Consider the following 57,671-nt stretch of genomic DNA (forward strand, 5'->3'; position numbering starts at 1 on the left):
CGCCCAGTCGACGTCGTGCTGATAGAACTGCACCGCCTGCTGGTACTCCATCTCCGGGTCGGCAAAGAGGGTGCGGGGCACGTCCTCGCGGGCGGCGACCCGAAGGATCGCCTGGGTGCTGATGCGCTCGTGCACCTGCAGCGCCACCGGGTCGACCACGCACTCCGGTTGCTCGCGCTTGCCGCTCCACTCCAGCCACGGGTCCGCCTGCGCCAGGGCCTGCAACTCCTTGACCTCGTCCTCACTCAGCGACTTCTCGGCCCCCAGCTTCGCCAGGAGTTCGTTCAGCCGGTCGGCCCGACCCGTGGGGTCGAAGCGGAGGGCAGGCGGCAGGTGTGGGTTGTAGCCGTACTTGACCTTCGACTCGCGAACAAGTTGGCCTTTGCCGGCGATACCGGCGGGGGGGATGTTCTTCCGGGTCGCGCGCTCGTGGCGTAAGTCAGTGACTTCATTGGTAGAGTCAGGTCTCTTCTTCGGCATGTTCTTCTCGCCTGGCCCGGCGGTCTCCTCGACGGCTGTTGCCTATTCTCCCTGATGGGGAAGGCAAATCGCGCCGGCGGGACACCAGGCCCTGCCTCGACGTCCGGTGCTCCGCGGGAGAGCGACCCCGGACGTGAGGACCCGGGGGAGTCGGCCTGGCTGTGTCCGGACGAGCTAGCTTTGGCCGACGGCACTCGCCTCGTCTCTGCCTACAAGGACGCTAACGGCACAAAGTTCTGGATCATCACCGAAGCGGATCGCTCGGCGACGACCATCCTCTTGCCAGAGGACTACTAACCTCAGGCGAGTCGCAATTGCGGCTCGTCACTTTCTTGTTTGCGACATTGATCACCCCACCAATTCAGAAACTACCTTGAGCTTGCTTTCCTCTCCAGATGACGAATTTCGGACAGGTAATGGAAGAATTGCCCTTGGAGGCAAAGGTCTACCGCCCGGTTCAAATACGGTTGAGGCTCGGCAGAGGTCGCAATGGACAAGGCGGCCCTATTGATCAAATTACGAATCCTCTGGTCCGCTCCTAACGACGACTCGCTCTCCTCACACTTCTGTAACGAGCGCTCAGCATCGTCGAACCGAGACCGGTGAATGGACAAGGTCGCTAGGACTTCGTGCATCAAGGCGTGCTCCTTTGCATCTGCTGAGTGCTGTGAGGCTTGACTGACTTCTGCCTGAGCTTGCTGCAGGTCGTCAGGAATCGGAGCATTTCGGTGGGCAAAACACTTCAATATGGCGCGATCTCGCGGGATTGAGCAACGGAAATGGCCCTGATCAGCCTGACTGCCTATACTACGCAAGACATCTTCTGCCACAGAATATAACCTGATGGCAGACGGATTCGGGCCCCCCTGCTTGAACGGGTACTGAATTCTTGCGGCGAGCCAAAGAACCTCGAGAAACTCTGTCCGGCCGCACTGCCTGGCCAACTCAAGCCAGCTTGGCAAGAATCGTTTTGCGCGATCAGGCATTCCCATGTCAGCAAGCAAATCCACATACAACTTGCCCCACCGATGAGCTTGATGAGAGCGACGATCCAAAATGACCGGAAACACTCGTTCACATATCGTCAAAGCCAGAGATCTTTCGCCTAGGCTAACAAGTGACACAGCGCGGGATAAGAGGTGGCCGAGCTTTTCTTCGGTCAAACTCGCCAACTCCTCTGCCTCGGGAATCTCCGCGCCCCAGAGCCGCTCTTGAACCCACCTTTGATAAAATAGAGGCCAATCCGCCTCGGGCACCTCAGCACACTGCAAGAGGCAAATCAGCTCGTCCGCGGTCTTTGGGAGCTTTCGCGTGCGATATTCCTTGACAGTATCTCTCGAAAGCGAGAACCGGGGATACTTACCCATCCGCTCATGAAGCACCTCGACGCTTAGAATCTGGGCGTCGAGATGGCGGGCCAGCAATTGGCAGAACTGCACCGTTACACCTCTCGTGGGAATAAACCCCCCTGGCCATATACTACCACTGCAGATGCGGTATGAACCATGTGTGAGGGTGGACTTTGAAAACAGCGATCATGACACCAGATACTTCTGACTGATCGATCTGATCTTACCGAGGTGACGCCTGTTGGGATATGATGTAATACAATAAGCATCATTGACTAACCAATGGACAACGCTTGAAATCTCGCCTTCGATCGCTTTTCTTCTCGTTTCGGCAGCCAAGGTCCCCGGGATTGCGCCGGCTGCTGGTTGCGTGTGGTGGATCATCAACAGCCACTCTTCTTACCAGCATTATTCCGTCTTCATCGACTGATGTGACTGCTGGTGCAGGGGGAATGTGTCTATCACTGTCCTGGCTGGCCACTATGCAGACACAAAGACTTTGCCAAGGTATTGACCACCAATACACGGGCTCCTGGGAATTTCAAACTGCAAAACATGTGACAAAGAAGACTTGAACCAGAGCAACTCCAGTAATCTCAGGGGATCTCCACTGCCTTCTGAGATCCCATATCCAGCCGATGGAATGATAATTGTGTTAAAAGACAGGTGTTTAAGTTTGTATTTCGCGGGAAAGGCAAACCCTGCAGCTTTATCTCGATGCCAAAACTTTAGCTGCAACAAAAGATGTAAATGACTGTAAAACTCTTGGATGTGGTTCGCACCAGAGTCGTCGAACCTGACGATCATGGTACGTCAGATCCACCTTCAAAAGACCGTAAGACTGCAAAGACGGAACATTGAGAATTCAGCTCCTTAATTACTCATGTGGTAATATTTAATGAATCAGAAAAATTTCGTGCCACTGGCAAATACCTGAAGACGACATACGGGTACTAAACAGTTCATGGTGCACCTGCATTTTGCAGACGACGAAGTCACATTTTAAGCGCTGTGGCGCTAACAGAAACAGTTATCAAAGGTCTCGTCTCCGTAAAATTCTTGACAAAGTGGTGTTACTTATGGTAAGATAGTGAAGAAGTGAGTGGTCTCACTTATGACTTACATTTTGCTACAAGGCAAAACCTTTGATTGCCCCCTTACACTGGGTGGACATCTGTGTGATTAGGTATTCATTCTGGCAATGTAATGGAAAAAGTATAGTTAACGCCTACTAACATTGGTGAAATTGTCTCTTAAAGCATAAAGATACCATTTTTTCTATGATTTCAAAGATACTTATCCTCGGGCCATCGCATCAGCAGTGATCTGGTAATGGGGTGAGTGATGCTGCCCATTGCTTTCGAATGGGCCGCTTGTTCCTCAACGGCCGCAGTGGATTATATCCTGACGGCAATGACAAAGATGGAGCCCAGCAGAAACCGTCAAGCTGCGTCGTGAGTTGAGCGGCGCGTTATGCCTTGTACCTTTTTTTGCAGCCCAACATTGTCTAAGGGCGATGATCCGCATGTCCCGCTTGGGATATCGGACACAATCCACAATTTGATGATAGCGATCACTAATCATGGATATCTACTAAGTGATCCAGATGGTAGGCGCGCAATGGCCACCTGTTGATGCCCCGCGACGCCAACTGACCAGATCAAACATTCGCTAAGGGAAGCCGAGCAACTGGTACAAATCCATGGTTATACGAATTGGATGTCAAAAACTTTCGTTCGTCAACCCTTACCGTTGTCTATGTTTTTCATTCTGGTTGTTTTACGATAGAAGCGGCAGTACTATGCGCAACAGTGGTTTAGTGACGAGTCCTGTATCAATTTCCGACTACGCCATTTAGGATCGATAAGACCATTAGCTCAAAGTCCAATTTCCTCATACTAAAGCTTGATCCTGCTGACCAAGTGGTAGTGATATACTATGGATCATCATGTCAAATGATATGCTGAGTGTGCTGATCTGACATGAGCTCGCACCGCGTATTGAAAGCAATGTTTTGATTCACGAGAAATGGTTCCCAGCAGACGCAGACACTAGAATTGGTGGCAGGAACTGGCTCCTTTGACACTGAATCATCGGAGTCTCCAAAGGATGAACCTGAGGGACGTTCTGTTAACTGGAAAAGAGAGACAGGTTGGGCTCGAAAAGTTTCCTGGACTCCTTGATCATTATTTCAGCGAAGTGGTGGTCGTTGCCCAAGTGGGAGCAGGTCTTGGTGTAAATAAGTTGTGATTGCTACCATGGTGCTAGGTCAAAGGCCTGAGAGGTGGCCCGTCGCAAGAACGGCAAGTGGGGATGGTTACGCTAACCCCACTGCAAAGTTGTGGACCATGCAGATTCCAGGCTGCTCGATGATGGCGGGAGGCTTCATGTTCCTGTAAGAACAGATGGTAAGTAAGGTAACCCTGATGGCAGCCGCGTAACGCGCCACAAATACGTTGATATTAGCCCGTGCGTGTCAGGAAAGGTCGGGTAACCAACCGAAAGCTTGGGACGGATCATTGGTGCAGAGGCCTCTGGATTTGCACGGTAAGCAGGTAGGGAGAGTACGCCTTGTGGAAGGAGTATCCTGGCGAGGTGGAAGTCCTTTCAGCAATCCTTTCATCGGCAATCTCAATGACTTTGACGCGACACGTGGAGCCTCCCGCCCTTGCTCCGAGCTCAAGTGGCAGCCTCTGGTGAAGTCGAATAGTCTGAGACTGCAAGACGGCAACCTAGATGGTGTGGCTCAATGGACGCGCAACGGTACAGGTGTTGGGCCTCGGTTGACTGTAGCAATACAATATGGGGAGTAGCCGAGGTCGGTTTCCTGATGGGCACGTTCTGGCGATGGTTGTTTCTTCTTTCTGCGAAATCTTCATGGAGTTGATGAAATGTATCCTATTTGGGCACATCGAGTGGCGGTGTGCAACTCGGCTATATGGATGAGAGGAAAGGCGTTGTTCACCGTCCGAGTTTGCTTCTTGACTGAGCCATATTATGGGCGCACAGCGCAGTAGTTTCACAAGGGAGATAACCGGAACCAACCGGTCGGTGGGGATACACATTGGATAGAAGGGCAGTGGAGCTGGACCGGGGTTGATAGTCATTTTTTCGCTGTTGATAAACAGCGAATAGAGGAAGATTTGTGGTGGTGAAAGAGAAACGAAGCACTTTAGTTGCGAAACTATAGGAGGACATGAAGTGGTAGTGGTTTGTTGTATCGTGGCGGTGGGGCAAATGTCCGAGTGCCTGTCCATAAGTTTAGTCTTCTGGAACGAGGTCTAGTAGAGTGGCAAGAGGTTCCGGCAACATCGTTAGGAAGGTTGGTAAGCCCACTATGGTCTAAAAGGATAGCCACGGAGAAAGCAAAGGCAAAAGATGTAACAAAGGATGAGCTGATGCATTTTAGTTCAAGGATGTACATGACTTTCACCTCTGCGAAGGTTATTAGTGCCTCCGTAATTCATAGGGAAGGTATGGGTGCGGCTTCGACCACTGCTGCATTTGAAACGTATATTTGGACGGAGCAGCAAGGTAAGGCTCATCAAGTGTCGGTCAGCGAGATATTTTTGACGAGTGAAAGTAAAGTGCAGGGCCTGAAGGGGGTCCTCTTGCCTTTGTTTAAGGTGGAGTTGGGAAAGGGTAGCTGGGCGAAGCAATCTGTGCCTAGGGCAGGAGAGTGTGTATCCGAGGCATTAAAGAGTGGACCCGTGGTCGTAAACAAGGGACTCAGGTTTATTGCTATGGAGCCAGATCGTGGACGATGGACAGTGTCGGTTGATGTGCCATGGTCTCAATTAGGCTCATTTCTTAACCCAAAGGGCCATTTGGCGATCATGCAAAGAGGACCTGGACACTGAGACCCGGTTCATCACCGCTACATAAGTAAACTAGTCCGCAACGTCAATTATTCTTCCCGAGGACTATTGACGAACTTCTAAGCGGCCACCGATAGAGATGGCCCGCCCTTCTTGTGCTGATTAGTTTAGTCAGGGCTCAAGAACCGGCACTCATTCAGATACTTGCCATCGTGTGTACCGGATGATCGTGACATGCAAAGCCACGAGCACCTTAGGTTCCCGATTGGCACGAATGGAGAAGGAGCGAGGCAATACCTTGGGTGCTCTGCGAGCATGTTCGAGGAGCTGCGGGCGCGGAAGTTCGTGCGCTCAATCCGCCGCGATTGGTACAGCTATGAAGACTTGGACGTAGCAATGCGTCTACTACTTACCGAGCGAGATCGTGGTACAGAAGAAAGTCATGGAATCAAAGCCGCAGGCATATCCAGTCAAGAACCGATCCGGCTTGTGGGCCGCAAAGGGAATCGATCCAGTTACCCATCGACGGAAGAACTACTTCGGCAAATCGGCAGCTGAGGCGTCGGAGAAGGCGTTCAGGTCGCTTGGTCCATCCAAGGACTTCAGTTTCTTCCGCTTTTACTCGTCCGGCTACTTGCCGACTGTCAAGCACCGCATCCAGAACTGGCAGAACCAGATCGCCTGGTCGATGGACAAGTACGTCCTCCCAGAGTTTGGCCACCGGGACATCCGCGAGCTCAAGAGAGCCGAGTTCCAGATGTTCTTCAACAAGATCAGCGCGGAGCTCAAGGCGTCAAGCGTTGAGAAGGTGAAGATCGTCACCTCGGGCGTCATGCGCCTCGCTGTCGCCGACGAGGTCATCACCGTCAACCCAGTCACATTTGTCCGCATCGCCAGGAAGGATCCGGTAGAGAAGACTGCCCTGACCTTCCAGGAGCTCCATCAGTTGCTCGATGCGTCTGGAGCGCTCATCAAGCCATTCGTCATCTTGGCTGGCTGCTTAGGGCTCCGCTTGGGCGAGGCAGTGGGTGTGACCCGTGGAGCGATCAGCCGAAGCCGGGTGCTTTCGGTTCGTCAGCAAGTCCAGCAGCTCAAGGGTGGTTGTACGATCAGTAACAAGCTCAAGACCGACCACAGCCGTCGCGAGATTCCTCTTCCTGAGCCTCTCTATAACGCTCTGATGAGTTGCGGTCAGGTCAGCGATGTCTGGGTTTGCTCAGACACCCTTGGAGGCTTTGTGAAGCCCAAGAACATCACGAGAGAGCTCAAGGCGGCATGCGTCACGGCTGGAGTCCCCGTCGTGTCTCCGCACGAGCTTCGCCATACGTTTATCAGCCTCATGGACAACGAAGTCGAAGCCCCTCGCACCGTCGTCATGGCGTTGGCCGGGCATGTCGCCCAATCGACCACGGACGGGTATTCGCACGTGAAAAACGAACAAAAACTCCGGTGGGTGGAAAAGCTCTGGGATCAGGTTTCTACTGCTTGTAGCCCAGAAACGTGGGCTACAAGGGTCGAAATCTCAGGTTCAAATTGAACCTACGGAGATTTGTGGTGCCCAGGAAAGGACTCGAACCTTCACTCCCTTGCGAGAACTAGTACCTGAAACTAGCGCGTCTACCAATTCCGCCACCTGGGCACAGGCGAGGGAAGGACATGATACCGTGAGGGGAAGGGTGCCCGCCACCAGTCCCAGGGTGGCGGGCATCCTGGCTGTTCACTCGGTGCGCAGGGCGTCGATGGGCGACAGGCTGGCCGCCCGGAGGGCGGGATACAGCCCGAAGACGACACCGATCCCGGCCGAGAAGAGGGCGGCCATCACTGCCGCGTCCAGGGGGAAGGGCATGGCCAGGCCACCCTTGGAGGGGACGTTGGCGGCGGCGGTCATGAGGCTGATCCCCTGGCCCGCCAAAAAAGCCATGAACATCCCGATGCAGCCGCCGACCAGCGAGAGCACCGCCGCCTCGACAAGGAACTGGTTGAGGATCGCGTTGCGGCGGGCGCCAAGGGCCTTGCGCAGGCCGACCTCGCGGGTCCGCTCCGTGACCGAGACCAGCATGATGTTCATGATGCCGATGCCCCCGACGAGGAGCGACAAGGCGGCGATGCCGGCGAGGACCAGGCCCACCCCGGTGACGATGCCGCCCAGAACGCCCAGGATCGACTCCCGCGAGTCAAGGCGGTAGATCCGCTTGTTGCCCGAGCGGAGCATCATCTCCTGCCAGACCTCCTCCATCGCGTCCTGTACCTTGACGCCGTCCTTCGGCTTCATCATGAGGATGGTCACGTCGTGGCCGCCGACCCACTTGCGCTGGGCGGTGGTGATGGGGAGCCAGATGTCCTTCCCGTTGTTCTGGCCCAGGATCTCGATCTTGTCCATCACCCCGACCACCTGCAGGGTGATGCCGCCGAAGGTGATGAACTTGCCGATCGGGTCGGTACCGGCGAACAGCCGGTCGCGGATTTCGACGCCGATCAGGCAGACGTTGGCCCGCCGGTCCATGTCGTCTTGGGTCAGGCCCCGGCCCGCGATCATCTCGACCTTGTTCAGGTCAAGGGCGTATTGGTCGTAGCCCTCGACGCTGGGGCCGGTGACTTCCCGGTCCAGGTACGTGACCTTAGTGGCCGGGACGGTGAGTTGGGCGCTGACAATGTCGACGCTCGGGCAACGGTTCATGATGTACCGGGCGTCGTCCAGGGTCAGGCTGCCTTGCCGGACCGCCCCCATCCGTCCCTGGGGGCCCCACCGGTCGTAGGTCATGAAGAAAGTCTCGGCCCCGAGCTTGGTGAACTCGTGGGTCAAGTAGTGCTTGAACCCGTTCGAGATCATGACGACGAGGGTCACGCTGGCCACGCCGATGATGATGCCGAGCATGGTGAGGAACGCCCGCATCTTGTGCAGGCGGAGCATGTCCAGCGCGATCCGGAACGACTCGAAGACGCTCATTTGTCGCTCTTGCCCGACTCTTCTTCGTCGTCGTTGCCCGGGCCCATCATGCCCTGGCGCTTCGGCCCCTTGTATTCGGGCTTGACCACTGTCTCGCCCTCCTTCAGGCCCGACTTGATCTCAAAGTGGGTCGAGGTGCGCAGTCCGACCGTGATGTCGCGGCGGGTCGGCTTGGCCTTCTTGTCCTTGGGGTCGGCCGGCGGGATCATGACAAAAAAGCCCTTCTCGTCTTGCCCCAGGTAGGCGACAGGCAGGCGGAGGACGTCCTTCAGGTCGACCACCTTCATCGTGCACTTGGCCGACATGCCCGCCTTCAGGTGCGGGTCGATGTTGTCGAGCCGGACTTCGACCTGGTACTTGACGACGGGGTCGGCGCTTGTCGCCGCCGCCGTGGAGCTGGAGGCCGCTCCGACCTGGGCCGGGGCGATCTTGCTGACCTTGCCCGTGAACTTGGTGTCGGGCAGGGCGTCGATGACGATCTCGGCCGGTTGCCCGACCTCAAGCCGGGCCGTGTCGATCTCGTTCACCTGGAGCTTGACGATCATGGACGACCGGTCGTCGATGCGCACGACGGCGGTGCCCGAGCTGAAGCTTCCGAGGCTGGTCACCAATTCGCCGGCCTGGACGTAACGTTTGCCGATCACCCCGGCCAGCGGGGCGCGGATCTCGGTGTAGCTCAGTTGGCGGCGGCTGTCGTCGAGGGAACTCTGGAGTTGGCGGACGCTGGCTTCCTGCTGTCGCTTGGCCGCCCCGAGGGAGAGGATGTCGCGGCGGTCGGCCTCTGCCTCGCGGACGGCGACCAACGCCTGGCGGTAGTCCTCCTTTTTGACCCTGTCGGCGATGGCGTTCGTCTTGGCCCGGTCGAGCTCGGCCTGGGCCGCCTTGACCTGCTGGGAAGCTTTCTCCCGGTCGAGCCGGAAGTCATTGTCCAGGCGCATGACACGCTCTTTGGCTTCGCGCAGCCGGGTCTGGTTGAGGTCGACCTGGAGCTGGGCCTGTTCCACGTCCCGCGCCGCGGCGTAGCCCATCTCGACCAGGCTCTTGCGCCGGTTCAGGTCGGCCTGAGCGGTCTTCAGGTTGTTCTCGGCGTCCGTGACCGCGTTGACGGCGGTCGTCCTCGCGTTGGGCTGCGTGACGTTGACGAGTTGTTCGTAGGCCTTGGTCTGCAAGTCCAGCTGGGTCTGGGCCGAGCGGATCGCCGCCGTGGTCAGGGCGGGCTGGGCCTTCATCTCCGCCTCGAGCTGGGCGACCCGCGACTTGGCCTTTTCGAGGGTCGTCTCGATCGTGACCTTGCGCTTGGCGATCTCGATACCCTGGCGGTCGACCGACGCCTGCGCCCCGGACAGCTGGGCCTCGGTCTGTTTGACCAAAAGCTCGGTCTCCTGGGGGTCGACGACACCGATCAGTTGGCCCGCCGAGACGACGTCTCCCTCGTCGACGAGGAGCTTGGTGAGGATGCCTCCGACCCGGCTCTTGACTTCGACGACCTTTTCCGGCTCGAGCGTCCCGGTCTCGACGACCTGCATGACGAGCTCGCCCTTCTCGACCTTTGTGGTCTTGTTGGCGGCGTTCATACCCGGCATCCCGCCCGGGGGCATGCCGCAGCCGGCAAGGCCCAGGGAGGCGCCGGCGAAGACGATGGCGATCGATCGAGATAGGGGTTTCATAGACACAACCACGAGAATCAGCGCTTGGCGTGCTCCCACGGGCCGGGGCCCGACGGCACGTGCCAGTGCTTCGGATAGACAAGATAAACCGTGTTGCGGCTGACCGCCCAGGCGCGTTCAAAGTCGGCGCGCTTGTAGGTCATGCGGACGGCGTTCCTACCCGGGTCGTTGAAGACCGGGTCGCCGTCATGGGTGAACCCGGTGAGCACGACAAGGTGGCCGTCGTTGGGTTTCCGGGGCTCTCCGCGGAGGAGGGGATAGCTGACCGACGTGGCGACCGGGACGCCGGCGGCGACCCATTCCTCCAAGTCGCGGACGTCGCGGAACCGGGAGACATAGGCGGTCAGGCCGGGCTGGCTGGCGGCGTAGGCCATGTTGAACGGCCAGTTGCCCGTGCCGCTCCAGGCCACGTCGTAGACGCCCTTTTGCACTTCGGGCACGTCGTGGTCGAGCTCGGGCTTCTTCAGCTGCTTGCTCCAGTAGCCGAGGATCATGCTCACCGACGTCGGGCTGCACGCCCCGTCACCGTTCGGATACGACATTTGGGCCCGGCGCGGTGGCTCCAGCGTCTTGCCCCAGGCCGACTTCAGAGGCTTCCGCGCCCGGGTCTTGGTCTTGGTGTCGACGAGGACGAGGTGAAAGGCGTCAAGGCGCGGGTGGGCCGATTCCGAGCCGTACAGATCGATTTCGACCGTGACCTTCTTCGTCGTCGAGGTCAAAGTGAGCGTGTCGGTGTCGACGCTGCCCGCGGCGTCCTTCTGGTCCTTGACGCTCGTCCGGGTGGGCTGGCCCGACCAGACGCCGAGGCAATAGCGGCCCGCACCGGGGGCGTCGGGGTGGAGATAGAACTCGATCCGCGACCCGGCCGGGGCCTGGGCCGACCAACTGGGGACCACCTCGTCGAAGGGACGAGGGGACTCGATCTGGGCGACCAGGCGCACGTGGCCGGGAGCGACTTGGGTGGACTGGAAGTCCGCCGTTGTGGCCGAAACGAACCCGTCACGCGCGACGACGGGCTGGGCCGTCACCAGAGCCAAAGCCATGCACCCCCACATGCACGAGGTTTTACTTTGCCTTGGCCCCCTCCGGTTGCGCGGGCCGAGGCAATTTGGGCCCTACGCGGCCTCATGGGAGAGCGTTTTGAGGGGTGGTGGCCCGTCGGGCAGGAACCGGTTGAAGAAGAGAGTCAGCAGGGCGATACCGGCACCGATGGCGAAGGGAAGCTGGTAGTTGCCGCTCGTCGTCCAGAGGACGGCGCCGACGATGGGGACGCTGACCGCGGCGACATGGTTCATCGTCACGCCCATCGCGATGCTGGGCGTCAGGTCTCCCGGCCGGACGATGCGGTGCAGGTAGGTGGTGAAACCTACGCTGAACGAGAAGAGGACGTTGTCGAGCAAGTAGAGCGCGATGAGGACGGCAAGGCTGTGGGTCGTCGCGTAGCCGACGAACACGAGGACCAGACCGACCGCGTACCAGAAGAGCGGCTTCTTTTCTCCGATGCGGTCGACGAGCCGTCCCATCCGAGGCGCGGTGACGGCGATGATCGCGGCGTTGAGAAGCTGGAGGACGACCATCTTCTCGACCGTCATGCCGTACACGAAGATCAGGCTGAACCCGGCGAAGATGGAGAAGATCTGGCGTCGGCACCCCTCCAGGAAGGAGAGGACGTAGTAGAGCCAGTACTCCCGGCGGAAGACGACCGGTTGGCGCTCACCGCCGCCGACCTCGGTGCTCAGGGAACGGCAGAACAGGGAAGCGGCCAAGATCGCCACTCCGCCGACGATGAAGATGACCTTGTAGGCCCCTTCCGACATGGAATTGGTCGCCTTCAGGGTGTTGGTGACGACCACGATCATGACGAGGGCGGCGATCTGGGACGTCGCCCCGACCCCGCTCATCCGCCCGAGGTGCCGACCGCCCTCGGAGCCTTTGGCCAGGTGGAGGGTCATCGCATTCTGGACGCTGGTCATGAGGTGGAAGCCGACGGACCAGAACACCGTGACCGAAACGAGGGGCCAATAGGAGCCGAACCAGCCGGTCGAGCCGATGCCGACCGCGCAGATGACCAAGCCGATCGTGGCGATCCGGCGCTCGGGCAAGGCGACCAAGACGCCGGCCATGAGGGACGCCAGCAAGCCGGGTATCTCCCGCATGGACTCGAGGCGGCCGAGGTCCAGCGGCACGGCGTGCAGATTGTCGCGGAGAAAGTTCTGGAAGACGCTGTTGTAGACGTTAAAGCCGAAATAGAACAGGGCGATGACCCACGTCAGCTTGACCCAGTCCAAGCGGCGGTCGTTGCGGTCTTCCACTCCCAGCATTCTGGACCGCCGGCGGGGACAGGAGGGGGCCGGCCAAATAAGAAGGCCCCGACCACGGCCAAGGGGAGAGCAAGCGCCGCGTCGAAGCCTGTGAGAACATTATGGCAATTTGCGACGAAACTGTATCAAGTTTTTGCAACTCTCATCATGAGTCTCGGCGCAAGGCGAGTTTGGCGGCGTCGGCCACATGGGGCCTGACGGTCTGCATGGCGGTCGACGTGTCGTCGGGATAGACCCGGTTCGTGAGGAGCACGACGAAGGTGCCGTCCGCGGGGTCGATCCAGACCGACGTGCCGGTGTACCCGGTGTGGCCGAAGCTCTGCGGGCCGAACAACGTCCCCGCCGAAGAACCTTCTTCCGACTTGGTGTCCCAGCCGAGGGCCCGGGTTGAGCGGTCGGACTGGCGCACCGTCCAGGCCCGGCCCTCGGCGTCCATGTCCAGCCATGCCTGCGCGGACCGGACGACGTCGGCGACGGTGCCGAAGAGCCCCGCGTTGCCGCTCACTCCGCCCAAGGCCCGGGCGAGCGGGTCGTGGACGACTCCCGGCACGAGGCCCGGGTCGGTCGGGGCTGTCCGGACGGCAGGGAGGTAGGTGAGAGTCCGGTGCCCCGTGGGCCCGGCGACGTGGCGTTTGAAGAGGACGTCGAGCCGGTCGTCCAACACATGCTCCAAGACCGCCCCCAAGATGATGAACCCGAGGCAACTGTAGGCCGTCGTGGCGCCTAAGTCGGACTCTGGCTTGGTGGCGACGACCCGGCGGCGCGTCTCGGCCGTGCCGAGCCCTGACTGGGCCAGGGGGTGGTCGTAGGGAGGGAGGCCGGACGAGTGGGTCAGGAGGTGCCACACGGTGGCGTCACCGACACCGGCCTCGGGAAGGATGTCGCCGATCTTTGTGTCCAGGGCCAGGGCACCGCTCCGCACGGCGAAGAGGGCGAGGGGCGTCGTCGCCAAGACCTTGGTCAGGCTGGCCAAGTCGTACACCGTGTCCAGGGTCACCAGTGGGCTGTCCTCGTCAAACGTCTCCCGGCCGACCGCACCGTAGGTCACCTGGGCTCCCCGGCCGTAGGCGTACGTCGCCCCGGGAAACCCCCGCTCCCGGACACCACGTTCCAGGATCTCGGTGACAAGGCTCATGGCACCACCGCCAAGGCCCGGAGTCGCAGCCCGGCCACCGGGTCTTTGGCCGACAAGGCAATGTCGCTGACCCAGGCGTCGGGGCCAAGGTCGATCCACGCTGCCGAGACGCCTCCGGTGGACGGCAAGAACGTGGGGTCACCGTCACCCACGGCCCGGACGTCTTGGCCGTAAACGAGGTCGCGGACGACCGTCTTGCCCGACCGCGTGTGGACCTCCAGTCGGCCGGCGACCGTGCCGGGCTTCACCCGGGCCGTGCAGTCGATGCCGACCAGGACGGCCCGGGCGGGCTTGCCGACGACCCACGTGCGTGAGCCGGGTTCCTTCGATGTTATGAAGTCCACCGGTGAATGGACTCCTTGGCCGGAGAAGACCGCCAAGTGATAGGGGCCGACGGCCAGGGGTGACGTTGTCGTCACGCCTTCCGGCGTCAGCGCCCGCGCACTCATGGCCCGGAGGGGGCGTGGGGCCTCGTAGGCAAGGCGGCGCAAGACCGCTGCCGGGTCGTACGCCAGCTTGTCAGGCAGTTCCTCGCGTCCAGACCACGCGTAGTCTGCGGCGAGGACGTATGCCGAGAACTGCCTGAATTCGCGGACAGTGGATTCAGGGGAAGACGTGTAGCCGGCCCAGGTGGTTTGGAGCAGCCCGCTCCCCCCCAGAGCCTTCGCCGCGAGCGCCTGGCCACGGATGTTGCCGGGCTCGAACCAGGACGAGGCGATGGGACGCGCCCCGCATTGCTTCCAAAGGGCCAAAGACGTGTATGCCTTTGGGTCGGGGTTGTTCACGTAGTGCCAGTCGGCGACCAGGGTGCCCGGCGAGACCACCGACCGGCGGACAGCGGCAGAAGCTGGGTCAGGCGCGTTCGTCGCGTCAGGCGCCTCGCCTTGGGCCAGGGCCATGTCGCCCCACAGCATCGGGGTGACCCCCAATTGCCTGGCCAAGCCCATGAGGAAGGGCACCTGTTCCTTCCACTGCCGGGTGACCTCCGCCGGCGTGGCCGAGACGCCTTCCATGTCGGTTTCGTCAAGGCCAAAGTGGACGACCCGGGGACGGAGGGCCTGGACGACCTCGGTCCACAGGTCGGTGAACAGGCGGCGGGTCCTCGGGGTGAAAGGGTCGACCGCGTAGGGGTGGTCGCGGTCTTGGGCGATGTCGAGGTTTTGGCCGTTGGCGAAGAGCCATTCGCAGTGACCCAGGCTTTGGATGAGGGGCACGGGTTCGATCCCCGCCCGCCGGTATCGGTCGAAGAGGGCGACCAAGTCGGCCTTCTTCATCGTCTCGTCCGTCGCGACGCCTGGCGTGGCCTTCCAGTCCGTCCGTTCGCACTGAAGGACGACGTGGTTGAACTTGAGCGGGCCGAGGACGTCCCGGACGAGGGTGCTTTGGTACGGCAGGGCCAGCGGGCCGACGAACATGTGGACACCGCGCCAGGGAAGGGCGGGCCAGTCTTTGATGGTGCAGACAGGGAGTCTGAGGCGTCCATTGACCGGCCGGGCGAGCATCCCCAGGGTTTGGAACGCATGGCGTAGCCCCAGTTCGTCGCGGGCCCGGACCCTGACCGCCGGGTCGGCGTCAAGAATGTCGATAATGTAGCCTTCGGGCGGCAGACCTAGCTCGACCGCGCTTGCCGCGACGCGGCGGACAGGCCCCGAACCCTGGCGTTGCCAGTCCCACAGGCGGGCCCACGCCCCGACCGCGTCTTCGAAACTGACCTTGGCGATGTTGCTGCCTTCGACCCGCCAGTCGGCCGAGCAATCGACGAACCCGACGCCGGGGTCAATGGACTGCGGGCGGGGGACCAGCGGGAGCGGTTCGGCGGACGGGTCCAGTTCAACGAGGTTCTCGCCCGTCTTGGTCGCCAGCGTTTTGGCCTCGGCAGGCTGGAACGCGGCGGGGTGACGGGCGACCGCGTAGGTGATCCGGACATGCGCTGGTTTGCCCTTGGCGACGGGGACGGCGGTGGAGCCGAGCCACCAAGCGTCTCCGCCGTCCGCCCATGCGCGGGAGGTTCCTCGCCCGTCGAGCAAGACCATGTCTGCGCTTGAGGCCACGGTGAGGTCGGCGGGAGCGGCGGTGAACCGCCACGTTTTCGCGGAGCCGCCAATGGGGAGCGGTTCACCCGACGGGAGGGGGAACCGGGTGACGGTCATGTCGCCCTCGGCCACTTGGCCCGACGCAAAGACTCGGGACCAGAGACGGCCCGCCTGGACTTCGACCAGGGCGGGGTCGTCTCCCGACCATTCGAACGTGTAGGCCACCGTGCAGCCGTCCGCGGTGGGGGTCATCACGCCCCGGGCGCTGACATTGTCCCGGGGGCTGTCCCAGGTGAGGGTGACGGTACCGTCCGGTCCACGGGAGACCTTGGCGTCACGCCAGGTGGAACTGAAGTAGCCTTTCGACCATCCGGGCGCGTAGTATTGGAACCCTGACGACTGGACCAGGGGGAGTCCTCCCACCGTCAGGGTCGTTCCCGAGCCGGACCTGAAGGCGACGTCGAAGTCCGCGGGCGCCAGGGCGGCTGCAAGGGCGAGCCAGACCATGCCTCTAGTCTAGTCTGTCCGAACTGGGCTCGCGACGCTCCAAGACCCTCTCCATCACCGGGTAGTTGTCGTGGGCGAGGCGCTCGGTCTTGCCATTGAGAGTCCGGTAGGAGACGACGTCGTAGCCGGGCTTGCCTGGGTTCCTGACCCGAGCCCGACGACCCTCCCCGAACGTGAACTCGGACGGTTGGACGGCGCGTCGGACCTGCGTCCAGACGCTGGCCCGCGGCGGGGCGACCGGCCCCTCGATCCAAACGCGGAGCACACTGCCTTGGGCGGTGCCCCGGATGGTCACCGCCCTTTTGTAGGGATTGCGGAACTTGAGGTCGATGTTGGGGTGGGCGACGGCGGCGTCCCTTCCCGCGGGCACATAGTCGGGGGCGTGGTAGTGGCTGTGCCGTTCCACGATGACCATGCCCGCGAGGAGAGCGGCGTTGAAAAGAGTCGTGCTCGTCTGGCAGACCCCACCGCCAAACGCGTCCACGAGCATCCCGCCGAAGCTGACCGGGGCTTTGCGGTAACCCCGGTCTTGCGTCCATGGCCCGATCGTTTCGTTGAACGAGAACACCGCGCCAGGTGGCACGACGGCACCGTCCAGGCGGGCGAGGGCCAGGGTCGCGTTGTGCCGTTGGGCACTGTTCCTCAGCTCGATAGGCGTGGCGTATTCGCCGACCTTGCCGTCGGCGCGGTGGCCCGCACTGAGGCCGAGCGCCCCGACGCCCGCGAGCCCCGCGACAAGGATGACCGCGCCCTTCATTTCGGGGTCACCTTGAGAATCCCCGTGCCCGTCCGCACGACCATGCCGGGGTCATACATGGGATAGGCCGTCGCTGGTGGAGCGTAGCAAGTTCCCGGCGACTCCGCCCGCACGGCGTACTCCAGGACGTGCTCGCCTGGGGCGAGTTCTCGCGAGAAATAGACGGTCCGGTCGTCGCGGAAGTCCGCCCCGCACCACCAGTAACCCCAGTCGTTGTTGCCGTCCAGAGTCCGGTCGAGTTCGACGGTGCGGGCGTTGCTGGGCACGTAGTCCTCGATGGCCACATACCTGAGCGTCCGGGAGTTCCGGACGGTCAGCCGCACCCGGTAGACCTCGCCAGACTGGAATGTCGTCGAAGGCTGTGACGCGGGGACGAGCCTTCGCACGCCGTCGCTCGTGCCTAGTTCCATCTTGTGATACGTGCGCGTGATCGAGAACCCGCTCGACAGGGCCAGGGGTTTGGCGTCCGGCTCGAACACCATGCCCTTGTAGTCAAGGGCGTATGACGCCGTGGCACCACCGGACACCTTCACTTGGACGCTGTTCTTACCTTTGGCCAGGCCGCTGAGGGGAACCCGCACCGCCGACGGTCGGCCCAGAGCCAACCGCGCAAAGGCATTTCCGTTCACGATGACCTCGGCCTCCCCGGAACCTAGCTGTTCGGGGTGGCGGGCCAGGTAGGCCGCGATCGTGCCCACCGACCGGTGGAGCAGCCAGGTGTCGGTCATGCTTGACCGGACGGGCGGCGTGGCGAGCCGGTACACGACGTCGGACGTCAGGGCGGAGTCGGGCTCGATCGCGACCAGAGCGTAGGCGACGGTCTCTTCCGTGCCGTAGTCGGCCCCCTCCGCCACCGAGTGGGGTGCAGCCGCTTCGAGCCGCTGAAGGAACGGAGGAAGCTGTGCCTTCGCCGCCGATGCGACGTTGGCGTCCTCCGACCGACTGAGACGGCTATAGGCCAGGGCCGTCCAAGCCAGCGACTCCGCGCCCAGCTTCTTGTCGCGGTCGATGCCGGTCTTGAAGACGTCGTCGATCGCTTTGAGCAGTCCGGCCCGTTGGGTATGGCCTGCCAAGGCGGCGGCCAATTGCAACCGGCGGCGTGCCTCGTAGGTGTCGCGCGGTGGGGTGGCCAGGTACTTCACCGCCCACTCGATGTCGGCGTTCACCCAGTCTTCCTTGACGGCGACCCCTTCCTGCTTGAGGACGCGGAAGCTCTCGAGGGCCACCGCCGTCACCCACGGGTCAGGCTGGTCGTTGCGGAACCAGCCCCAGCCACCGCCGTACTGCCTCATGTCGCGCAACCGGGCGAAGCCACGGCGCAGCACCTCGTCGACCTTGGTGTCGAGGTCGGCGTCGACATACCCGGCCCGTGCCAGGGTGCGTTGGGTCAGGACGGCGGGCACCATCCGGCTCAGCGTCTGCTCGACGCAGCCGTACGGATAAGCGACCAGTTCGTCAACGTGGGATAGGAGCGTCCCGGCCAGTCCCGGGGCGACCCGGACGTCCAGGGCCCCCGTCGTGGCGTTGGCGGGCACCTCAAGGACATACCCTGCCTCGGCCGGTCTGCCCGGGCCGCCGACGATGCCGCCGGCATGCCAGTAAGAAGGTCGTCCGTTGGTGTGCACCGGCACCTTCATCTCCACCGCGTCGGCAGGTCCCGACGCGGTCGTGGCGGTCAGCTTGACGACAGCGTCGCCGGGGTTTCCTGCTTCCAGGTTCCATGTCAGCACCTCGGTGCTGTCGGCCCCGACCTGTTTGACTTGACGGAGGGCGCCGTCCGACTTGGCCCCCTGAAGTTCCAGGTCCACTTGCACCTGGAGAGGCTTTTCGGTGGTGTTGGTCAGGGTCGCCGAGACTTGCTGGACGTCGGATTGGACCATGAACGGCGGCAGGCTTAGCCTGGCCATGAGGTCTTGGGTCGCGACGACTGCCGACTTGCCCTTGCCGACGGCGGCGTCGGCGGTGACGGCACAGACCGTGGCCCTCCACTCGGTGAGGTTGTCGGGCAGGCGGACGTGGACCCTTGCCGTCCCGTCGGGCCCGGTACGCAGGTCCGCCGACCAGAAGGCGGTGTCCTTGAAGTCCCGCCTGACCTTCACGTCGGCCGGGCTCTTGTCGCCCCCGTCGAAGTAGATCGAGGGGAACGACCATGTCGTCTGGACCGACGAGTACCGCTCGGGGTAGAAGGTTTGGAGCGGGTCGTTGGCGTCCTCACGGATCGCGTACACCGCCTCGTCGACGACGGAGAAGGCCAGGTCGGCTGAGACGGGCCTGCCCGACTCGTCGGTGGTGGAGATCGTGTAGCCGACGTCGTCGCCTGGCTTGGCTTTGGCCTTGTCCGCCGCGACCTGGACTTTGAGCCGTTTGCCACGGGCTCCGATCCGGATCTGGGCCTCCACGCTTTGCATGTCCTTGTTCGAGACCCGGCAGACCGAGACACTCGCGCCGGAAGGGGTCGCGGCCAGCCCAGGCAACTTCACTTCCGCGCTGTCCGATGGCATGGGCACGACCTTCGTCCAGGTCACCTCGTCCGTTTCAACGGTGACGAGCACGGGAACGCCGGGAGCGTCAGAGCGGACGACCGCGGTCGGTCGGTCGGTGACGTGGTAGACGTGCTTGTCGAGGGTGACGTTGAGGTAATCGACGTTGGCGGCGGAATGGTCGCCAGGCACCCAGAACGAGACGACGGACTCGACGGTGCGGCCATGGCTGTCTTTGATCGAGACCACCGCCTCGTAGTCACCTGGCTTGTCGGGGACGACGTCAAGGACGCCCTGTCCCCTTGCGTCCAACTGTCCGGTCACCACGGCGTAGTTGGTCCTCACCTCGCGGGCAGGTTCCCCTTCCTCGGCCTCCTGGTCGGTACGTTCGTAGTTCAGGCGGGTCAAGGCGACCGCGACGGTGCCCGTGGCGGGGGACCCGGACTTACGCCCCGTGGCGGTGACGCGGATGCGGAATGGCTGGCCCGAGTTGGCGGCGTAGTTGTCAGCCTCGGCCTGAAGGTCGAGGTCACCTTGGTAGACGTTAAAGCTGCCGCTTCCCGAGTAGTAGCGGTCGCCCGTACCGGTGACATCGACTTTGACCTCGTACCGCTCGGTGCCGGCGTCGGGAGGGGACCACCCCGTCGTTTTCTGGGCGACCGGCCGAGATGTGGAGACGTTGACCGTCGCCCGGCCTTGGGCGTCGGTAGTCAGGTCTTCGGTCTTGACGAACTCGGCGTAGTCGGTGTCGCCAAAGCCGCCTTCGTCACCCTCCCAATAGACCTCCTTGCGGTAGACCTGCACCTGGACCTTGGCCGACACGGCCGGCTCACCCGTGTAGGTGTTGACCTGGACCGTCACCGGCACGGTGTCGCCGCGGTAGGCGGCTTTGACGGCCGGGCTGACCTTGATGTCGTACTCAGGCTTGCGGTACTGGGCGACCGGGAAGAAGTGGCTGTCCGACCAGTCGCCGCTCGTCAAGGAGATCTCGTAGGAGCCGGTGGGTGACTCCGCCTCGATCTTGAAGGAGCCGTCGATCCGCCCGTCGGCCGCCACTTGGCGGTTCATGGTCGCGACGGTGTCACCGTCCGGGCCGCGTAGCTCGACATTGACACTCTTGAGGCTTGCCGGACCAAACTGTGCCCCAACCGGGTGGCGGATAAACGTCTTGAAGAAGACCGTGTCGCCAGCCCGGTAGACGGGTCGGTCCGTGACGGTCCAAGCGACGTCGCTGTCGTGCTCGTTGTAGCGGTTCCACCAGGTGTAGGCCCGGTTCTCACCGTCGCTGGCCATGAGCATCGCTTGGCGCGTGTTGTCGTCGTGGCCGACAGGGACGTCGACGGTGACGAGGCCGTTTGCGTCGGTGGTGCCGGCAGGTCGGACACCGCCGGCGGTGACCAGGTCGATCTTGACGTTGGGTCGAGGTTTCCCGTCGCGGAGGCCGACGGCCCAGGTGGTCGCCTTCTTGTCGCCGGTCTTGGTGACCAGGCCCAGGTCGGTCACGGTGAACCAGAAGTAGCGGTTTGCCCCTTTGGAAGAGGCGAGGGCACGGTACACGCCGCGGGGCAGTTTGGGGACGGTGAGGTCGGTGGTGAACGCACCCTCCAGGTCGATCATTTGCGGTTGACCTTCGCTCTGGTGCACCACTGGTCCGTCGGCCACCGTCGCGGGGTCCTTCGGGTTACGGTTCCGGGTGACGCCAGTCAGCACCGCGGTCAAGTTGCGCGAGTCGCGGATACGCTCGGGTTCGATCCGCCAGACGGTCAGCTTGATCGACCTCTCGGTGAGGTAGCCGCTGGATTTGATCTTGATCGGTTCGTCGGGCAGGAAGACCGGGGTGGAGAGGGCGATCTGGATCTGCGGGTCGCGAGGAACCGCCTCGAAGTCCAGGCGGTTGGCTTTACCCTCGACGACGGCGACCATCCGCTGCTGGACGTCATGGGCCGTGCCCCTCACCCAGACGTTGTAGTTGCCGGTGGGCAGGCGTCGAAACTTGAACTTACCGTTCTCGTCGGTCCGGACGGTGTAGTCGCGGTGACGGGCTTCGTCGCCGTCTTGCCATTCGGGCGAGAAGGTGACAAAGGCCTTCGGCAACGGCTTCTTGTTCTCGAACATCGTCACCGTGCCCGAAACCGGTGTCACGGGGATCTCTTTGTTGACGCCAAATGCGGTCAGGGCGGAGACCAGAGCCACCGCCAGGACCAGGGCGAACGTCGCGGCACGGCGGTCAGGCTTCGGCACTGGATTCCTCGCTATTGGGACGGGTCAGGAGGCCGGCCGTTGCGGCCAATGCGGCCACGACGAGCACGGCCACGGCGAACACGGCCATCTTGTTGTCCTTCTTGATGTCGACGGCTTCGGTGAGCACGGGCGCGACAGCGGCGACCAGCCAGGCGAGGCCGCCCCCGAAGACCGCACCTGGCAGCGCGTCGCGACCCGACAGGCACGAGAGCGCACCCCCTAACGCGAGGCCCAGGACGACACCGACGGTGCCTCGGTCACCCAGGAAGACGGCGGCGAAGGCGGCCAGCCCACCGGCCGCGACCCAGGCGGCGACAAGGGCGGCTGTCCCCTTGGTGCCGGCCTGTTCTCGGACGGCACCGACAAACTCGTTCAAGGCGACGACCGTCGCCGCACCGACCAGAAGGCCGACGGTGACGTAATGCTGGCCGATGTCGAAGGAGTCGAGGGTGTCGGGGGCGAGGTTTCGGAGGAGTCGGTAAGCGGCGAGGGCCAAGATCGGGCTGAGGGCCGCGGCGGCGGAAGGCCGCCCCACCACGCCGGTGACCGCTAGGCCGACGAGGGCGGCGGCCGCGATGCCCGGGGTCTGGGCTTGGCTGAAGCCGACCGTCGCCACGCCAGTCCAGGCGAGTGCCCCGAGTGCCCCGGCGGTCGGTGTCGGCGCACCGTCGCCCCACAGCCATCCGATCACGAGGGCGGTAGCCCCTGCCGTCCCGACGACGAGGGCGAGCTCGGGCTTATGGAACCCGAATTGGAACACCGCCACACACGCGCCAGTCACCACGGCACCGAGGGCCGGGCCCGCCCAGGGTGAGCGGTCGCCCAGTTGGTCGGCCAAGGCCAGACCGACGGTCGCGACGAGGGCGAGGGCGCCGGTGACCTGGAGTCCAAAGTCGGCCGCCTGGATCTTGAGGAACAGAAGCAGCAGGGCGGAGGCCACCGTGGCGAGGGGGAGCAAAGCCGAGTCAGGCCGATGGGACTTTGTCCAGTTGGCCCAGAAACCAAAGGCGGTGACCCCAGCCAATGCGGCCCCGATCCAAAGCCAGTCGGCGGTCGGGATGTCGGCGGCCATCGCGAGGACGGCAGGGAACGCACCCAACGCCACGAGTGAGGGTCTTGTCTTGGCCGGGCAACCAGTGGTCGTCGCCGAGAGGACTGACGCGGCGGCCGCCACTACCGGCGTGAGGGCGACGGGGACCGATCCGGTCAGCTTGAAGAGGCCGAGCGCCGACGCCAGGCCCGCCAGCCCGACCAGCAGGGAGGCGGTGACGTCCGGACGGGCCGGTTTTGGTGTGCGGGCATACTCCCACGCCCAAGCGGCCAGGGCGGCGGCGGCAAGCAAGACAAGGACAGGTGTGGACATGAGACCCCTACTAGGTTCGGACGAACCTGGACGGCTTGGCGCACGAAGGGATTTCGGTGGTCCGGTAGGTTTTCCACACGGACCGGACCACCCGCCCTCGTCAGACCTTGTCGGTCAACTCGGGCACTGCGTCAAAGAGGTCGGCCACTAGCCCCAAGTCAGCCGCCTCGAAGATCGGTGCCTCGGGATCCTTGTTGATCGCCACGATGACCTTGCTGTCCTTGATCCCCGCCATGTGCTGGGTGCTGCCGCTGATGCCTGCGGCGATGTAGAGGTCGGGGGCGACGACCTTTCCGGTCTGGCCGACTTGGAGTTCGTTCGGGGCGATCCCGTTGTCCACCGCCGCGCGGGTCGCACCGACCGCGCCACCGAGTTTGTCGGCCAAGCCGCCGATCAGCTTCTCAAAGGTCGCGGCGTCGCCGAGTGGGCGTCCCCCGCTGACGACCACTTTGGCCTGGGTCAAGTCGGGGCGTCCACCCGTCCCGCCAGACCGACCGACGCGGGTGGTGGTCCCTTCGAAAGGCAAGGACATGGGTTCGGCCGCGGGCGACGGGCCGTCGGCGGGGCCAAATGAGGCGGGCCGGAAGGTGAGGACGACCGGGTGGCCCAAGGTCTCGACGGTGGCCAGGGCCGCGCCGGCGACGACGGGGCGCACAAAGCGGCCCGGGCCCTCGATGGCGACGATGTCGGTGACCATGGCCGCGTCGAGGAGCCCGGCGAGCCGGGCCATGACGTCTTTGCTCGCCATCGAAGACGCGGAGACGAAGGAGGTGTAGGAGTCGGCCAGGCTGTGGATCCCGGTGGCCGCCGCGTCGGAGGGCGGGACCTCGGCCAAGTTCGTCGTGATGAGACGCCCGGCCCCGGGTGCGGGTGCGTCGCCCGTCAGGAGGAGGACGTCATAGGGGTGGCCCAGGGACGCGGCGACGCCGGTCGCCGGGGCGACGTCGGCGGGCCCGAAGGCGACGACCAAAGTGCGGCTCACGCCAGCACCCCCCGCTCGCGGAGCGCGGCGACGAGCTCGTCCACCGATCCGACCTTTCGGCCGGCCGGACGAGTCGGCGGAGCGGAGTAGCCGACGACCTTCAGTTTAGGGTGGGCGTGGGTGAGCCGGGCCCGCTTTGCCAAAGGCTTGGACCGGGCCTTGATGATGCCGGGCAAGGCGATGTAACGGGGCTCGTTCAGGCGGAGGTCTGCGGTGACCACGGCGGGGAAGGGGAGTTCCAGCGTCTCTTCACCGGTGTCGGTCTCGCGGGTGACGGTGACTTTGCCGCCGTCGAGGGACAACTTGCTCGCGAAGGTCGCCTGAGGCCAACCGAGCTTAGCGGCCAGCATTTGCCCGACCTGGTTGCCGTCGTCGTCGGTGGCCTGTTTGCCCATCAGGACAAGGTCGGGCTTCAACTCGTGGACGAGGGCGGCGAGTTCGGCGGCCACGACGCTCGGGTCGAGTTGGTCATCAGTCTCGACGAGGACGGCGTCGTCGGCGCCGATGGCGAGGGCCTTGCGCAGTTGGTCTTCGCAAGCGGCAGGGCCGATGCTCGCGACGGTGACCTGGACGGTCGGGTCGGCTTCCTTCTTGCGCACCGCCTCTTCGACGGCGATCTCGTCGAACGGGTTGACATCGAACTTGGCCGAGGCGGTGTCGAGGCCGCAACCGTCGGCCAGGGCCTTGACCTTGGCGAAGGGGTCGACGACCCGCTTGACCGGGACGAGGATTTTCATGGGCCCAGGTTACCGAGCCACCCCGACTCTGGTCGTGGGCATGCTCAGTCATGGGCCGCCCGTCAAGCATGCCCGACCCACGACGCGAAGGCGGCGCGGGCCGCCTCGAGCTTCAACCGCCGTCGGTCGCTCTTGTGCCGGGGGTCTTCCGGAGGGTCGGGGAAGAGTCCCCAGTTGATGTTCATCGGGGCAAAATCCCGTTCGGTGGTGTCCTGCAGATGGCTGACCAGCGATCCATAGGCGCAGTGCCGGGGAGGCTGGACGGGCCTCTCACCGGACAAGACCTTGGCTAGTGCCAGGCCGACATAGATGCCGGTGGCGGCGCTCTCGACATACCCCTCGACGCCGGTGATTTGCCCAGCGAGGAAGACGCCGGGCCGGGCGACGAGTTCGAGGGTTGAGGTGAGCGCGGCGGGTGCGTTCACGTAGGTGTTCCGGTGGACGACACCGAGTCGGACGAACTCGGCCTGTTCGAGGCCGGGCACCATCCGGAGGACCTGCTGCTGGGGCCCCCACTTGAGCCGCGTCTGGCATGCGACCATAGAGTAGAGGGTCTTCTCGCGGTTCTCGGGCCGGAGTTGGAGGACGGCCCACGGACGGCGGCCCGTCCTTGGGTCACGTAAGCCAACCGGCTTGAAGTTGCCGAAACGGAGCGAGTCCTTGCCCTTGCGGGCGATCTCTTCGATCGGCTTGCATCCCTCAAAGAACACGGGCTTCTCAAAGTCCTTGAGGGGAACCTGTTCGGCGGCGAGCAAGGCGTCGACAAAGGCTTCGTACTGCTCCTTGTCAAACGGGCAGTTGAGGTAATCGTCCCCTTCGCCTTTGTCGTAGCGGCTTTGGGCGAAGACGACGTCTCGGTCGAGGGTCGAGGCGTCGACGGTCGGGGCGACGGCGTCGTAGAAGTAGAGGTGCTCTTGGCCCGTCTGGGCGGCCAGCCATCCTCCGAGTTCCCCTGTGGTCAGTGGGCCGGTCGCGAGGACGATCTTTTCGCCCCGCCCCAGGGCGTCTTCGGCGTCGCTGGGGGTGAACTCACGCCGGACGACGTCGATGAGGGGCTCGGCGTCGACCGCCGCGGTCACTGCCTGGGCATAGAGGTTGCGGTCGACGGCCAAGGCCGAGCCACCGGGGACGCTGTGGGACTCGCCACTTGGAATGACCAACGAGCCGAGGGCCTTCATCTCGGCCTTGAGTTGTCCGGCCGGTGTGTCGGGGTCCTGAGATTTGAAGCTGTTGGAACAGACAAGTTCGGACAGGAGGTCGGTCTGGTGCGCCTCGGTCATCCTCACCGGGCGCATCTCGACCAAGCGGCAGGGGAAGCCACGGCGGGCCAGGGCCCAGGCGCACTCCACCCCGGCGAACCCCCCGCCGACCACGGTGACCCGCGGGGTCATTCGACCCGTGAGGCGACGGCGTCGCCCAGTTCCTTGGTGCTGACCAGCCTTGTCCCCGACTCGAAGATGTCAGCGGTGCGGAGGCCGGCACTGAGAGTGTCCTCGACGGCGGCTTCGATCCGGTCGGCGGCTTCACCGTCGTTGAACGAGTAGCGCAGCATCATCGCCGCACTGAGGACCGCTGCGATGGGATTGGCCCGGCCCTGTCCGGCGATGTCGGGCGCCGAACCATGGACGGGCTCGTAGAGGCCGAAGACGGCGTCTGACCCCTTTGGCTCGCTCAGCGAGGCGCTGGGGAGCAGACCCAGGGACCCGGTGATCATGGAGGCCTCGTCGCTCAGGATGTCACCGAACATATTCTCAGTGAGGATCACGTCGAATTGGCCGGGGTCGCGGACCAACTGCATGGCGCAGTTGTCGACGAGCATATGGCTGTGGCTGACGTCGGGATAACCGGCCGCCACCTCGTCGACGACTTCCCGCCAGAGGCGGCTCGTTTCCAGCACGTTGGCCTTGTCGACGCTGACGAGCAGGCTCTGCCGCTGACGGGCGACTTCGAAGGCGCGCCGGGTGATCCGTCGGACTTCCGCTTTCGAGTAGGTGCAGGTGTCGACGGCGGTTTCTCCGCCGTCCCTTCGTTCGCGCGGCTTGCCGAAATAGATGCCGCCGGTCAACTCGCGGACCACCATCAGGTCGACAAGGTTGCGGCCCTCTTTGAGCGGGCTGGCGTGCATGAGGGCCCGCATGGTCTTGGCCGGGCGCAGGTTGGCGAACAAGTTAAGCTCACTCCGAAGGGGAAGCAGGGCGCCGACTTCGGGCCGGAGTTCGATGGGCTCAAGCTTGTCCCACTTCGGGCCGCCGACCGCACCCATGAGCACAGCGTCGGACTTCCGGCACAGGTCCAAGGTCTCGGCTGGCAAGGGGCGGCCGGTGGCGTCGTAGGCGGCGCCGCCCAGCAGGGCGTACTCAAAGTTGAACTGGCGACCCGTCGCCTCAAGGACCTTGATGGCCTCGTCGATGACCTCGGGGCCAATGCCGTCACCAGGAAGGACGGCGACATTCAGGGACATGCCGGGATTATGCCACCGCGACCAGGCCACGGACCAGGGCGTACCGGTCTACGAGAGGAGACCCAATTCTTGGAGCAGTCGGGGGCTCGTCCGCCAATCGGGACGGACCTTGACGTGGGTCTCCAGGTAGACCTTTTGGCCAAGGAGCTCCTCGATCTCTTTGCGGGCCTCGCTCCCGATCTCTTTGAGCATCTGGCCGCCCTTGCCGATGATGATGGCTTTTTGCCCTTCGCGTTCGACGATGATGCTGACCATGATCTCGACGCGGGTGCCGTCGTCCTCCCAAAGGTCGACCGTGACCGCCACGGCATGGGGGACCTCTTCGCGCGTCTTCAGCAAGACCTTCTCACGGACGAGTTCTCCGACGAGGTCGCGGAGCGGCTGGTCGGTGTACTCGTCCTCAGGGTACAGCGGGGGGCCCTCGGGCAAGCGATCGAGGAGCAGGCCGAGGAGAAGGTCGATGTTCTGCCGCTTCGTGAGCGAGGTCATCACCACCGACTCTTCGCCGAGTTCCCTGGTGTAGGCCCGGTAGTTCGTCTCGACTCGGTCGGGCGTCATGCGGTCCATTTTGTTCAGGGCGACGACGACGCGCCCGCGCTTTTCGCCCAGCCAGCCCTCTTGGCGGAGCATACGGAAGACGTCTTGGTCGTCCTTGCCCGGCATCCGCGAGACATCCACCATGACGAGCACGGCGTCCGGTTCGCTGACTGATTGGCGGGCCGACTCGTTCAGCGCGTGGCCGAGCTTGTCATGCGCCTTGTGGAGGCCGGGGGTGTCGACGAGGACCATCTGGTAGTCGTCGGTGCTGACGATCCCCAAGACCCGCTTGCGGGTCGTCTGGGGCTTGTCGCTGACGATGGACACCTTGTGGCCGACCAGTTGGTTGGTCAGGGTGCTCTTGCCGACGTTGGGCCGACCCACGACGGCCACGATGCCTGAGCGGTGGGCCATGGCCTACTCCCGCTTCCGGAAGAGGACGCTCATCTTGGCCTCTGCCGCGGCCTGTCGGTCGGCCCCCTCGGCACGTGCCGCAAAGGTCTCCTCCGTTCCGGTGCGTTCTGGGCCACCGCGGCCCCGCTTCCGGCGGCGACGGCGTCGTCCGGTGACTTTGCCCTCGGCGGTCTCCTCGTCAGTTGATTCGGAGGAACTGAGGTCAATGTCGAGGAGCGACGGTTTGATCAGCAGGTCGTCGGCCAAACTGTCGGACCACGACTCCTCGACCCACTCGTCGAGCTTCATGATCGGCACTTCGAACCGGACACGGTCCCAATGCATCGTGTTTTCGTCGCGGACGATGGGCTCCTTGATCTCGACGAGGTCTTCGACCTTCGCGTTGACGACGGCCTGGACGTCTCCGGGCGTCCCGACGACGAAGGTGTGGGTCGTGCCGTCGAGGGCCATGAACTTGAGGCCGTTGGCTTCCGGCTGCAGGTACTCGCCCGCAGCGAGGTCGTAGGCGACCCACTTGTCGGGGAGGGTGACCGTGCGTGCCCCGGTGCCCTTGCAGTGGACAGTCAGGTACGGCGGGTCGACATGGACGACGTCGTCGCTGAAGCTCCACACATGGCATCCCGCCATCTGGCCGAGGGCCCGGAAGAGCCCCGGGGAGACGATCGGCTCGCCCAAGAAGACGCTGGTCCACTCGCCGGTGCCGTCGGCTTCGCCCTTGAACCGGCGGACCACATAGCTGGGCAGGCCGGTTTGGGTGTATTCGCCCAGAACCATGGCGTCTTCGGGGATCGCGAAGTAGCTCGGTTCCAGTTGGCCCCCTTGGGCGATCTGGTCGGCCGGGACCGGTGCGGCGAGCGGGTCACGGAAGTTGAGGATCGTCGTGCCAGGCCGGCTGTAGAAGGGCTGGGGCCGGAGGGCGATCCCCGTCACCTCGCGGACGCGCTCCAGGCTTTCACGGCCACCCTCGAACAGACCGGCGGCATAGAGCCAGAACAGCACTTTGCCGTCGCGCTGAAGCCGGCTCTTGATCGCACTGCGCACCTCGGGGCGGACGTCCCAGGCGTTCACAAAGACGTAGAGCTTCGCGTCGGGGAACGACTCACGGTGGGCAAGGTCGCTGAGGAGGTAGAAGCCGACGGACAAGCCGCACCGAAGGACGGCCTCCCGCACGTTCTGGACGAGGATGCCGAAGGCCCTCTCGTCGACGAGGAGGGCGAGAGACCGCTCGTCGATGAACATGGCGACTTCGGGCGCGTCGGGCTTCTTGCTCAGGCGGCGGACCATGGTGTCGCGCACCGTCTTGGCCCGCTCCCAGATGCCGCGGGAGTTCAGCCACCCGTTGCCCCAACTGTCCATCCAAACGACGCCACCGCCGTGGGCCAACGCCGCGCCGGCCCCGCGCCAATGGACGCTCTCTAGGGCTTGGGGGGTCTTCATCACCGGGTTGAACCCGTCGGGCTCTTCTCGCCCGCTGATGGGGGTCTTAAAGTCTTCTTCGCTCAGGTAGAGCTTGCCGTTGAGGGCGATGCTGTCGACCGGGGCGGGGAAGGGGCAGGTCCCCCCCGGCTCGCGGTTCTTGTAGCTCGGCGGCCCCGCGATGTAGTCGATGACCGGGCTCCGCAGGATCTTGCCCAGGGACAAGTGACCGCTCGCCGGGTGGCTCCACTCAAAGGTGTAACCGTAGCTCACGCCGACGAGGAACATCCCCTTGCTGGACTTCTTGGCGGCATAGCCCAGCTGGACGATGCGTTCCGAAGTGATGTCGCTCAGGAAGAGGTGGAAGTCCACCCACCGTCGTGACCGGCGGTCCGTGCGGACAAAGGCGTCGTGCGACGCGTGGTCGCGGTAGGGAGGGACTTTGACCGAGTCGAACTTGACCCCGCCGTCGAACCATGTGGCCCGCAATGTGGTCTCGTCGTTGCGGTAGCGGTGGCGCAACCAGTCTTGGAACTGCTTCGTCGAGGCGGTCGATGTGTCGTACCCGTGTCCGTCGGGAAAGAACCATTCGCCCCGCTCCAAGTGGACGCCGAGAATGTGGTCCGCTTCGGGGAGGTCCGCGAGCTTTTCGACGAACGCGGCCAAGCACTCTTCGGCGACTCCCCAGAACTCGTCGTCGCACACACTGGGCTCGGCGACAGAGCCGTCTTCGCCCACGTAGCGTGCCTCGGGGAACTTGGACTGCCAGTCCGGGGCGGCGACAAACGTCGTGCGGAACAAAAGCAGGGCCTCGGGGTCCGTCTCAATGAACTTCCTGAGCATGAACCCAGCCATGCGGACGGCCTCGTCGACCTTGGTGGGGTCGACGTCAAGTTCGACGAGGGTGCTGAAGAGGTGGACGCCGTTCTCCGCCGCCATCTTGACCTCTTCCATGACCGTGCCCACCCGCGACTCGTCTTGGGCGAGGGCGAAGAAGAAGAGGGGAGGCAAGACCTTGCGGTCCTTGACCAGGATCGTGTTGCCGTCCCTGACGATGACTTGGGCCGCGGTCTCCGGTATCTGGATCGGCTCTCGGACCGGGGCCGGCGGCGGCAGGGGCGGGGCCGGGGCCTCGACAGTCGCCTCGACCGGTTCTTCGGCCTTGGCCTGCTTCGCCGCGTCTCGGCTTCTTGATTTACGGTCCTTGTGCTTCCGGGCGTCGTAGACCGGTTCTTCTAGGGGCTCGGTAGGTTCGTCTTTCGCGACCGACCCGGTGGCCCGCTTGGCGTCCTTGGCGCGCCAGGCGACGATCGACACCCGCTTTTCGTCGTCGGCAAGGAGGAAGTCGCCTTCCGATTTGGTCCGCGGCTGCTTGGCTTTGGTCTTGGGCGTGGGCTTGGCCGGTTCTGGGGCCGGCACCGGAGCGGCGGCAGAACTGCGCGGCCGCCACCGAGGGACGAGCTGGATTTCGCCGTCGACGACGTCGTCCATGTCGGGTTCCTGGGCGGACGGCGCAGGAGTGGCCTTCTTGGTCGCCCGCTTGGGGGCCGCACTCTCGCCTTCCGCACTCTTGGCACGGGAGGCGCGCTTCGGTTTGGCGGCGTCAGTGGAGGGCTCGGCAGTCTTTTTGTGGGCCGTCGGCTTCACTGGCGCCCCAGCGTCGTCCGGGGTCGGCCCGGTCGCTTTCTTCGGTCTGGTCGCCTTCTTGACCGGCGCCTGCTCTTCGGCAGGGGCCGCGGCTTTCTTGGCGCGGGGCTTGGCGGTCGTTGTGGTTGTCGGGTTTTCGACTGGTTCAGAAACTGTTTTCGGGCTCGCTTTTCGGCTCATGGGGTGCCACGTCGGGTTGTAAAACTGTCTAGAGGCGCCAGCGACGTGCGGAGGGAGGCGTCAAAACATGTCCTGCCCGTCCGACGGCGACGACCTGCGTGGAGTATGGCACCCAGTCAGGCGGTTACCCTGGGGACTGTCCTGAGGAATCTTCCCACTAAATTTGCGGGGGCGGCCCGCCGATCATCCCAGTGAGCGCTCCGCACCGGCGGGGCGGACAACATGGAACCGATCCCCATCACCCTGGCATGGCCAGGCGGAGGGGTACCGGTCCAGGCGACCGGCGCGACGACGCCGGCGATGGGCGAGAAAGTCGCGGCGGGCTTTGCAAGCGAGCTCAACGACTTGGTCGCCCTCCTGGACTCGGCGGGTGAGAAGGAAGCGACGCCGGACGGGCAGAACGCCACGGCGACACAGCTGGACCTGATCGCCGCGCTGGTGCCGCAATGCCTGCCCCTGCAACCAGTCACGTCCAGTCCGACGGCGGCCGTCACGGCACCCGTCCCCACTGTGTCGGCACCATCGGCCGCTCCTTGCCAGCCGAGCCTTGTCGCCAGGGCCCAACTGGCCGTCGTCGGTGACATTGCCCAAGTCGTCGACCCCGGGGCGTTCGCGCGGACGAGCTTCCAGATACCGGGCCCGACAGTTGAAAGTAGCCAGGCGCGCGTCCCAGGGCCAGCATCGATCCAGTCATCGACGGACCTTTCGGTGAAGCATGAAGCGGTGAAGCAGGACATCCCGGTTGCCAACGCCGCTCCCAAGGCCGTGCCTCCGGCGGGGCTTCCTCTCGATGCCATGGCCGGCACGCCCGCGACTGTCGCCTCGGCCGTGACACCGGCCCCCAACGGGCCGTTGCCCGACACTTCGGCCCCATCGGCCTCAGTCACCTTGCCTGACACCGCAGTGCCAGTCGCCGTGTCGAGAGAGGCCAATCCCGTCGCCCAACCGACGCCACGTGCCCAAGGACTCTCGACTGCCGACAAGACATCTGCCCAGGCGGAGCAGACAATATCCATTGGCGATGTGAAGGCCGACCCTCCCGCGACGGCGGCAGTTCCGAAAGTTGTCGACTCTGCCACGCCGGTGGCCCAGACCATGGCGCCGAGACCAGAACAGCCGACGAAGCAGGTGGCAGGGAGTCCGTCTTCGGTGACCGAGGGTTCGAAAACGCCGACACCCGATGTGACCTCCGCCGCCACGCGGCCACTGACTCCTCAAGCCACATTGACCGCAATGTCCAGCGAGGTGGTGGCGGGCACGTTGACGGCCAAGAGCCCGACGACGGTCGTCGCGACGCCGACTAAGGGGCCGGTCGAAGACGGCGGCCCCACCTCGATGGAGAGTGGTGCGGAGAAGGTGAAGGTGACGGCTGGGCCAGAGTCCACGGTCAAGGTGGCTGTGTCCGGCAAAGCCGACTTTGCCAAAGACTTGCTCGAAGACGACAAGCAGAAGCCGACGAAGAGACCGGTGTCCCCGGTCCCGGAACCGGCTCCCGCGCCCTTGGGCGTCCAGGACGTCAAGGACAAAGTCCAGGTGTTCCGGCACGTCCGAGAGGCTGTGGCCGACACCGTCCGGGACCTGGTGGACGCCCGCCGCCCCGGACAGATGGTCCTCAAGCTCCAGCCCGACGACCTAGGAACCGTGACGGTGACGGTCAAGACGCTCGGCCCTCGGGTCGACGCAGACGTGACGGCCAGTGACCCCGGCCTGCGCCACGCCCTGGCCCAGCACCGGCACGACTTGGTCGCCGCGGTCGAACGCCGTGGCCTCCAGATGGGTGAGTTCACCGTCGGCCACGAGCAGGCCGGCTGGGACGCCTCTCAGAACGCAGGCCACCGCCAACAACAGGGCCAGCCCATGCGCAACGACTTTGAACAAGCCGCCCGGCTCGCGAGCCCGGCACACAACCCGACGGTGGCCGTCGCCGCCTATGTGGCTACGACCCCCGACAGCGTCGATTACGTGGTGTGAAACGATGAGTGGAACAGTAACGAGCGTCAATGGGCAGTCTTTCGTCGACGGCACCCCCGTCGCCAAGGCCAAGTCCAAGACATTGAACATGTCGAACTTCATGAGCGTCCTCTCGGCCCAGCTGGCCAACCAAAACCCGCTGGAGCCGATGAGCGACACGAGCTTCTTCGCCCAGCTCGCGCAGATGGGCACCGTGCAAGGGATGGACGAGCTGAAATCGTCCATGAACGTCATGCAGGCTTCGGCACTGCTTGGCAAGACGGTGACCGCCGTCAGGCCGATGACGGACGCCGGCAACAATGACGGCAACTCCATCGTCTCTGGCACTGTCACCAACCTCAAGATCCAAGACGGTGTTTACACCATCTCGCTCAAGCAGGCGAACGGTGGCGCTGTCGACGTGAAGATGGGGAACATCCTGAACGTAGGCCAATAGCCATGAGCAACCCGGTCCAGAACAACCAGATCAACCAGCTGCTGCAGACGCGCACGGCACCGGCGGTGACTCCCGCCAACGTGCAGCCGAAGAGCGGTGTCGAGTTCAACGCGATCCTCGAAGACCGCCTCCGGCTGAGCAACCATGCCAAGACGCGGTTGCAGAGCAGGGAACTGAACCTGGACCAAGAGAAGTGGGAGCGTGTCCTGGGCGGCGTGGACAAGGCCGCGCAGAAAGGCGCCAAGGAGTCACTCGTCATGGTCGACGACGTGGCCTTGGTCGTCAGCGTCCGGAACCGCACCGTCATCACCGCTGTCTCCCAGCAGCAACTCAAAGACAACGTCTTCACGAACATCGACAGCGCCGTCATTGTTTGACCGAAGGCCCCGACAGAAAACGATCCCTGCGAAGCGGCGACAGAGAAAGCAAGTGGACCCCGGCACTACCGGGGAGCTTGAAAGCACGGCCAGAACGGCCGGAACCTCTGAGACCGTCGAGCGACATCCCGAGGAAAGAGAAACAAATGCTTCAAGCCATGCTCGCTGGCGTCGCCAGCATCAAAGCGCAGCAGACGCGCATGAACGTCATCGGCAACAACCTGGCGAACGTGAACACGACGGCGTATAAGGGTGCCCGTGTCACGTTCCAGGACATGCTGGCCCAGACCATCCGCGGCGCCGCGCGGCCGACCACCTCGTTGGGCGGTACAAACGCCATCCAGTTCGGTTTGGGCGTCTTGGTCGCCGGCACCGACGTCAACAACGAGCAAGGTTCGTTGAACGCCACGAACCGGCCCACCGACTTTGCCATCCAGGGCAACGGGTATTTCCCGGTGTCCAACGGCGACGCGATCAGCTACACCCGCGACGGATCGTTTAACCTCGACGCCGCCGGCGACCTTGTCCACACCGCCACCGGCGAGCGCCTGCTCGGTTGGACCGCTGACCCGGCCACCGGTCTCATCGACACCAACCAACCGATCGGCACGACGTCCTCGCTCCGCGTCCCGGTCGGCGCCCGGACGGCCGTGCAACAGACGACCAGCGTCGACTGGACTGGCAACCTGGACAGCCGGGCGTTCCTCACCGCCGGCGGCCAGACGACCCAAAGCCTTGTCCGAGTCTACGACTCCTTGGGCCAGCAGCATGACCTCACTTTGTCGATCAGCTCTGACACAGGGACGACCAACCGCTGGAACTGGACGGTCACCGGCACCAACGGCGACACGATCTCGACGGGGACAGGATCGATGACGTTCGACCCGGCCAACGGTCAGCTTCTTACGGGAAACCCGGGCAGCATCACCGTCAACCCGCCGGCCACGTCGGGCACTCCGTCGTTCCCGATCTCCCTGGACTTCAGCACGATCAGCCAGCTCGCCACCGAGATGCAGGTGCAGGCAAGTAACCAGAACGGTTTCGCCCCCGGATCACTGTCATCGTTCTCGGTCGGCAGCGACGGGGTCATCACCGGCCTCTACACCAACGGCCTGACGCGACCGCTCGGTCAGATCGCTCTCGCGATCTTCCCGAACCCGAACGGCCTGGAGCGTCAGGGCAACAACCTTTGGCGGAACACCGACAACTCGGGTGTCCCCGTGGTCGGCCCGCCGAGGACCGGCGGCCGGGGACAGATCAACTCGGGGTTCCTGGAGCAGTCCAACGTCGACATCTCGAACGAGTTCACTGACCTGATCGTGACCCAGCGCGGGTTCCAGGCGAACACCAAGGTCGTCACGACGGTCGACGAGATGCTCCAAGACCTCATCAATATGAAGCGGTAACAGCGCCCGCTTAACATGAAGAGAGCCCCGTCGACTCCATGAGCCGACGGGGCAATAACACTTGGAGAGGAAGGTCAGATTACTTTCGGCGGAAGCGGCGGACCGCCGCGGCGCCACCGAGGGCCAGCAGGGCCATCGAGGACGGTTCGGGGACCGGGTTGCTCTGCGCGTATCCGTTCACCGTGGTCTGGATGCTCCACGTCGCGGTCTGTCCGGCGAACAGCGAGCCGTTGATGTCGAACTCGACCAAACCGGTGTCGAGGTCTTGGACTCCGGGGCCCGGTTGGCTCCAAACCCAAGAGCCGGTCCACTGGGGAACGGAGTTCTTGTTCAGGACAAAGGCTGAGTCGATGTAGAACAGGTCGAACCCGGTGTCAGCGGTGCCGCCCGCGGTCGCTTGACCGGTGAAGTGCAGCGTGTAGTCGATCTTTGCGGCCGAATTGTTGATGACGGCAAACGACGCGTACGCCATCGACTGACCGGTGGCGTCGGCATATCCCGTCCCGCCTGCGTCAGCAAACCCGTTGGCCGAACTGCTGGCGACCAAGGTCGGGACGCTACCGGCCAAACCGGACGAGTTGACGTAACCAGCGACCGCGAGGTTGGTGCCGGGGACCACCGCGTTGCCGCCGACGTAGAGCGTGTTGCTGACCGCCAAGAAGTTGACAAGCGGGTTTCCACTAATGAGCTCGACCTTCGACGAAGCCGTGCCATAGAACGTGGCGACTGCCAACGACATGGCCGACACAGCGGAGAGGCTCAAAGTAAGGACAGCGGCCAAGGCCGTTTTTCGTAAGTTCATGTTGTCTTCCCTTTCCAGAACGAATCCAGAACATGCGTCCAGGGCCACGGCCCGGGATAAACACTGGCTATCATAACTACCAGCCTCGTGATTCCGCTAGGGAAGGGGATGAAAACAGGTAGTTGTGCGGGTATCGGTTGGGTCTGTCGGCTCGCCGGGCCGAAAACCAGGCGGGCAGGTAAAGTCTGGGAGTGACGCGCGACGTGGTTTCCACTGATGACGCGCCGGCGGCGATCGGCCCCTATTCCCAGGCCGTGCGGGCGGGCGACTTTCTCTTTTGTAGCGGTCAGATTCCTCTCCGGCCCGACGGCACTCTGGAGACCGGTGACATCCGACTCCAGACCGAGCAGGTCATGCGCAACATCCACGGCGTGCTCGCGGCCGCGGGTCTGGACTTCACCAAAGTGGTGAAGACGACGATCTACCTGAGCTCGATGGACCACTTCGCCGCGGTTAACGAAGTCTATGGCTCTCGGTTTCCTTCGGCCCCACCGGCCCGGAGCACCGTCGCGGTGGCCGGTCTTCCCAAAGGGGTCGACGTCGAGATCGAAGTCCTCGCCGCTCTTTCTTGACTTCACGGCGATGCGTAGAGTCGTTTCGGTTTCGCTTGGTTCCAGCAAACGCGACAAAGTCCACGAGGCGACGGTCCTCGGTGAGGAGTTTGTTATCGAGCGGCGCGGCACCGACGGCGACATGGCCAAGTTCAAGTCACTGATGGAGGAGTTGGACGGGCAGGTTGACGCCCTCACCGTCGGCGGGGCGGACATTTGGGTCGTGGTCGGCGAGCGCAAGTATGCGTTCCGCGAGATCCTCGACCTGGTGGCGGGGGTCAAGCAGACGCCGGTCGTCGATGGAAGCGGCCTGAAACACACTTTGGAACGAGAGACGGTGCGGAACCTTCAGCACTCAGGCACGATCGACTTCGCCCAGGAGCGGGCGATGTTGGTGTCGGCGGTAGACCGTTACGGTATGGCCCAGGCCCTCGACGCCGCCTGCCCGCACGTGGTGTACGGCGACCTGATGTTTGGGTTGGGGATCCCGGTGCCGCTTCGCAGTTACAAGGCAGTCGAGACCGTCGGCCGCCTCTTTCTGCCCATCGTCACGATGCTCCCGTTCAAGTGGTTCTATCCAACGGGTGAAAAGCAGGACCGTCGCGAGCCCAAGTTTCCGGCGGTCTTTGAAGACGCCAGCGTGATCTGCGGCGACTTCCTTTACATCCGGCGCTATGCACCAGACCGGATGACGGGCAAGACGATCATCACCAACACAGTCCGCAAGGCAGATTTGGACTGGCTGAGGACGACCGGCCTCCGGCAGGTGGTGACGACCACACCGGTGATGGGGGGAGAGACCTTCGGCACGAACGTCATGGAGGGCGTCGTCGTGACCCTGCTTGGCAAAAGCCCCGACAAAGTGACGACGCAAGATTATCTTGACGTCCTGAAAAAACTAGAGTGGAGTCCCCAAGTGATTTCGCTCGACGCCGCCTGACTCATGACACGGTTCGCCTTCATCGTCCACCCGATCTCGCCGAAAGACATCGCGCGAAAGGTGCCGCCCGCCAAGCTGATGCCTGACGGTGCGATCGAGGCGTTGCTGCGCACAATGAAGCCGAGTGTCGCCAGTCACATCACCGGCGTCAGGTCTCTCACCGGGGCCACGACCGAAGGTGTCTTTATCGGGCTCCCCCTGACCCCCAAGATGTTCCTCTCTGACCCGCTCGAGTCGGTCTACGACAAGATCCACGCCTGTTGTGAGATCGCCGAGCAGGAAGGATGCGACCTGATCGGGCTCGGCGCGTTCACCAGTGTGGTCGGCGACGGCGGTGTCACGGTGGCGGAACGAACGAAGATCGCGGTCACCACCGGGAACAGTTACACCGTCGCGACGGCCTTGGAGGGGACTTTGGACGCTTGCTCGCGGGTCGGTCTGGACACTTCAGGCGCGACGTTGGCGGTCGTGGGGGCGACGGGGGCGATCGGACGGACCTGCGCCCTGTGCTTGGCTCCGTCCTTTGCCAAGACCATTTTGATCGGGCGTGACCAGGCCCGTACCGAGGCGGTGGCCGGGCAGGTGGTGCGGGGAGAGGCCACGACCGACGTCCGCCGGGTCCGGGAGGCCGACGTCATCGTCACGGTCACGTCGTCCGACACCGCCGTCATCCAACCGGAGGACTTGAAGGCGGGATCGGTCGTCTGTGACGTCGCCCGGCCCCGTGACGTCAGCGTGCGGGTCGCCAAAGAACGGCCCGACGTCCTGGTGATCGAAGGCGGCGTGGTCGCCGTGCCCGGGGACGTGGATTTCGGCATGGACTTTGGGTTTCCACCCAAGACCGCCTACGCCTGCATGAGCGAGACGATGATGCTCGCCTTGGACGGTCGGGCGGAATCGTTCACCCTGGGCAAAGACGTCTCGGTCGAGCAGGTCCAGGAGACCCGCCGACTCGCTGACAAACACGGCTTCAAGCTGGCCGGATACCGGTCCTTCGAAAAGGCGGTCGGCCCTGAGGCCATCGACCGTGTCCGTGCCGCCCGCCTGGCATCGGTGTGAGACATGGTCGACGTCGCCGGCCTCAGCGTATCTTTTGACGGCAAGCCTGTTCTGCGTGGGCTTGACCTGAAGGTCGAAGCCGGCGAAATCCTTGTCGTCATGGGGAGCTCCGGGGGAGGGAAGACGACCCTGTTGCGCAGTGTCGCCGGACTTGTCCGCCCCGACAAGGGCGAGATCACGGTGGACGGCGTCAGCGTCCTGCGCGACCCGGACAAAGCACGGGAAAAGATGGGGCTGGTCTTTCAGTACGCGGCCCTGTTCGACTACCTGGACGTGTCCGAAAACATCCTCTTCGGCCTGCGCCGTCGCAAGCGGCTTTCTGCCGCGGCGGCCAAGGAAGCGGTCGCCGAACAACTGACCCAGGTGGGCCTGGAAGGGGCAGAGCGGATGATGCCGAGCGAACTCAGCGGCGGGATGCGCAAGCGGGTGGGACTTGCCCGGGCCCTCTGCATGGAGCCAAAGGTCGTCTTGTACGACGAGCCGACCAGCGGCTTGGACCCGGTGACCGCGTTCTCGATCGACCAATTGATCGTCGACACCCGCGACCGGCTTGGGGTGACCAGTGTCGTCGTCAGCCATGACGTGACCTCGGTCCTGCGCGTGGCGGACCGGATCGCGTTCCTTTCCGCGGGAGAGTGGGCCTTTGTCGGCACGCCGTCGGAGTTCAAGTCGGTGAAGGACGGCGTCGTGGCGGAGCTTGTGGCCAAGTCAAGGGCGGAATCCCTTGGGATCGAGAGTTTTGAGGCGCGGCCCTAACCAAAACCGTGCGGTCCGCGTATATGTTTTTTGGGCGGGCTCCAAACAGCTGGTCCAACAAGGAGTCACTGTGAAGAACTTGATCAAGTCGGTCGTCGTCATCGGGGCCTGTCTGTCCGCCGCGCTCGCCATGGCCCAAAAGAGCGGCTCAGCATCGCCACAAATGCCATCCGCCCAGCAAATGGACAAGATGATGGCGGCGATGAAGGACGCTCACAAGAAGGCGGTCAATTCGATCGGCCTGACCGCCGACCAGAAGAAGAAGGTCGCCGCGGCCGACGCGCGGCACATGGACAAGCTTTACAACATGCAAAAGGCCCTGATGAAGCGGGGGGCCGCATCGCGCAATGCCAACGACCCGGCCATGCGCAAGGCAGTCAACGAGGCCACCGCCGAAGGGAAAGCATGGCAATCGGAACTGAAGTCGGCGATGGGAGAATCCAAGTACAAGGCCTACCAGACGGCGATGCAGAAAGAGATGCAGAAGGTCTTTAAGCAACTGATGGGAAGCGGCTCGGGGAAGCGGGGCGGCTAAGGCCCGCCTGACAGAATCTTGACGCAGGCCCAGACAGGAGTCGCTGGGCCCGCTGAACTTTGGGCATGGTGGATCGTCTTTCCCATCGTCCTTTGGTAGGAACGACCATGAAAAATTTGATCAAGACCCTGATCGTGTCTGGGGCCGTCATGGCTCTGGCCACCGCCTCGATCGCCCAGAGCGCCGGCCCGCGTGGCGGCGCCGGACAAGGGCGGCCGGGCGGAGCGAACGGCCAGCAGATGATGAAGCAGCGCCAGGAGATGATGAACAAGATCTACGACCAGCTGAAGCTGACCGCAGACCAGAAGAAGAAGATCGAGGCGCTCAACAAGGACCGCATGGCCAAGATGCAGAAGATGTTTGGCCAGGGCCGGCCCGCGGGCGGGGCGAACGGCAGGCCGCCGGCGAACGACCAACGCCGGGCCGAGATGCAGAAGATGCAGAAGGACTATGAGGCTTCGCTCAAGAAGATCATGGGCGACAGCAAGTACGCCGAGTATCAGAAGCTTCTAAAGGCTGCCCGTGAGAAGGCCCGCGCCAACCGCCCGGGCGGCGGTGGCGGGGCAGGCGGCGCCCGGCGTGGCGGCGGCAAGTAAGGCTGTCGCAACCGACCACTGTGTGTTCTCTGAAGCCTGCCTCCCCATAGGGGGCAGGCTTTCCTCATGTCAAGGCCCGGGGGTTCAGACGGGCAGGACGTAGCCCCATTCGCGCGCCTGGTCAGGGTCGCCCGGGCAGATCCGGTCTCCAACGCGGACCGCGCCCAGGGCCTCGTACATGGCGTGGGCGTGGGTGAGCTTCTTGTCGCTCCAGAGCTCGATATGGGTGCGGCCGGCCTCATGGGCCTGGGCCATGGCCGTCTTGGTCAGGCGTCGGCCCAGGGCATGCCCCCGCGCCTGGGGGAGGACGTAGAGCCGGACCAGTTCACAGTCCGAACCGGCGACCCGTTGGTCGCCGTCCACCTCGACGGCCTCACCAGGTTCACCCGGGAGCCGTTCGTGGAGGGCAAGTCCCGCACATCCGACGACCTCGCCGGTGGGATCCTCGACGACCCAGAACCAGTTGTCGGGGGCCGGATACGCCCGGTCGATGTTGTAGACGTCTTGGCAATAGCTCTCCGGGTACCACCCAAACCCGTACTCTTCGAACACCGTCTTGATCGTGTTGACGACTCCGGCGGCGTCTTGGGGTCGATAGGGGCGGATGAGCATCCGGGGACGATACCTGCCGCCTCTGGGCTCCGCCTGGGGTTGGAACGGCCCGACGACCCGGCGGTCCTGGCGGAAGACGGACCCACTCCCTTGACCACGCCCCTCGTCAGTGGTATCCTTCCGACTCCCGGGCCGTTAGCTCAGTTGGTAGAGCAGCTGACTCTTAATCAGCGGGTCGTAGGTTCGAGCCCTACACGGCCCACCAGGATTGAACTAGGAAACCTGCACAGAGCGTGCAGGTTTCTTTGATTTTTGCGGCAGAGAGTTTTGCGGAATGAATGTCAGGTGTGCGTTACGGCGCTCAGGATCTCCGTCTCGACATATCGGCGGAACTCAGCCGTGCCGGAGAAGCACCACTTCGCGGTTTCCACCGGCAGCGGATCGATAGTGCTAGAAGTTGACTACCGGGTCGAGGGCGTCAACGTATTCGTCGATGGGAGCATCCACCACGAGAAGTGGGTGGCGAAAATGGACGCTATCAAGCGCGGGGCCTTGGGAGACGAAGGTATCTATTTCGATGTGTTTAGGAAGGGTGAAGAAGAGTCGTTCTTTGATCGCTTAAGAAACGCGCAATAAATGCATATTTCAATTGTTGTTGGATTGAAAATGTGTAAATCGATCAGTTTTGTGATCAATCTACGGTAGCAGTGAAGACCGGACGACAATCTACTGTCTTCTGATGCTGAGGATAGTGTATTAAGAGAACCTATGGGCGATGGCATAGTTGAGAGGAAATTGTCGGTGGTGAGATCGGTGGATTAGTGCGCGTGCAGTTCCGTCAGCAGAAGTCAGGAGCTGTTGCCCCTGTCATTGCGTATGGTGAGAACTCCAATCGCGCAAGTAGTTACTGCAATGAAGACTCCTAGTCCTCCTAGCACGATTGCATCATTACCTTCTAAAGTGGTAATCTTTCCGAATACTTTCCCACCTCTAGATTCCACGCGCTGCAAAACAAACCCTTGATACATTGAATACATCAGGAGCATCACACCGAGGAGAATGAGAGCATATCCCTTTACCATTGTAGTAGTGCATAATGACCTGGTCGTGAGGGTGCCAATCCCCGTTGACGGGCCTGCTTCACCCGTACACCAATCGTAGCGCCCCGTTCTGGATGGCCCACGCGCAGGCCGCTCGTAGCATTTTACCATGTACCCGTACATTTGGACAGAGATCTGCCCAGACCGCGGGTCTTTCTTGTTTTTGACGGAGTCGCCGTCCGTCGTCGCGTCGACCGCCGACGGAACCACCTGCGCTGCCGCAATGTCTCTACCCGTGCGACGGCCTGACCAGCGGCCGGCGCATGTGGCAACTGGCCCGGCCGGTCTTTTCGAGATACTGCTGGTGGTAGTCCTCGGCGACCCAGAAGGTCGTGGCGGGCTCGATCCTGGTCGCGATCGGCTTGGTAAAGAACTCTTGGGCCCAGGCTTTGCTGGCCTCGGCGGCGGCCTTCTGTTCCTCATCGTGATAGAACACCGCCGACCGGTACTGCGACCCGTAGTCGGGGCCCTGCCGGTTCAACTGGGTCGGGTCATGGAGTTCCCAGAACACGCGGAGCAGCTCGTCGTAGGCGACGACGGCGGGGTCATAGGTGACTTCGACCACTTCGGCGTGGCCGGTGGTGTCGGTGCAGACGTCGCGGTAGGTCGGCTGGTCCATGCTCCCGCCTTCATATCCGACCACGGTATCGACCACGCCGGGGACGGTCCGGAAAATGTGTTCGACCCCCCAAAAGCACCCGGCGCCAAAAGTGGCCTTCTTGAGCGCATTGTTTCCCATCGTCACTCTCTTTCTGACGCCGCCGTCGCGCCTTCTCGATCCGAAGGATACACTAGGCCCATGGGCGTCCGGACTTGCCTCGGGGCGGTGGCTTTGGCTGTCGCCGGGTGCGTGGCCCCGTCGCCGAGCGGGGAGGTCGTCGACGTCAAGAAGTTGGAAGACAAGTCCAGCGTCCAGTTCCTGCCGGGGGACACGGCGAAGCAGGAGAAAGGGGTCGGTGGTATGAAGGGGTTCTACCGGCCCGACCAGCGGCCGCCGGCACCGAAGGCCAGGCAACAGACCGGCCCAACAAAGTCCTGACGCCAGCCGTCCCCTCCGGTATGATGCGCCGGACACCAGTGGACGCCTTCCTCGTACTCAGCGACGGGGCCGTCTTTCCGGGGCGCCTGATCGGAGCGCCTGGTGAGGCGGTCGGGGAGGTCGTTTTCAACACGGGGATGACCGGCTACCAGGAGATCCTCTCCGACCCCAGCTACGCCGGCCAGATCGTCAATTTCACCTACCCGATGATCGGGAACTATGGCGTCAATGACGACGATTTTGAGTCGGCCCGTCTCCAGCCCGCCGGGGTCGTCGTCCGCGAGGCCTGTGACAGCCCCAGCAACTGGCGTTCGACCAAGACCCTAGACCAACTCCTTCTGGAGCGAGGGATGACCGGTGTCCAAGGGGTGGACACCCGGGCCGTCACCAAACGCATCCGCAGCGGGGGGGCGGTCATGGGCATGGTGACGACTGACCCGGACCAAGCCCTCGCCCGACTCCGTGCGACCAAAGGTTACGGTGAGACCGACTTCGTCTACTCGGTGACGACCCGGGCACCCTATTCGTGGGGGATCGACGGTATGGGCGGGATGGAGGACAGCGACGTCACCTACGCGGCAAGGCTTGCCGTCCTTGACTGCGGCCTGAAGTACAACATCCTGCGCCGGTTTGCCGCCTTGCGGGTCCGGTCGCTCGTTTTTCCGGCCACGACGAGCGCAGAGGAGATCCTCTCCCACAACCCGGACGGGATCTTGCTTTCTCCGGGACCAGGCGACCCTGCCTTGCTCGGTCCGGTCGTCGAGACAGTCAAGGGGCTCCTGGGCGCGCGGCCGCTGTTCGGCATCTGTCTGGGAAACCAGCTCCTGTGCCAGGCGGTCGGGGGCAAGACGTTCAAGCTGAAGTTCGGCCACCGTGGCTCGAACCATCCGGTCAAGGACCTGGAGGACGGGTCGGTCACGATCACCAGCCAGAACCATGGCTACGCGGTGGATCCGGAGTCCCTGGGCGGCACCCGGGCGGTGGTGACCCAGGTCAACCTGAACGACGGCACGGTGGAGGGTATCGGCGTCCCCGACGCGGACGCCTGGAGCATCCAATACCACCCCGAGGCGGCGCCCGGCCCATGGGACAGCCGCAAGCACTTCGTCCGTTTCGTGGAGAAGATCACCGCGTCGTCGCTGGTCGGCGTCTAGGCGACCAGGTCGCGCACCGCACCGAGCCACAGGGCGGCCTGGATCCGGTCGTTCGCCTTGATCGCCACGCCACACGTCAACCGGTCAGGCCCGGAGCGCTCAAAGCTGTAGTCACCCTCGACAATGTGGTCCCGGAGGGCGCCGCGTACCATGTACTTGGCGGGCAAGCGCGTCTCCAGATACTGGGTGCATTCAAAGACAAAGCCACTCGCGCACAGGCCGACGACCTGGACGGGCACCTCGTCCTCCTCCACCATGACCACCCCGTCGGCGGGAGCCTTGTTCAGCATGTACTGGCAGGGCGTCTCCATGAACTCGATTTCGGGCGGCACGGCCACGACCACGTTGACCGTGTCGAGGAACATGACTTTGGTGGGCTGACAGACTTGGAACGACTTGCCGAAGACGTCGAGAAGGACTTCTTCCGACCCGAGGCCGGGGTGTTTGTAGGTCGTCTCGATCAGAAGACAGCCACCGCCGACGCGGCTAATGGTGCCAAGCGCCGTACATGGTGAGTTCACGCATCTCACCCGCGCCGGGGAGCCGAGCAGCCTGCCCCGGCAGATTTCCTCTGCCCCGTCCATCAAAGTCGGCCCGCAAACTGCGGTCGCCTACCGAGATGTTTGGCACGCGCCGTCGCCGTCTACTCCGGATGAATTGCCAGGTATGTTTGAACGTGATGTCGGTCATGACCCCGGTGCTCGCCGCCCTACTCCTCTCCTGTGCCGCGGTCGCTTCGGCCGGTGACTTCTGGTACTCCCGCCCCGCCGAAGGGGCGGACGCTTGGACCAAGGCGCTGCCGGTCGGCAACGGCCGTCTGGGGGCGATGGTGTTCGGCGACGTCGTCAGCGAGCGGCTCCAACTCAACGAGGACACGGTGTGGGCGGGCCCCCCGGTCCCCGAGCAGCCGGTCGGCTCGTTGGAGGCGGTGAAACAGGCCCGTGAACTGCTCTTCGCGGGAAAGGCGGCTGAGGCGGAGAAGGTGGTCCGCGGTGCGTTGGCAGGGCGTATTGCCCCGCGTAGCTACCAAAGCGCGGGTGACCTGACCTTGTTGACCGACGCCTGGGCTGCACTCAAGCCGACCGCATACCGCCGGGAGCTCGACCTCGAGTCTGGTGTCGCCTCGACCACGTTCACGGTCGGGGGCAAGCAGATCAGGCGGGAAGTCTTTGCCAGCCGGCCGGACCAGGTCCTTGTCTTCCAACAAAAGGGCGGGCCGGCCCCGACTGTGCGATACAGCCGCTTTGGCAAGGAGGCGGTGGAGAAGGGTGGCCGTCTGGTCCTTGAGGGACAGGCTGACCACAAAGGGACGCACAAGGGAGTACGGTTTGTCGTCGATGTCGCTACCGTGCGCCGTGGCGACGAGACCGTCGTCTGGGTCGCGATCGAGACCGACTATAACGGAGCCGAACCGTCGAGCCCCCTGGGCGACGACCTCCTGGCCCGCGCCAACAACCGCTTGGACAAGGCGATGAAGCGAGGCTATGGCGCGGTCAAGCGTGACGCCGTCGACGACCACCGGGCCCTGATGGAGCGGTGCACCTTCAAGCTGGACGCGTTGCCTCAGCGACCGATGCCGGTGGACGAGCGGTTGACCCGCGTCCGCGACGGCGTCGTCGATTTGGGCCTGGAGAAGCTCCTTTTCGACTACGGTCGCTACCTCTTGGTCGGCAGTTCACGGCCCGGCGGCCAACCAGCGAACCTACAGGGCCTGTGGAACGACCATGAGGAGGCTCCCTGGTTCTCCGACTACCACACCAACATCAACCTGCAGATGAACTATTGGCCCGCCGAGGTCACCAACCTCGCCGAGTGCCACGAACCGTTCTTCTGGTACATCGACGCGGTCCGCCAGCATGCGGGGCGCACCATGGCCGAGCGCCTTGGGGCCAGGGGTTTCTGCATGGCCCACGAGGGTGACGTCTGGCTCTATGCCGCGACAAGCGGGGAACCCGTCTGGGGGATGTGGGTGATGGGTGGGGCGTGGTGCAGCGCGCACTTCATGGAGCACTACCGGTTCACCCAAGACAAGGTGTTCCTCCGTGACCGGGCATGGCCCGTCCTTCGCGACACGTCATTGTTCCTGCTCGACTGGCTCGTGCCCGACCCGACGACCGGCAAACTCGTCAGCGGACCGTCGACCTCGCCGGAGAACACCTACATCACCCCGGACGGACAGCGGGCGTCGATTTCGATGGGGCCGGCAATGGACCAGGAGATCATCTGGGAGGTCTTCACCAACACCCTAGAAGCGGCTCGGGAGCTCGGCCAGACCGACCCGGTGGTCGACGCGGTCCGGCGGGCACGTGAGAACCTGGCCATGCCAAAGATCGGGGCCGACGGCCGGATCATGGAGTGGGCCCAGCCGTACGGCGAGGCGGAGCCGGGCCACCGCCACATGAGCCATCTCTATGGCCTGCACCCTTCGGCCGAGTTCACGTTCCGCAAGACACCCGACTTTGTCGCGGCGGCACGCAAGTCGATCGAGGCGCGCCTGGCCAAAGGAGGCGGCCACACGGGGTGGTCGCGGGCGTGGATCATCAACATGTACGCCCGTCTCCATGACGGCGAGGCGGCCCATGAGAACGTGCGGCTCCTTCTCGCCAAGTCGACCTTACCGAACCTCTTTGACAACCACCCTCCGTTCCAGATCGACGGCAACTTCGGCTACACCGCCGGGGTGGCGGAGATGCTTCTCCAGAGCCACGACGGGGCCCTGGACTTGCTTCCCGCCCTGCCGTCGGCTTGGCCCAACGGCAGTGTCAAAGGACTTCGCGCCCGAGGCGGCTTCGAGGTCGACATCGTCTGGAAAGCGGGGAAGCTGGTCGAGGCCAAAGTGAAGAGCCTGGCCGGGTTGCCGCTCCGCGTCCATGGACCGACGCCGGTGCGGGCCTCGGCGCGCTCGATCGCGGACGCTGACGGCACGATCGGCTTCGAGACAAAGAAGGGAGCGACGTACACCATCAAGCCGGCTTGAAATGTCCGCATGTTGACGACCGTTCGTCCGTCGCCCGTCCTACAATACAGGTATGGACGTGCCGTTGGACAACCGGGGCAAAGTCGCGCACCTGTTGCGCCGGTTTGGGTTGGGCGCATCGCATTGGGAACTCGACGAGTACGAGAAGCTCGGCCCGCAGAAGACGATGGAGCGGCTCCTCGACTTCGGGCCGGAGTTTCCCAGTCGCCTCCACACCCTCCAGTGGGCGTTCAAGAGCGAGGCCGGCGAAGACGCCGAGCCGGGCAGCTACCGCTTCGTCGGGCAGTGGCTCTATGACCTGATCACGACGGACAAGCCCCTCCGCGAGAGGGTCGCCGTTTTTTGGCACGACCACTTCGCCATCGACGACAACAAGGTCGAAGACGGGCTGGCCAGCATGCACTACATGGAGACGGTGCGCCGTGTCGGCGGGGGCAAGTTCAGGGACATCCTCGGGGCCATGGTCAGGGAACCGGCGTTCATGAAGATGCTCGACGTCCGCATGATGAGCAAGGGTGAGCCAAACGAGAACTTTGCCCGCGAGCTTATGGAGCTTTACACCCTTGGGGTCGGCCACTACACCGAGGACGACGTCAAGGAGGTCTCCCGGGCCATGACGGGGTGGACGTACTTCAACACTTACTACGAGACCAACGCCAAGAACGCGGAAAAGCTCCGCAAGATGCACGAGTTCGACCAGCCGTACACGATGTTCGCCTGGGTGCCCGACGCCCACGACCCAAGGTCAAAAACAGTCCTTGGCAAGAAGGTCGATGACGCCGAGCAGGTCCTCGACCTCTTGGCGTCCCACCCCCGCACCGCCGAGTTTGTCTGCCACAAAATGTGGCGGTTCTTTGGCGGTGACTACGATTCTCCCTCCGCCGTCGCCAAGCTGGCCCGGGTTTTCACCAAGACAAAGGGCGACACCAAGGCGGTGCTCATGGAGCTCTCGCGTATCCCGGAGTTCTGGGACGAGAAGTGCGTCAGGCGCAAGGTCAAAGACCCGCTCCAGTTCTGCGTGGGCTATGTCCGCGCCATGGGGGCGAAGGACGGCTTTGACAAGGTCGTCCCCAAGGAGATGAAGTTTGACGAGCCGGTGCCCAAACACGCCTTTGACATGGCCCTGGGAGTCCATTACTGGATGGGGCAGCAGGGCATGGTCCTCCTGTACTGTCCCAGTGTCGCGGGGTGGGAGAAGGGGGACGCTTGGATCACGTCCAACAACCTGCTTCGCCGCCGCCAGTTCAACGGCATCTTCACCTTCTACGAAGAGTCCAAGGGCAAATGGAAGCCCGACGTGTGCATGTTGAACTTGACCTCGTACTTGACGGCGAGGAAGCCGCAAGTGCCGCGCGACTTGGTCAACGGACTCTGCGACTTCTTCGACTGCCCCCTGCCGGAGGAAAGCCGGGCCACCGCCACGGCGTTCGTCATCAAGCACGGCGGTCTGGACATCATGAAGGACGCCACTGCCTACGCTTGGATCATGCACGAGACGATGGGCGTCATGCGGATGGCGCCTGAGTTCCACCTTTGCTGAGGGCGAGTTGAGGGCTTGACGCTCGGCAAGGACCGAGTCGATGTGCGCGGGCATGGCTCCGAAACAACTTCGGCCGATGCTTCGCGGGTATGTTCCGCATGACCATGGGCCGGATGACGCGCAAGGACTTTTTACGTGGCTTTGCCGCAAGTGTCGCGGCGACCGCGCTACCCAGGCTTGGTCGCGCCACGGAAGGGGCCGACCTGACCCTAGACGATTTGCGTGCGGCCCAACGCTCCCTTGGGCTGAGCTTCACCGACGCCGAACTCAAGGAGGCCCTTTCGGACGTCAAAGAGTTGCTTGGCCAATTGCCTGGGCTACGTGCCGCCTCGGCAGACTTCAACCTCGCGCCCGCCACGGTGTTCCGGGTGATGGCGGCCGACAAAGTCAGGGGCACGAGAGTGACTGTACGGGTCCGCGACGTCGGGGACGCCACCCCGGTCACCGAGGAGGACTGGGCGTTCGCCAAAGTCGCCGAACTGGGCAAGCTGCTCCGCGCCGGCAAGACCACGTCGGTGGAACTGACCAAGCTCTCCCTCAGCCGGCTCAAGAAGTACGGCCCCAAGCTCAGGTGCGTCGTCACCCTTACCGAAGACCTTGCCCTGAAGCAGGCGGAAAGGGCCGACCGCGAGCTGCGGGAAGGCCATGACCGGGGCCCGCTGCATGGCCTCCCCTATGGCCTCAAGGACCTTTTCGCCGTCCCCGGGTACCCGACCACCTGGGGCGCCGCGCCTTACCGCGACCAGCGGATCGAGGTGAAGTCGGGAGTTTACGAGCGCCTGGAGGCGAGCGGGGCCGTCTTGGTCGCCAAGCTCAGCATGGGCGCCCTTGCCATGGGCGACGTGTGGTTCGAGGGCCGCACGGAGAGCCCGTGGAACCCCAAGATCGGGGCGAGCGGTTCGAGCGCCGGGAGTGGGTCGGCCACGGCGGCCGGCCTTGTCGCCTTTGCCATCGGCACGGAGACGAGCGGGTCCATCGTCAGCCCGTCGCACAACAACCGGGTCACCGGCCTCCGTCCCACCTTTGGGTCGGTGACCCGGTATGGGGCGATGCCGCTCTCATGGTCCATGGACAAGGTCGGGCCGATGTGCCGGGACGCGGAAGACTGCGCCCTTGTCTTTGCCGCCCTTGTCGGGCGCGACCCCCGCGACCCTTCCACGATATCCCGGCCATTCGAATACCGGAGCGGGATCGACGTGAAACGGCTCAAGATCGGCGCGTTGGTGGGGAAGGGCCAGGAAGGCAAACCGCTGGACCTGGGCCGCCGACCGGAGCTGAGACTCCTCCAGGACATGGGGGCCAAGCTTGAGCCGGTGTACCTCGACCCGGGCCCGTCGGGGCTTTCTGCCGTCCTGATGGCCGAGGCCAGCGCATCCTTTGACGCCTTCACCCGGTCGGACAAGGTCCACGAACTGAAAGACAGTGGATGGCCCCAGTACTTCCGTGGCTCAAGGTTCCTCTCCGGCGTCGACCACGTCCAGGCCGACCGGGCTCGTCGGACCCTGGCGGTGGAGATGGAAGAGAAGATCGGCCGCTACGACGTCATCGTCGCTCCCGGACCGGCATACCAAGTGGTCTATGCCCTCAACCTGACCGGCCATCCGCAAGTCTTGGTGCCGTTCGGCCTGACCTCGGACGGCAGTCCGCGCAGCCTTTCGCTCATCGGGCCGGCCTTTTCCGAGGGTCGGTTGCTCGCGGTCGCGTGGGAGATACAGAAGCGCACCAAGCAGACGCTCTTGCGGCCGGACATGCGGCGTTGGGCCTGACGACCTTCGCCGGGCCGGTCACTTGCCGATGCAGAAATCGTGGAAGATCCGTTCGACAACGTCGGGGGTCGCCGTCTCGCCGGTGATCTCACCCAAGGCCCGGGCCGCCGCCCGGAGGCCGACGGCGGCAAGGTCGTCGGGGACGGGCTGGCCCAAGGTCTGCCGCACATCGACCAACGCCTCTCGGGCCCGCTGGAGCAACGGCACATGGCGGGGCAGCACAAACGGAACCTCGCCGACGGCCACGCCCACTGAACCAACGACGCGGCTGAGCAACTCATCCAGACCGGACCTCGTCACCGCGCTGACCTTTGTCCCCGGCCCGTCACGGTGGGGGAGGTCGGCCTTGTTGGCCACGGCCAACTTTGGCCGGCTGATGACCTCGAACTCGGCCTCGTCGACCTCGTCGAACCCGGCTGAGGCGTCGTAGACGTAGAGCACGAGGTCGGCCTCGGAGGCAGCGTCCCGGCTCCGGCCGACGCCGACTGACTCGACGGTGTCGCTCGTCTCGCGCAGTCCGGCGGTGTCGACAAGCCTCATGAGCATGCCCCCGGCCTGGATCGTCTCGTGCAGAGCGTCTCGCGTCGTGCCCGGAACGTCGGTGACGATCGCCCGGTCGGCGTTGAGGAGAGCGTTGAACAGGGAAGACTTACCCGCGTTGGGCTTGCCGACGACAGCCACGGTGACGCCGACGTGGGCGACCCGGCTTGCCGCCGCCGTCCCCAGGAGGCGGTCGGTTTCGCCGACGATGTCGGCCAGACGCCGGTCGAGGACGTCCCGGTCGAGGTCGCCGACTTCCTCGCTGAAGTCAGTGCTGGCTTCCACGGTCGCCAGGGCGCCCAGGACCGCCTCCCGTACGGCCGCGACCATCGCGGAGAGCCGTCCTTCGCGGAGCAGCCTCCCTTGGCGGAGGGCGGCGTCGGACTGGGCTTCGACGAGAGTCCGGACGCCCTCGGCCTGGGTGAGGTCCATCCGGCCAGAAAGGAAGGCCCGCATGGTGAACTCGCCTGGGCCGGCGGGGCGAGCCCCGGCTTGGCAACAGGCTTCGACAAGGCCTGCGACCGAAGCGGCCGAACCGTGAACGCTGAACTCGACCGTCTCGTCGCCGGTGTAGGAGGCTCCGGAGGCAAAGGGCAGGGCAAGTCCGTCGTCGCCGTGGACGAACGTCCCGTACACCGCGCGTCTCGGCTCGACCTTGTCCGGCCAGTTGGCGAAAACAGCCTTGGCGACGGAGTAGGCCATGGGCCCCGAGACCCTGACCATGGCCACCGACCCCCCCACTGCGGTGATCGGGGCGACGATCGTCTGGGCCAGGCGGTCGACCATGTGCAGGGATTATGCGCTTGGGTTTGTCCAGCTAAGATAAGCCATGAGGCTCCAAGAGCAGATCGTGAGGATGACGCAGCGTGCCTTGGCCGACCTGGTGCGCAGTGTCCAGGCGGTCCCCGAAGACAAGCAGGACTGGCGGCCTGCGGAGCACGCCCGGAGCGCCCTCGACCAGTTGAGGGAGGTCGCGGTGGTCCCGCGGTTCCATATGATGCTGTTGCGGGACGGGATCGCGCCCGCCATGGACGAGCACGCCCGGTTCCGGGCGGAGTCTGCCTCGATCGGCAGCGTCGAGGAGGCCGTCAAGGTGGCGATGGAGAGCACGAACGACCTTTGTGAGATCATCTCCAGCTTTCCTGACGAGCGACTGGAAGACGAGATCACCCTGCCGTTCGGGGGCGGGATGCACGTCTCGATGGCCGACGTCTTGGCGATCCACTACTGGAACATGGTCTATCACCATGGCCAGGTCAACTACATCCAGACCCTTCTGGGTGACCGTGAGATGCATTGACCCTAGGGAGTGGGCCCAGGTCGTCTGTGTCTCGACCCCGGGCCCCCGCCGGGACTGGGATCAGGACTCGCGGGACCTTGCCGACCGGCTGGTTTCCCCCGCTTTTGAACCTGAAAGGGCCCGATTCCTCTCGACGGGTCTGTGCCGGAGGGCCCACTTTTCCGAGAATCTCCTGGGACGCCTTGACACCCCTATGGGGCCCTGGTATCATCCCAGTCCGCCACCAACAAAGGAGGCGGAGGCCTGCGGGCCGAGAGCATTTTGAAAGCTGCATAGTGGTCAGTGGACTGCGCGTAAAAAACACTGATTGAGAACTTCAGAATTTAAGCTACTGAAGGCATGCGGTGAATGCCTAGGGACAAGTTGCCGAAGAAGGACGCGCAAGCGGCGAAACGCCGCGGGGAGCTGCACGATAGCGATGATCCGCGGATATCCGAATGGGGAAACCCGGCGAGAGTCATGTCTCGTCATCCACACCTGAACACATAGGGCGTGAGAAGGGCACCAGGTGAACTGAAACATCTTATTAGCCTGTGGAAAAGAAATCGAAGAGACTCCGTAAGTAGCGGCGAGCGAACACGGACCAGCCCAAACCAGTCGGCATGCCGGCTGGGGTTGTAGGGCCTCCACAACCTTCCCCCTCACTCTTGGCGTTGGAGACAGCGGCCATGGAGTGAGAGGTCGGTTGAAAAGAAGACTAGGTAAGGTTTAGAAGAAGAGAGTTGGAAAGCTCCGCCATAGAGGGTGATAGCCCCGTATTATAAAGACCTTCCAGATTCAGGAGGTACCTGAGTAGCGCGGAGCACGAGGAATTCCGCGTGAACCTGCCCGGACCACCGGGTAAGGCTAAGTACGACTTGTCACCGATAGTGCATCCAGTACCGTGAGGGAAAGGTGAAAAGAACCCCGGGAGGGGAGTGAAATAGAACCTGAAACCGCATTGTCTACAAACGATCGAAGCACCATGACGGGAGCAATCCCGCCAAGTGCGACGGTGTGCCTTTTGCAGAATGAGTCTGCGAGTTACTAGTACCGGCAAGGTTAAGTGGTTCAGCCACGCAGCCGGAGGGAAACCGAGTCCGAACAGGGCGTCAAGTCGGTATTAGTAGACCCGAAACCGCGTGATCTTGCCATGGCCAGGTTGAAGTGAAGGTAACACTTCATGGAGGACCGAACTCATTGACGTTGAAAAGTCTCGGGATGAGCTGTGGTAAGTCCGGTGAAATGCCAATCGAACGCGGAGATAGCTGGTTCTCCCCGAAATGTATTGAGGTACAGCGTCAGCCGTTGTCACACGGAGGTAGAGCACTGAATGGGCTAGGGGGCTTACCCGCTTACTGAACCCAACCAAACTCCGAATGCCGTGTGATTAGGCTGGCAGTCAGACTGCGAGCGATAAGGTCCGTGGTCAAAAGGGAAACAACCCAGATCGACAGCTAAGGCCCCTAAGCGGTGGTTAAGTGTGAAACGATGTGAAGTCGCATAAACAGCCAGGAGGTTGGCTTGGAAGCAGCCATCCTTTAAAAAGTGCGTAATAGCTTACTGGCCGAATGTGACTTTGCGCGGAAAATGTATGGGGGCTCAAACCACCCGCCGAAGCTTCGGGATCCATTTATTTGGATCGGTAGGGGAGCGTCGTGTCCGCAGTGAAGCTTGAGCGAAAGCACAGGTGGAGCGTTCACGAGTGAGAATGCAGACATGAGTAGCGATTACTGAAGTGAGAATCTTCAGCGCCAAAAACCTAAGGTTTCTCCGGCTATGTTCGTCAGACGGAGGTTAGGCGGTCCTAAGGCCAGGCCAGAAGGCGTAGCCGATGGACAGCAGGTTGATATTCCTGCCCCGGTATAAGTGCGAAAGATGACGTTTCTTGATGACCCAGACAGACTGTTGGTTGTTCTGCTCGGAGCCCTTCGGGGCGATGAGGTTGGGTTTGAGAGAGGCCGAGAAAAACTCTGGAGCTTCAGCTTATGCCGACCGTACTGCAAACCGACACAGGTAGGTGAGTCGAGGAGACTAAGGCGTTCGGGAGAACTCTCGTTAAGGAACTAGGCAAACGGGCCCCGTAACTTTGGAATAAGGGGCGCCCCGCAAGGGGCCGCAGCTAAGCAGCCGTGGCGACTGTTTACCAAAAACACAGGTCTCTGCTAAGGTGAAAACCGATGTATAGGGGCTGACGCCTGCCCAATGCCAGTAGATTAACAGGAGATGTTAGGGGTAACCCAAAGCATTGAATCGAAGTCCTGGTGAATGGCGGCCGTAACTCTAACGGTCCTAAGGTAGCGAAATTCCTTGTCGGCTAAATACCGACCCGCATGAAAGGCGTAACGACTACGGCACTGTCTCAACGAGAAGCCCGGTGAAATTGTGGTACCTGTGAAGACGCAGGTTACGCGCAGTAGGACGGAAAGACCCCGTGGAGCTTTACTACACCTTCGGATTGTCGTTTGGGTGTAGATGTAGAGCGTAGGTGGGAGCTTCGGCACCAATGGAACACCACCCTTCTGCATCTGGACGACTAACCTGACCCGTTATCCGGGTTGGGGACACTCCGTGGCGGGTAGTTTGACTGGGGCGGTCGCCTCCTAAAATGTAACGGAGGCGTACAAAGTCGCACTCAGCCTGGTCGGAAATCAGGCGTCGAGCGTATAGGTATATAGTGCGATTGACTGTGAGACAAACAAGTCGAGCAGGGTTGAAAGACGGTCTAAGTGACCCTCTGATTGTGCGTGGGCACGTCAGGGTTCAACGGATAAAAGCTACCCCGGGGATAACAGGCTGATCTTGCCCGAGCGCTCACAGCGACGGCATGGTTTGGCACCTCGATGTCGGCTCGTCGCATCCTGGGGCTGTACAGGGTCCCAAGGGTTCCGGAGTTCACGGATTAAAGCGGCACGCGAGCTGGGTTCAGAACGGCGTGAGCCAGTTCGGTCCCTATCCACTGCGCGCGTAGGAAATTTGAGGGGGGTCGCTCCTAGTACGAGAGGACCGGAGTGAACAGACCTATGGTGTACCAGTTGTCCCGCCAGGGGCATACGCTGGGTAGCCAAGTCTGGTAGTGATAAGCGCTGAAAGCATCTAAGCGCCAAGCACGCCCCAAGACGAGATTTCCCATCGAAAGAGTAAGGGCCCAGGAAGACCACCTGGTGATAGGTCGCATGTGTAAGCGTGGTAACACGTTCAGCTGAGCGATACTAATTGCCCGAGGGTTTAAATATAAACCTGAAGTTATTCAATCGGTGTTTTTTACGCTCATTCCACTGACCATGAAGCTATGCAGCTTTCTAAGTGCTTTTGCTCGCAAGGCAAGCACAATGAAAATTCTATTCGCGTGACCATAGCGAGAGGAAAACACCCGTTCCCATCCCGAACACGGAAGTAAAGACTCTCAGCGGCGGATGTACTTGGTGGGTGACTTCCCGGGAGATATGCACGTTGCGCGGATAGATAAGTTTGAAGACCCCGACCACCGCGTCGGGGTTTTTCATTTGGGGAGTCGTCCCAAGTGGCACGGACGACCTCCTCCATAATCAAGGACGCCATGGAAAGCGACGACCGCCAAGTCTCCTACGACCCCTTGGTCGCTTTCATGGCAAAGTTTGAGAACGTCAAAGGTGTCGACACGTCCGTCGATCCCTTTGCCGGACTGAGTATCGAGGACTGCCTCAAGAAGCATATCGTCGACGGGATCAAGAAGAACCTTGACAGCCGGATCCAAGTGGCCCTGGAGACGTATTCGCCGCTCGCGATCATCAACGACATTCTCTTGGACGGGATGAAGACCGTCGGTGAACTGTTCGGCGCGGGCAAGATGCAGCTGCCGTTCGTCCTGCAGAGCGCCGAAGTCATGAAAGCCGCGGTGCGGCAACTTGAGCCCCTCATGGACAAAGTCGAAGGGTCTGAAAAGGGAAGCATGCTGCTTGCCACGGTCGCGGGCGACGTCCACGACATCGGGAAGAACCTGGTCGATATCATCCTGACCAACAACGGCTACCGGGTGGTGAACATCGGCATCAAGCAGCCGATCAACACGATCCTCGACCAGGCCGCCGCGAACAACTGCCAAGTGATCGGCATGAGCGGTCTGCTCGTCAAGAGCACCTTGGTGATGAGGGACAACTTGGAGGAAATCAACCGGCGTGGCCTGTCTCACTATCCAGTGATTCTGGGTGGCGCGGCCCTCACCCGTGCCTACGTTGAAGAAGACCTGCGGTCAATCTACGACGGAAGCGTCTTCTACGCCCAAGACGCCTTTGAGGGCCTTCGGCTCATGGAGCAGATCGGTAGTGGTGAGGGTGTTCCCGCGGAAGCTAAAACGCCTCAACGGACGGCAAGTCACCGTCTGCCCGACCGCACCCCCGACCTCTACGTCTTCGACGGCACACAGAGCGACGTTGCGACTGACGTCCCGACGCCAGACTTGCCGTTCTATGGAGCCAAGAAGGAGACAAAGTTTGATGTCTTCGAAATCTACAAGTACATCAACCCGATCTCGCTGTTCCGGGGCCAATGGCAATACAAGAAGCAGGAGGGGATGTCGAACCCGGAGTTCACCGAGTGGCTTGAAGAGAACGTCCGTCCAATCTTCGAACGGCTTCAAAGAGAGCTCGCGACAATCATCAAGCCAAGGGTGAAGTGGGGGTATTTCTGGTGCCGGTCCGAGGGCAACGACCTTGTGATTTTGCAAGATGACAGGTCCACAGAAAGGGCGCGGTTCCGGTTCCCACGGCAGTCAGTGGACCGCCGGCTCTGTCTCGCCGACTTCTTCCAGAGAGACCGGGCCGATGTCGTCGCCTTCCATATCG

General features: G+C 63.1%; 41 protein-coding genes, 2 tRNA genes and 2 rRNA genes (1 of these 45 running past the window's edge). 23 read left to right on the top strand and 22 right to left on the bottom strand.

Features of this window, described 5'->3' with window-relative positions:
• Positions 1-480 (bottom strand): hypothetical protein (locus tag KF857_12230; GenBank protein MBX3112761.1); only part of this gene is annotated, 480 nt, incomplete at its 3' end.
• A gap of 54 nt (positions 481-534) precedes the next feature.
• Between KF857_12230 and KF857_12235 the strand changes: the two genes are divergently transcribed.
• Complete coding sequence (locus KF857_12235; GenBank protein MBX3112762.1) at positions 535-777, top strand: hypothetical protein; 243 nt, start codon at positions 535-537, stop codon at positions 775-777.
• Between the two features lie 5,504 nt (positions 778-6,281).
• Positions 6,282-7,184 (top strand): site-specific integrase, encoded by a 903-nt coding sequence (locus KF857_12240; GenBank protein MBX3112763.1) that lies wholly within the window; start codon positions 6,282-6,284, stop codon positions 7,182-7,184.
• Positions 7,185-7,199: 15 nt separating this feature from the next.
• Here KF857_12240 and KF857_12245 read toward each other — a convergent pair.
• From KF857_12245 to KF857_12320, 16 genes are all read right to left on the bottom strand, one after another.
• A tRNA-Leu gene (locus KF857_12245) sits at positions 7,200-7,286 on the bottom strand.
• A gap of 78 nt (positions 7,287-7,364) precedes the next feature.
• Positions 7,365-8,594, bottom strand: a complete 1,230-nt coding sequence (locus KF857_12250) for an ABC transporter permease (GenBank protein ID MBX3112764.1) — start codon at positions 8,592-8,594, stop codon at positions 7,365-7,367.
• On the bottom strand, positions 8,591-10,261 hold the full coding sequence (locus KF857_12255; protein ID MBX3112765.1) for an efflux RND transporter periplasmic adaptor subunit: 1,671 nt from the start codon (positions 10,259-10,261) through the stop codon (positions 8,591-8,593). The genes KF857_12250 and KF857_12255 overlap by 4 nt, the downstream gene beginning before the upstream one ends.
• Before the next feature lie 17 nt (positions 10,262-10,278).
• A complete protein-coding gene (locus KF857_12260) occupies positions 10,279-11,304 on the bottom strand; it encodes a peptidase C39 family protein (GenBank protein ID MBX3112766.1) in 1,026 nt (341 codons plus the stop codon).
• A gap of 72 nt (positions 11,305-11,376) precedes the next feature.
• The gene (locus KF857_12265; GenBank protein MBX3112767.1) at positions 11,377-12,573 is read right to left on the bottom strand and encodes an MFS transporter; all 1,197 of its coding nucleotides are present in this window, start codon (positions 12,571-12,573) and stop codon (positions 11,377-11,379) included.
• A gap of 154 nt (positions 12,574-12,727) precedes the next feature.
• Complete coding sequence (locus KF857_12270) at positions 12,728-13,717, bottom strand: beta-lactamase family protein (protein MBX3112768.1); 990 nt, start codon at positions 13,715-13,717, stop codon at positions 12,728-12,730.
• Positions 13,714-16,257 carry a hypothetical protein gene (locus KF857_12275; GenBank protein ID MBX3112769.1) on the bottom strand — a complete coding sequence of 848 codons (2,544 nt, stop codon included), beginning with the start codon at positions 16,255-16,257 and terminating at the stop codon, positions 13,714-13,716. Before KF857_12275 ends, KF857_12270 begins: the two co-directional genes overlap by 4 nt.
• Before the next feature lie 4 nt (positions 16,258-16,261).
• Positions 16,262-17,014, bottom strand: coding sequence for a VanW family protein (locus KF857_12280; GenBank protein MBX3112770.1), 753 nt, complete (start codon positions 17,012-17,014; stop codon positions 16,262-16,264).
• A complete protein-coding gene (locus KF857_12285) occupies positions 17,011-21,735 on the bottom strand; it encodes a carboxypeptidase regulatory-like domain-containing protein (GenBank protein ID MBX3112771.1) in 4,725 nt (1,574 codons plus the stop codon). The genes KF857_12280 and KF857_12285 overlap by 4 nt, the downstream gene beginning before the upstream one ends.
• Positions 21,722-23,098, bottom strand: a complete 1,377-nt coding sequence (locus tag KF857_12290) for a hypothetical protein (GenBank protein MBX3112772.1) — start codon at positions 23,096-23,098, stop codon at positions 21,722-21,724. Before KF857_12290 ends, KF857_12285 begins: the two co-directional genes overlap by 14 nt.
• A gap of 100 nt (positions 23,099-23,198) precedes the next feature.
• The gene (locus KF857_12295) at positions 23,199-24,080 is read right to left on the bottom strand and encodes an FAD-binding protein (protein MBX3112773.1); all 882 of its coding nucleotides are present in this window, start codon (positions 24,078-24,080) and stop codon (positions 23,199-23,201) included.
• Positions 24,077-24,817 (bottom strand): electron transfer flavoprotein subunit beta/FixA family protein, encoded by a 741-nt coding sequence (locus KF857_12300; GenBank protein MBX3112774.1) that lies wholly within the window; start codon positions 24,815-24,817, stop codon positions 24,077-24,079. The genes KF857_12295 and KF857_12300 overlap by 4 nt, the downstream gene beginning before the upstream one ends.
• A gap of 62 nt (positions 24,818-24,879) precedes the next feature.
• Positions 24,880-26,208 carry a methylenetetrahydrofolate--tRNA-(uracil(54)-C(5))-methyltransferase (FADH(2)-oxidizing) TrmFO gene (trmFO, locus tag KF857_12305; protein ID MBX3112775.1) on the bottom strand — a complete coding sequence of 443 codons (1,329 nt, stop codon included), beginning with the start codon at positions 26,206-26,208 and terminating at the stop codon, positions 24,880-24,882.
• A complete protein-coding gene (gene leuB / locus KF857_12310) occupies positions 26,205-27,278 on the bottom strand; it encodes a 3-isopropylmalate dehydrogenase (GenBank protein ID MBX3112776.1) in 1,074 nt (357 codons plus the stop codon). The genes trmFO and leuB overlap by 4 nt, the downstream gene beginning before the upstream one ends.
• Before the next feature lie 48 nt (positions 27,279-27,326).
• The gene (gene era, locus KF857_12315; GenBank protein MBX3112777.1) at positions 27,327-28,229 is read right to left on the bottom strand and encodes a GTPase Era; all 903 of its coding nucleotides are present in this window, start codon (positions 28,227-28,229) and stop codon (positions 27,327-27,329) included.
• Positions 28,230-28,232: 3 nt separating this feature from the next.
• Positions 28,233-31,472, bottom strand: coding sequence for a hypothetical protein (locus KF857_12320; protein ID MBX3112778.1), 3,240 nt, complete (start codon positions 31,470-31,472; stop codon positions 28,233-28,235).
• A gap of 222 nt (positions 31,473-31,694) precedes the next feature.
• On the opposite strand from KF857_12320, the gene KF857_12325 reads away from it, so the two are divergent.
• The 4 genes from KF857_12325 (at position 31,695) to KF857_12340 (ending at position 35,662) form a co-directional block, all read left to right on the top strand.
• Entirely contained in the window at positions 31,695-33,443 is a 1,749-nt protein-coding gene (locus KF857_12325; GenBank protein ID MBX3112779.1) for a flagellar hook-length control protein FliK, read from the top strand.
• Between the two features lie 4 nt (positions 33,444-33,447).
• Positions 33,448-33,879: a hypothetical protein gene (locus tag KF857_12330; GenBank protein ID MBX3112780.1), complete on the top strand. Its 432-nt coding sequence runs from the start codon at positions 33,448-33,450 to the stop codon at positions 33,877-33,879.
• A gap of 2 nt (positions 33,880-33,881) precedes the next feature.
• Positions 33,882-34,256, top strand: a complete 375-nt coding sequence (locus tag KF857_12335) for a hypothetical protein (GenBank protein ID MBX3112781.1) — start codon at positions 33,882-33,884, stop codon at positions 34,254-34,256.
• Positions 34,257-34,402: 146 nt separating this feature from the next.
• A complete protein-coding gene (locus tag KF857_12340; protein MBX3112782.1) occupies positions 34,403-35,662 on the top strand; it encodes a flagellar hook protein FlgE in 1,260 nt (419 codons plus the stop codon).
• 79 nt (positions 35,663-35,741) lie between these two features.
• Here KF857_12340 and KF857_12345 read toward each other — a convergent pair whose 3' ends face one another.
• Entirely contained in the window at positions 35,742-36,464 is a 723-nt protein-coding gene (locus tag KF857_12345) for a PEP-CTERM sorting domain-containing protein (GenBank protein MBX3112783.1), read from the bottom strand.
• A gap of 191 nt (positions 36,465-36,655) precedes the next feature.
• Here KF857_12345 and KF857_12350 point away from each other — a divergent pair, with 191 nt between their 5' ends.
• The 6 genes from KF857_12350 to KF857_12375 all read left to right on the top strand — a co-directional run bounded on the left by KF857_12350 (position 36,656) and on the right by KF857_12375 (position 40,901).
• The gene (locus KF857_12350) at positions 36,656-37,036 is read left to right on the top strand and encodes a RidA family protein (protein ID MBX3112784.1); all 381 of its coding nucleotides are present in this window, start codon (positions 36,656-36,658) and stop codon (positions 37,034-37,036) included.
• Between the two features lie 10 nt (positions 37,037-37,046).
• The gene (locus KF857_12355; protein ID MBX3112785.1) at positions 37,047-37,955 is read left to right on the top strand and encodes a hypothetical protein; all 909 of its coding nucleotides are present in this window, start codon (positions 37,047-37,049) and stop codon (positions 37,953-37,955) included.
• A 3-nt stretch (positions 37,956-37,958) separates the two neighbouring features.
• Positions 37,959-39,014 carry a hypothetical protein gene (locus KF857_12360; protein ID MBX3112786.1) on the top strand — a complete coding sequence of 352 codons (1,056 nt, stop codon included), beginning with the start codon at positions 37,959-37,961 and terminating at the stop codon, positions 39,012-39,014.
• Positions 39,015-39,017: 3 nt separating this feature from the next.
• Positions 39,018-39,770, top strand: a complete 753-nt coding sequence (locus KF857_12365) for an ATP-binding cassette domain-containing protein (GenBank protein ID MBX3112787.1) — start codon at positions 39,018-39,020, stop codon at positions 39,768-39,770.
• Between the two features lie 70 nt (positions 39,771-39,840).
• Entirely contained in the window at positions 39,841-40,305 is a 465-nt protein-coding gene (locus tag KF857_12370; GenBank protein MBX3112788.1) for a hypothetical protein, read from the top strand.
• 107 nt (positions 40,306-40,412) lie between these two features.
• Complete coding sequence (locus tag KF857_12375; protein MBX3112789.1) at positions 40,413-40,901, top strand: hypothetical protein; 489 nt, start codon at positions 40,413-40,415, stop codon at positions 40,899-40,901.
• A gap of 84 nt (positions 40,902-40,985) precedes the next feature.
• Here the strand turns inward: KF857_12375 and KF857_12380 are convergent, their stop codons facing one another.
• Positions 40,986-41,513 carry a GNAT family N-acetyltransferase gene (locus KF857_12380; protein ID MBX3112790.1) on the bottom strand — a complete coding sequence of 176 codons (528 nt, stop codon included), beginning with the start codon at positions 41,511-41,513 and terminating at the stop codon, positions 40,986-40,988.
• A gap of 129 nt (positions 41,514-41,642) precedes the next feature.
• Between KF857_12380 and KF857_12385 the strand changes: the two genes are divergently transcribed.
• Positions 41,643-41,718: transfer RNA gene (locus KF857_12385), tRNA-Lys, on the top strand.
• A gap of 134 nt (positions 41,719-41,852) precedes the next feature.
• Positions 41,853-42,089 carry a hypothetical protein gene (locus KF857_12390; protein MBX3112791.1) on the top strand — a complete coding sequence of 79 codons (237 nt, stop codon included), beginning with the start codon at positions 41,853-41,855 and terminating at the stop codon, positions 42,087-42,089.
• A 693-nt stretch (positions 42,090-42,782) separates the two neighbouring features.
• Here KF857_12390 and msrA read toward each other — a convergent pair.
• On the bottom strand, positions 42,783-43,292 hold the full coding sequence (gene msrA, locus KF857_12395; GenBank protein MBX3112792.1) for a peptide-methionine (S)-S-oxide reductase MsrA: 510 nt from the start codon (positions 43,290-43,292) through the stop codon (positions 42,783-42,785).
• Between the two features lie 60 nt (positions 43,293-43,352).
• Here msrA and KF857_12400 point away from each other — a divergent pair, with 60 nt between their 5' ends.
• Both KF857_12400 and carA read left to right on the top strand, forming a co-directional pair.
• Complete coding sequence (locus KF857_12400) at positions 43,353-43,592, top strand: hypothetical protein (protein MBX3112793.1); 240 nt, start codon at positions 43,353-43,355, stop codon at positions 43,590-43,592.
• 38 nt (positions 43,593-43,630) lie between these two features.
• On the top strand, positions 43,631-44,746 hold the full coding sequence (carA, locus tag KF857_12405) for a glutamine-hydrolyzing carbamoyl-phosphate synthase small subunit (GenBank protein MBX3112794.1): 1,116 nt from the start codon (positions 43,631-43,633) through the stop codon (positions 44,744-44,746).
• Here carA and KF857_12410 read toward each other — a convergent pair.
• The gene (locus KF857_12410; GenBank protein ID MBX3112795.1) at positions 44,743-45,267 is read right to left on the bottom strand and encodes a hypothetical protein; all 525 of its coding nucleotides are present in this window, start codon (positions 45,265-45,267) and stop codon (positions 44,743-44,745) included. The genes carA and KF857_12410 overlap by 4 nt on opposite strands.
• A gap of 158 nt (positions 45,268-45,425) precedes the next feature.
• Here KF857_12410 and KF857_12415 point away from each other — a divergent pair, with 158 nt between their 5' ends.
• The 3 genes from KF857_12415 (at position 45,426) to KF857_12425 (ending at position 51,029) form a co-directional block, all read left to right on the top strand.
• Positions 45,426-47,723, top strand: coding sequence for a glycoside hydrolase family 95 protein (locus KF857_12415; protein MBX3112796.1), 2,298 nt, complete (start codon positions 45,426-45,428; stop codon positions 47,721-47,723).
• A gap of 52 nt (positions 47,724-47,775) precedes the next feature.
• Complete coding sequence (locus KF857_12420) at positions 47,776-49,263, top strand: DUF1800 domain-containing protein (protein ID MBX3112797.1); 1,488 nt, start codon at positions 47,776-47,778, stop codon at positions 49,261-49,263.
• Positions 49,264-49,352: 89 nt separating this feature from the next.
• Complete coding sequence (locus KF857_12425) at positions 49,353-51,029, top strand: amidase (GenBank protein ID MBX3112798.1); 1,677 nt, start codon at positions 49,353-49,355, stop codon at positions 51,027-51,029.
• 18 nt (positions 51,030-51,047) lie between these two features.
• On the opposite strand, the gene mnmE is transcribed toward KF857_12425, so the two are convergent.
• Positions 51,048-52,355, bottom strand: a complete 1,308-nt coding sequence (gene mnmE, locus KF857_12430; protein ID MBX3112799.1) for a tRNA uridine-5-carboxymethylaminomethyl(34) synthesis GTPase MnmE — start codon at positions 52,353-52,355, stop codon at positions 51,048-51,050.
• A gap of 43 nt (positions 52,356-52,398) precedes the next feature.
• Between mnmE and KF857_12435 the strand changes: the two genes are divergently transcribed.
• The 4 genes from KF857_12435 to KF857_12450 all read left to right on the top strand — a co-directional run.
• Positions 52,399-52,869 carry a DinB family protein gene (locus KF857_12435; protein MBX3112800.1) on the top strand — a complete coding sequence of 157 codons (471 nt, stop codon included), beginning with the start codon at positions 52,399-52,401 and terminating at the stop codon, positions 52,867-52,869.
• Positions 52,870-53,190: 321 nt separating this feature from the next.
• Positions 53,191-56,084: ribosomal RNA gene (locus tag KF857_12440) — 23S ribosomal RNA — on the top strand.
• A 109-nt stretch (positions 56,085-56,193) separates the two neighbouring features.
• Positions 56,194-56,310: ribosomal RNA gene (gene rrf / locus KF857_12445) — 5S ribosomal RNA — on the top strand.
• Between the two features lie 97 nt (positions 56,311-56,407).
• A protein-coding gene (locus KF857_12450; GenBank protein MBX3112801.1) for a B12-binding domain-containing protein crosses the window boundary here: on the top strand, positions 56,408-57,671 show its 5' portion. It continues 389 nt past the right edge of the window; only the first 1,264 of its 1,653 coding nucleotides appear in the window; the start codon lies at positions 56,408-56,410; its stop codon lies off the right edge, out of view.

The sequence above is a fragment of the Fimbriimonadaceae bacterium genome, from assembly GCA_019638795.1.
Classification (GTDB): Bacteria; Armatimonadota; Fimbriimonadia; order Fimbriimonadales; family Fimbriimonadaceae; genus JAHBTB01.

Bases quoted from the DNA above. Each gene is read 5' to 3' on its own strand.
- KF857_12235 (MBX3112762.1), top strand. From the start codon at position 535: ATGGGGAAGGCAAATCGCGCCGGCGGGACACCAGGCCCTGCCTCGACG.
- KF857_12250 (MBX3112764.1), bottom strand. From the start codon at position 8,594: ATGAGCGTCTTCGAGTCGTTCCGGATCGCGCTGGACATGCTCCGCCTG.
- KF857_12255 (MBX3112765.1), bottom strand. From the start codon at position 10,261: ATGAAACCCCTATCTCGATCGATCGCCATCGTCTTCGCCGGCGCCTCC.
- KF857_12260 (MBX3112766.1), bottom strand. From the start codon at position 11,304: ATGGCTTTGGCTCTGGTGACGGCCCAGCCCGTCGTCGCGCGTGACGGG.
- KF857_12270 (MBX3112768.1), bottom strand. From the start codon at position 13,717: ATGAGCCTTGTCACCGAGATCCTGGAACGTGGTGTCCGGGAGCGGGGG.
- KF857_12275 (MBX3112769.1), bottom strand. From the start codon at position 16,257: ATGGTCTGGCTCGCCCTTGCAGCCGCCCTGGCGCCCGCGGACTTCGAC.
- KF857_12280 (MBX3112770.1), bottom strand. From the start codon at position 17,014: ATGAAGGGCGCGGTCATCCTTGTCGCGGGGCTCGCGGGCGTCGGGGCG.
- KF857_12290 (MBX3112772.1), bottom strand. From the start codon at position 23,098: ATGTCCACACCTGTCCTTGTCTTGCTTGCCGCCGCCGCCCTGGCCGCT.
- KF857_12300 (MBX3112774.1), bottom strand. From the start codon at position 24,817: ATGAAAATCCTCGTCCCGGTCAAGCGGGTCGTCGACCCCTTCGCCAAG.
- trmFO (MBX3112775.1), bottom strand. From the start codon at position 26,208: ATGACCCCGCGGGTCACCGTGGTCGGCGGGGGGTTCGCCGGGGTGGAG.
- leuB (MBX3112776.1), bottom strand. From the start codon at position 27,278: ATGTCCCTGAATGTCGCCGTCCTTCCTGGTGACGGCATTGGCCCCGAG.
- era (MBX3112777.1), bottom strand. From the start codon at position 28,229: ATGGCCCACCGCTCAGGCATCGTGGCCGTCGTGGGTCGGCCCAACGTC.
- KF857_12320 (MBX3112778.1), bottom strand. From the start codon at position 31,472: ATGAGCCGAAAAGCGAGCCCGAAAACAGTTTCTGAACCAGTCGAAAAC.
- KF857_12325 (MBX3112779.1), top strand. From the start codon at position 31,695: ATGGAACCGATCCCCATCACCCTGGCATGGCCAGGCGGAGGGGTACCG.
- KF857_12330 (MBX3112780.1), top strand. From the start codon at position 33,448: ATGAGTGGAACAGTAACGAGCGTCAATGGGCAGTCTTTCGTCGACGGC.
- KF857_12335 (MBX3112781.1), top strand. From the start codon at position 33,882: ATGAGCAACCCGGTCCAGAACAACCAGATCAACCAGCTGCTGCAGACG.
- KF857_12340 (MBX3112782.1), top strand. From the start codon at position 34,403: ATGCTTCAAGCCATGCTCGCTGGCGTCGCCAGCATCAAAGCGCAGCAG.
- KF857_12345 (MBX3112783.1), bottom strand. From the start codon at position 36,464: ATGAACTTACGAAAAACGGCCTTGGCCGCTGTCCTTACTTTGAGCCTC.
- KF857_12355 (MBX3112785.1), top strand. From the start codon at position 37,047: ATGCGTAGAGTCGTTTCGGTTTCGCTTGGTTCCAGCAAACGCGACAAA.
- KF857_12360 (MBX3112786.1), top strand. From the start codon at position 37,959: ATGACACGGTTCGCCTTCATCGTCCACCCGATCTCGCCGAAAGACATC.
- KF857_12365 (MBX3112787.1), top strand. From the start codon at position 39,018: ATGGTCGACGTCGCCGGCCTCAGCGTATCTTTTGACGGCAAGCCTGTT.
- KF857_12375 (MBX3112789.1), top strand. From the start codon at position 40,413: ATGAAAAATTTGATCAAGACCCTGATCGTGTCTGGGGCCGTCATGGCT.
- KF857_12380 (MBX3112790.1), bottom strand. From the start codon at position 41,513: ATGCTCATCCGCCCCTATCGACCCCAAGACGCCGCCGGAGTCGTCAAC.
- msrA (MBX3112792.1), bottom strand. From the start codon at position 43,292: ATGGGAAACAATGCGCTCAAGAAGGCCACTTTTGGCGCCGGGTGCTTT.
- KF857_12400 (MBX3112793.1), top strand. From the start codon at position 43,353: ATGGGCGTCCGGACTTGCCTCGGGGCGGTGGCTTTGGCTGTCGCCGGG.
- KF857_12415 (MBX3112796.1), top strand. From the start codon at position 45,426: ATGTCGGTCATGACCCCGGTGCTCGCCGCCCTACTCCTCTCCTGTGCC.
- KF857_12420 (MBX3112797.1), top strand. From the start codon at position 47,776: ATGGACGTGCCGTTGGACAACCGGGGCAAAGTCGCGCACCTGTTGCGC.
- KF857_12425 (MBX3112798.1), top strand. From the start codon at position 49,353: ATGTTCCGCATGACCATGGGCCGGATGACGCGCAAGGACTTTTTACGT.
- mnmE (MBX3112799.1), bottom strand. From the start codon at position 52,355: ATGGTCGACCGCCTGGCCCAGACGATCGTCGCCCCGATCACCGCAGTG.
- KF857_12435 (MBX3112800.1), top strand. From the start codon at position 52,399: ATGAGGCTCCAAGAGCAGATCGTGAGGATGACGCAGCGTGCCTTGGCC.